This window comes from Delftia sp. Cs1-4, from assembly GCF_000214395.1.
Lineage (GTDB): Bacteria > Pseudomonadota > Gammaproteobacteria > Burkholderiales > Burkholderiaceae_C > Comamonas > Comamonas acidovorans.
Window position 1 is genome coordinate 1,967,798 of sequence record NC_015563.1, and the last position, 55,514, is coordinate 2,023,311.

Annotated in this window: 56 protein-coding genes and 3 pseudogenes (2 of these 59 running past the window's edge); 41 read left to right on the top strand and 18 right to left on the bottom strand. The window is 64.4% G+C overall.

Annotated elements, in window-relative coordinates; all coding sequences use genetic code 11:
- Positions 1 to 395, top strand: the 3' portion of a protein-coding gene (locus DELCS14_RS08760) for an aldehyde dehydrogenase family protein (protein ID WP_043795853.1). 28 nt of this gene lie to the left of the window's left edge; 395 of the gene's 423 nt are visible here — the last part of the coding sequence; its start codon lies off the left edge, out of view; it ends in the stop codon at positions 393 to 395.
- Between the two features lie 15 nt (positions 396 to 410).
- Here DELCS14_RS08760 and DELCS14_RS08765 read toward each other — a convergent pair whose 3' ends face one another.
- The gene (locus tag DELCS14_RS08765) at positions 411 to 1,853 is read right to left on the bottom strand and encodes an IS5 family transposase (protein WP_013801313.1); all 1,443 of its coding nucleotides are present in this window, start codon (positions 1,851 to 1,853) and stop codon (positions 411 to 413) included.
- Here DELCS14_RS08765 and DELCS14_RS08770 point away from each other — a divergent pair.
- Entirely contained in the window at positions 1,797 to 3,023 is a 1,227-nt protein-coding gene (locus DELCS14_RS08770) for an aldehyde dehydrogenase family protein (protein WP_228676863.1), read from the top strand. The genes DELCS14_RS08765 and DELCS14_RS08770 overlap by 57 nt on opposite strands.
- Positions 3,024 to 3,111: 88 nt before the next feature.
- On the opposite strand, the gene DELCS14_RS08775 is transcribed toward DELCS14_RS08770, so the two are convergent.
- On the bottom strand, positions 3,112 to 3,639 hold the full coding sequence (locus DELCS14_RS08775; RefSeq protein WP_157158245.1) for a MarR family transcriptional regulator: 528 nt from the start codon (positions 3,637 to 3,639) through the stop codon (positions 3,112 to 3,114).
- A gap of 284 nt (positions 3,640 to 3,923) precedes the next feature.
- On the opposite strand from DELCS14_RS08775, the gene DELCS14_RS08780 reads away from it, so the two are divergent.
- The 13 genes and pseudogenes from DELCS14_RS08780 to DELCS14_RS08825 all read left to right on the top strand — a co-directional run bounded on the left by DELCS14_RS08780 (position 3,924) and on the right by DELCS14_RS08825 (position 20,524).
- Entirely contained in the window at positions 3,924 to 4,832 is a 909-nt protein-coding gene (locus DELCS14_RS08780) for a VOC family protein (protein WP_013801315.1), read from the top strand.
- 75 nt (positions 4,833 to 4,907) lie between these two features.
- The gene (locus DELCS14_RS08785; RefSeq protein WP_013801316.1) at positions 4,908 to 6,443 is read left to right on the top strand and encodes an aldehyde dehydrogenase family protein; all 1,536 of its coding nucleotides are present in this window, start codon (positions 4,908 to 4,910) and stop codon (positions 6,441 to 6,443) included.
- A 102-nt stretch (positions 6,444 to 6,545) separates the two neighbouring features.
- Positions 6,546 to 8,219, top strand: a complete 1,674-nt coding sequence (locus DELCS14_RS29765) for a DUF1302 family protein (protein WP_013801317.1) — start codon at positions 6,546 to 6,548, stop codon at positions 8,217 to 8,219.
- 10 nt (positions 8,220 to 8,229) lie between these two features.
- Positions 8,230 to 9,591, top strand: coding sequence for a DUF1329 domain-containing protein (locus DELCS14_RS29770; RefSeq protein WP_013801318.1), 1,362 nt, complete (start codon positions 8,230 to 8,232; stop codon positions 9,589 to 9,591).
- 135 nt (positions 9,592 to 9,726) lie between these two features.
- A complete protein-coding gene (locus tag DELCS14_RS29775) occupies positions 9,727 to 10,815 on the top strand; it encodes a YCF48-related protein (RefSeq protein WP_083829070.1) in 1,089 nt (362 codons plus the stop codon).
- Positions 10,816 to 10,820: 5 nt separating this feature from the next.
- Entirely contained in the window at positions 10,821 to 13,214 is a 2,394-nt protein-coding gene (locus DELCS14_RS08795; protein WP_013801320.1) for an MMPL family transporter, read from the top strand.
- 212 nt (positions 13,215 to 13,426) lie between these two features.
- Positions 13,427 to 14,425, top strand: coding sequence for a dihydrodipicolinate synthase family protein (locus DELCS14_RS08800; protein WP_013801321.1), 999 nt, complete (start codon positions 13,427 to 13,429; stop codon positions 14,423 to 14,425).
- A gap of 128 nt (positions 14,426 to 14,553) precedes the next feature.
- Complete coding sequence (locus DELCS14_RS08805) at positions 14,554 to 15,537, top strand: IS5 family transposase (RefSeq protein WP_013801322.1); 984 nt, start codon at positions 14,554 to 14,556, stop codon at positions 15,535 to 15,537.
- Between the two features lie 281 nt (positions 15,538 to 15,818).
- Positions 15,819 to 16,634 (top strand): sulfite exporter TauE/SafE family protein, encoded by an 816-nt coding sequence (locus DELCS14_RS08810; RefSeq protein WP_043795857.1) that lies wholly within the window; start codon positions 15,819 to 15,821, stop codon positions 16,632 to 16,634.
- Between the two features lie 178 nt (positions 16,635 to 16,812).
- Positions 16,813 to 17,025: pseudogene (locus tag DELCS14_RS29780) on the top strand (reverse transcriptase/maturase family protein); the annotation flags it as partial.
- Between the two features lie 40 nt (positions 17,026 to 17,065).
- On the top strand, positions 17,066 to 18,496 hold the full coding sequence (locus DELCS14_RS29785; protein WP_013801324.1) for an IS66 family transposase: 1,431 nt from the start codon (positions 17,066 to 17,068) through the stop codon (positions 18,494 to 18,496).
- A gap of 52 nt (positions 18,497 to 18,548) precedes the next feature.
- The gene (locus DELCS14_RS08820; protein WP_343299539.1) at positions 18,549 to 18,959 is read left to right on the top strand and encodes a reverse transcriptase domain-containing protein; all 411 of its coding nucleotides are present in this window, start codon (positions 18,549 to 18,551) and stop codon (positions 18,957 to 18,959) included.
- 26 nt (positions 18,960 to 18,985) lie between these two features.
- On the top strand, positions 18,986 to 20,524 hold the full coding sequence (locus DELCS14_RS08825) for an IS3 family transposase (RefSeq protein ID WP_013801325.1): 1,539 nt from the start codon (positions 18,986 to 18,988) through the stop codon (positions 20,522 to 20,524).
- Between the two features lie 30 nt (positions 20,525 to 20,554).
- Here the strand turns inward: DELCS14_RS08825 and istB are convergent.
- Positions 20,555 to 21,217, bottom strand: a pseudogene (gene istB / locus DELCS14_RS08830) (IS21-like element helper ATPase IstB); the annotation flags it as partial.
- Positions 21,207 to 21,878 (bottom strand): annotated as a pseudogene (locus DELCS14_RS08835) (IS21 family transposase); the annotation flags it as partial. The pseudogenes istB and DELCS14_RS08835, both read right to left, overlap by 11 nt.
- On the opposite strand from DELCS14_RS08835, the gene DELCS14_RS30415 reads away from it, so the two are divergent.
- The 6 genes from DELCS14_RS30415 to dinG all read left to right on the top strand — a co-directional run bounded on the left by DELCS14_RS30415 (position 21,856) and on the right by dinG (position 28,379).
- Positions 21,856 to 22,026, top strand: a complete 171-nt coding sequence (locus DELCS14_RS30415; protein ID WP_157158246.1) for a hypothetical protein — start codon at positions 21,856 to 21,858, stop codon at positions 22,024 to 22,026. The pseudogene DELCS14_RS08835 and the gene DELCS14_RS30415 overlap by 23 nt on opposite strands.
- 6 nt (positions 22,027 to 22,032) lie before the next feature.
- Positions 22,033 to 22,665 carry an isochorismatase family protein gene (locus DELCS14_RS08840; RefSeq protein ID WP_013801327.1) on the top strand — a complete coding sequence of 211 codons (633 nt, stop codon included), beginning with the start codon at positions 22,033 to 22,035 and terminating at the stop codon, positions 22,663 to 22,665.
- A gap of 6 nt (positions 22,666 to 22,671) precedes the next feature.
- The gene (locus DELCS14_RS08845; protein WP_013801328.1) at positions 22,672 to 24,156 is read left to right on the top strand and encodes an aldehyde dehydrogenase family protein; all 1,485 of its coding nucleotides are present in this window, start codon (positions 22,672 to 22,674) and stop codon (positions 24,154 to 24,156) included.
- Between the two features lie 446 nt (positions 24,157 to 24,602).
- Positions 24,603 to 25,334 (top strand): sulfite exporter TauE/SafE family protein, encoded by a 732-nt coding sequence (locus DELCS14_RS08850; RefSeq protein ID WP_013801329.1) that lies wholly within the window; start codon positions 24,603 to 24,605, stop codon positions 25,332 to 25,334.
- Between the two features lie 354 nt (positions 25,335 to 25,688).
- Complete coding sequence (locus DELCS14_RS08855) at positions 25,689 to 26,042, top strand: hypothetical protein (RefSeq protein WP_157158247.1); 354 nt, start codon at positions 25,689 to 25,691, stop codon at positions 26,040 to 26,042.
- 153 nt (positions 26,043 to 26,195) lie between these two features.
- Complete coding sequence (dinG, locus tag DELCS14_RS08860) at positions 26,196 to 28,379, top strand: ATP-dependent DNA helicase DinG (protein WP_013801330.1); 2,184 nt, start codon at positions 26,196 to 26,198, stop codon at positions 28,377 to 28,379.
- Positions 28,380 to 28,479: 100 nt separating this feature from the next.
- Here dinG and DELCS14_RS08865 read toward each other — a convergent pair whose 3' ends face one another.
- A complete protein-coding gene (locus DELCS14_RS08865) occupies positions 28,480 to 29,403 on the bottom strand; it encodes a LysR family transcriptional regulator (protein WP_013801331.1) in 924 nt (307 codons plus the stop codon).
- 108 nt (positions 29,404 to 29,511) lie between these two features.
- Between DELCS14_RS08865 and DELCS14_RS08870 the strand changes: the two genes are divergently transcribed.
- On the top strand, positions 29,512 to 29,814 hold the full coding sequence (locus DELCS14_RS08870; RefSeq protein WP_013801332.1) for a DUF4148 domain-containing protein: 303 nt from the start codon (positions 29,512 to 29,514) through the stop codon (positions 29,812 to 29,814).
- A gap of 197 nt (positions 29,815 to 30,011) precedes the next feature.
- Here DELCS14_RS08870 and DELCS14_RS08875 read toward each other — a convergent pair whose 3' ends face one another.
- The 5 genes from DELCS14_RS08875 to DELCS14_RS08895 all read right to left on the bottom strand — a co-directional run bounded on the left by DELCS14_RS08875 (position 30,012) and on the right by DELCS14_RS08895 (position 33,768).
- Positions 30,012 to 30,551: a hypothetical protein gene (locus DELCS14_RS08875; protein ID WP_013801333.1), complete on the bottom strand. Its 540-nt coding sequence runs from the start codon at positions 30,549 to 30,551 to the stop codon at positions 30,012 to 30,014.
- Positions 30,541 to 31,299 carry a hypothetical protein gene (locus tag DELCS14_RS08880; protein ID WP_013801334.1) on the bottom strand — a complete coding sequence of 253 codons (759 nt, stop codon included), beginning with the start codon at positions 31,297 to 31,299 and terminating at the stop codon, positions 30,541 to 30,543. The genes DELCS14_RS08875 and DELCS14_RS08880 overlap by 11 nt, the downstream gene beginning before the upstream one ends.
- A 14-nt stretch (positions 31,300 to 31,313) precedes the next feature.
- Positions 31,314 to 31,718, bottom strand: a complete 405-nt coding sequence (locus DELCS14_RS08885; RefSeq protein WP_157158248.1) for a DUF6878 family protein — start codon at positions 31,716 to 31,718, stop codon at positions 31,314 to 31,316.
- A 672-nt stretch (positions 31,719 to 32,390) separates the two neighbouring features.
- Positions 32,391 to 33,062, bottom strand: a complete 672-nt coding sequence (locus DELCS14_RS08890; RefSeq protein ID WP_013801336.1) for a hypothetical protein — start codon at positions 33,060 to 33,062, stop codon at positions 32,391 to 32,393.
- 94 nt (positions 33,063 to 33,156) lie between these two features.
- A complete protein-coding gene (locus tag DELCS14_RS08895; protein ID WP_013801337.1) occupies positions 33,157 to 33,768 on the bottom strand; it encodes a hypothetical protein in 612 nt (203 codons plus the stop codon).
- Between the two features lie 734 nt (positions 33,769 to 34,502).
- Here DELCS14_RS08895 and DELCS14_RS08900 point away from each other — a divergent pair.
- Positions 34,503 to 34,826: a hypothetical protein gene (locus DELCS14_RS08900; RefSeq protein WP_013801338.1), complete on the top strand. Its 324-nt coding sequence runs from the start codon at positions 34,503 to 34,505 to the stop codon at positions 34,824 to 34,826.
- Between the two features lie 221 nt (positions 34,827 to 35,047).
- Here the strand turns inward: DELCS14_RS08900 and DELCS14_RS08905 are convergent, their stop codons facing one another.
- From DELCS14_RS08905 to DELCS14_RS08915, 3 genes are all read right to left on the bottom strand, one after another.
- A complete protein-coding gene (locus tag DELCS14_RS08905; protein WP_013801339.1) occupies positions 35,048 to 35,362 on the bottom strand; it encodes a hypothetical protein in 315 nt (104 codons plus the stop codon).
- Positions 35,363 to 35,501: 139 nt separating this feature from the next.
- The gene (locus DELCS14_RS08910) at positions 35,502 to 35,756 is read right to left on the bottom strand and encodes a hypothetical protein (RefSeq protein ID WP_013801340.1); all 255 of its coding nucleotides are present in this window, start codon (positions 35,754 to 35,756) and stop codon (positions 35,502 to 35,504) included.
- A gap of 234 nt (positions 35,757 to 35,990) precedes the next feature.
- The gene (locus DELCS14_RS08915; RefSeq protein WP_013801341.1) at positions 35,991 to 36,452 is read right to left on the bottom strand and encodes a hypothetical protein; all 462 of its coding nucleotides are present in this window, start codon (positions 36,450 to 36,452) and stop codon (positions 35,991 to 35,993) included.
- 448 nt (positions 36,453 to 36,900) lie between these two features.
- Here DELCS14_RS08915 and DELCS14_RS08925 point away from each other — a divergent pair, with 448 nt between their 5' ends.
- Complete coding sequence (locus DELCS14_RS08925; RefSeq protein ID WP_013801342.1) at positions 36,901 to 37,608, top strand: type IV toxin-antitoxin system AbiEi family antitoxin domain-containing protein; 708 nt, start codon at positions 36,901 to 36,903, stop codon at positions 37,606 to 37,608.
- Positions 37,556 to 38,332, top strand: coding sequence for a Fic family protein (locus tag DELCS14_RS08930; protein WP_013801343.1), 777 nt, complete (start codon positions 37,556 to 37,558; stop codon positions 38,330 to 38,332). The genes DELCS14_RS08925 and DELCS14_RS08930 overlap by 53 nt, the downstream gene beginning before the upstream one ends.
- 389 nt (positions 38,333 to 38,721) lie before the next feature.
- Here the strand turns inward: DELCS14_RS08930 and DELCS14_RS08935 are convergent, their stop codons facing one another.
- Complete coding sequence (locus DELCS14_RS08935) at positions 38,722 to 39,663, bottom strand: helix-turn-helix transcriptional regulator (protein WP_013801344.1); 942 nt, start codon at positions 39,661 to 39,663, stop codon at positions 38,722 to 38,724.
- A 54-nt stretch (positions 39,664 to 39,717) separates the two neighbouring features.
- Between DELCS14_RS08935 and DELCS14_RS08940 the strand changes: the two genes are divergently transcribed.
- A complete protein-coding gene (locus DELCS14_RS08940; RefSeq protein ID WP_013801345.1) occupies positions 39,718 to 41,166 on the top strand; it encodes an MDR family MFS transporter in 1,449 nt (482 codons plus the stop codon).
- 99 nt (positions 41,167 to 41,265) lie between these two features.
- Positions 41,266 to 41,577 (top strand): hypothetical protein, encoded by a 312-nt coding sequence (locus tag DELCS14_RS08945; RefSeq protein ID WP_157158250.1) that lies wholly within the window; start codon positions 41,266 to 41,268, stop codon positions 41,575 to 41,577.
- 216 nt (positions 41,578 to 41,793) lie between these two features.
- Here DELCS14_RS08945 and DELCS14_RS08950 read toward each other — a convergent pair whose 3' ends face one another.
- A complete protein-coding gene (locus DELCS14_RS08950; RefSeq protein WP_013801347.1) occupies positions 41,794 to 42,765 on the bottom strand; it encodes a tripartite tricarboxylate transporter substrate binding protein in 972 nt (323 codons plus the stop codon).
- A 246-nt stretch (positions 42,766 to 43,011) separates the two neighbouring features.
- Positions 43,012 to 43,167: a hypothetical protein gene (locus tag DELCS14_RS29790; protein ID WP_267234576.1), complete on the bottom strand. Its 156-nt coding sequence runs from the start codon at positions 43,165 to 43,167 to the stop codon at positions 43,012 to 43,014.
- Between DELCS14_RS29790 and DELCS14_RS08955 the strand changes: the two genes are divergently transcribed.
- Positions 43,145 to 43,990 (top strand): hypothetical protein, encoded by an 846-nt coding sequence (locus tag DELCS14_RS08955; protein WP_043795871.1) that lies wholly within the window; start codon positions 43,145 to 43,147, stop codon positions 43,988 to 43,990. The two genes, DELCS14_RS29790 and DELCS14_RS08955, sit on opposite strands and share 23 nt — an antisense overlap.
- Before the next feature lie 62 nt (positions 43,991 to 44,052).
- On the opposite strand, the gene DELCS14_RS08960 is transcribed toward DELCS14_RS08955, so the two are convergent.
- Positions 44,053 to 45,276: a hypothetical protein gene (locus DELCS14_RS08960; RefSeq protein WP_013801348.1), complete on the bottom strand. Its 1,224-nt coding sequence runs from the start codon at positions 45,274 to 45,276 to the stop codon at positions 44,053 to 44,055.
- A gap of 270 nt (positions 45,277 to 45,546) precedes the next feature.
- Between DELCS14_RS08960 and DELCS14_RS08965 the strand changes: the two genes are divergently transcribed.
- Entirely contained in the window at positions 45,547 to 46,446 is a 900-nt protein-coding gene (locus tag DELCS14_RS08965) for a hypothetical protein (RefSeq protein WP_013801349.1), read from the top strand.
- Between the two features lie 92 nt (positions 46,447 to 46,538).
- Here DELCS14_RS08965 and DELCS14_RS30420 read toward each other — a convergent pair whose 3' ends face one another.
- Positions 46,539 to 46,697 (bottom strand): hypothetical protein, encoded by a 159-nt coding sequence (locus DELCS14_RS30420; RefSeq protein WP_157158251.1) that lies wholly within the window; start codon positions 46,695 to 46,697, stop codon positions 46,539 to 46,541.
- A 193-nt stretch (positions 46,698 to 46,890) separates the two neighbouring features.
- Here DELCS14_RS30420 and DELCS14_RS31075 point away from each other — a divergent pair, with 193 nt between their 5' ends.
- From DELCS14_RS31075 to DELCS14_RS09020, 12 genes are all read left to right on the top strand, one after another.
- The gene (locus DELCS14_RS31075) at positions 46,891 to 47,400 is read left to right on the top strand and encodes a hypothetical protein (RefSeq protein ID WP_013801351.1); all 510 of its coding nucleotides are present in this window, start codon (positions 46,891 to 46,893) and stop codon (positions 47,398 to 47,400) included.
- 401 nt (positions 47,401 to 47,801) lie between these two features.
- On the top strand, positions 47,802 to 48,125 hold the full coding sequence (locus tag DELCS14_RS08975) for a hypothetical protein (protein WP_013801352.1): 324 nt from the start codon (positions 47,802 to 47,804) through the stop codon (positions 48,123 to 48,125).
- Complete coding sequence (locus DELCS14_RS08980; RefSeq protein ID WP_013801353.1) at positions 48,126 to 48,431, top strand: hypothetical protein; 306 nt, start codon at positions 48,126 to 48,128, stop codon at positions 48,429 to 48,431.
- Positions 48,432 to 48,553: 122 nt separating this feature from the next.
- Entirely contained in the window at positions 48,554 to 49,288 is a 735-nt protein-coding gene (locus DELCS14_RS08985) for a hypothetical protein (protein WP_013801354.1), read from the top strand.
- Positions 49,285 to 50,241, top strand: coding sequence for a hypothetical protein (locus DELCS14_RS08990; RefSeq protein ID WP_013801355.1), 957 nt, complete (start codon positions 49,285 to 49,287; stop codon positions 50,239 to 50,241). Before DELCS14_RS08985 ends, DELCS14_RS08990 begins: the two co-directional genes overlap by 4 nt.
- A complete protein-coding gene (locus DELCS14_RS08995) occupies positions 50,241 to 52,193 on the top strand; it encodes a helix-turn-helix domain-containing protein (RefSeq protein WP_013801356.1) in 1,953 nt (650 codons plus the stop codon). The genes DELCS14_RS08990 and DELCS14_RS08995 overlap by 1 nt, the downstream gene beginning before the upstream one ends.
- A gap of 156 nt (positions 52,194 to 52,349) precedes the next feature.
- The gene (locus DELCS14_RS09000) at positions 52,350 to 53,387 is read left to right on the top strand and encodes an N-6 DNA methylase (protein WP_013801357.1); all 1,038 of its coding nucleotides are present in this window, start codon (positions 52,350 to 52,352) and stop codon (positions 53,385 to 53,387) included.
- The gene (locus DELCS14_RS30425) at positions 53,384 to 53,560 is read left to right on the top strand and encodes a hypothetical protein (protein ID WP_013801358.1); all 177 of its coding nucleotides are present in this window, start codon (positions 53,384 to 53,386) and stop codon (positions 53,558 to 53,560) included. Before DELCS14_RS09000 ends, DELCS14_RS30425 begins: the two co-directional genes overlap by 4 nt.
- Before the next feature lie 41 nt (positions 53,561 to 53,601).
- Positions 53,602 to 54,126: a hypothetical protein gene (locus DELCS14_RS09005; RefSeq protein WP_013801359.1), complete on the top strand. Its 525-nt coding sequence runs from the start codon at positions 53,602 to 53,604 to the stop codon at positions 54,124 to 54,126.
- A 123-nt stretch (positions 54,127 to 54,249) separates the two neighbouring features.
- On the top strand, positions 54,250 to 54,537 hold the full coding sequence (locus tag DELCS14_RS09010) for a hypothetical protein (RefSeq protein ID WP_013801360.1): 288 nt from the start codon (positions 54,250 to 54,252) through the stop codon (positions 54,535 to 54,537).
- Between the two features lie 104 nt (positions 54,538 to 54,641).
- Positions 54,642 to 54,902 carry a hypothetical protein gene (locus DELCS14_RS09015; RefSeq protein ID WP_228676864.1) on the top strand — a complete coding sequence of 87 codons (261 nt, stop codon included), beginning with the start codon at positions 54,642 to 54,644 and terminating at the stop codon, positions 54,900 to 54,902.
- 196 nt (positions 54,903 to 55,098) lie between these two features.
- Positions 55,099 to 55,514 carry the 5' portion of a hypothetical protein gene (locus DELCS14_RS09020; RefSeq protein ID WP_013801362.1) on the top strand. Its footprint extends 85 nt past the window's final position, so 416 of the gene's 501 nt are visible here — the first part of the coding sequence; its start codon is at positions 55,099 to 55,101; its stop codon lies off the right edge, out of view.

Below are 55,514 nucleotides of genomic sequence, written 5' to 3' on the forward strand. Positions count from 1 at the left end.
CGGAGTGCCGCAATCTGTTCTACGGCGGACGCTTTCATGTGCCGCAAGGAGGCTACGGTCGAACTCTGAACCCCGCGACCCAGGAGGATCTGGGGCCCGTCTCCAACGCCAACGCAGCAGATGTGGATGCCGCTGTACAGGCGGCTCATTTGGCATTTCAGTCATGGCGCCATACGAAGCCAGCGGTTCGTGCTGCGGCGCTGCGGGAGTTCGGTAACAGGCTGCGGACCCACGCTGAGGAGCTGGGTTTTCTGGATGCCATCAACTGCGGCAACCCCGTGCGCGAGATGGCAGCGGACGTGCATTTTGCCGCAACGCAGGTCGACTACTTCGCGGGCTTGGTTCATGAAGCCAAAGGCGACACCCTTCCAATGGGGGATGGCGTGCTTAATTAGTCGGCCCTGCGAAATTCAAACCCCATCCCCACCGGCATGGGATGAGAAATGCGGAGCGGGCCCGGTCGGCACGAGCAGCATCGAAGCCAGCCATCGCATGAAAACGACAGCCGCAAAAAAGCCGTTGCGGGCGATAGCCCGCAGCAGCCATCTGATGTTGAAGCCGGCCGCGCAGAGCACCGCGTGGAGCGCATCGCCCTCACTGCCCTTGAGCCAGCAGCGGTCCATCCGGTGATCCTGCTTGACATGGCCGATGGACGGCTCGATCGCCTGACGTCGCTTGAGCCACCGGCGCTGTTGCTTGCTCAACGACTTGTACTTGCCCCGGTGGACAACCTCCACGGGCTTGAGCTCTGCGTCCACGCCCCTGAACCCCAGATCGACCACAGCGGTGGTGGGCTTGGTGCCGATGTCTTCAAGCAGCGTGTTGGTCTGTTCGATCTGCTGGGCCAGCGTGTGCCCGTCGAACGGGTTACCCGGGAAGCTGCGTGCGCCCACCACCAAGCCGCTCTTCTCGGTGATGGCCAGGCTGACCTTCACGCCGAACTCGTAGGGCCTGCGGGCCTTGCCCTTGCCGATGCACTCGACTTCCGGGGCATGCAGGGCATACAGCTTGTTCTTGTCCTTGGGTTTCTGGGTGCGGATGCGTTCAGCACGCTCAAGCCAGACGGTGAGCTTGTCCTGGGCCTCCTGCGTCAGCGCGGTCATCTTGCGGCGCACCTCTCGCAGCAGAATGCCCAGCACGGTGCGCTGGCGTTTGAGCACCCGGCGCAGTCGCTTGTACTGCTTGGCGTGGGCATAGCCGCCCGCCCTGCGGCGCAGCGTGCGGCCTTCGCGCTCGTGGGTCTGCTTGAGCTTGATGCCTGCTCGCTTGGCCAGGCGGGCGATCTTGTCCCGGGCCACCTCCAGCAGTCGGCTGTCGGTGGGATGCGCGATGGCCTTCTCCTGCACCGTCGTATCCACGATCACCGTGGCGAACTCGGCCGGCTTCACGGCGTTCATCGCCACCGCAGCCTCGATCGTGGTCTTGAGCAGTTGCTCTACGCCGGCCTCGCCCAGCACGCGTCGGAAGCGCCCGATCTGCGTGGCGTCGCATGGCAGACGCGGCTCGAAGAACTCATTGCCGCTGAAGAACTGGAAGTACACGTCCTGCGCCCAGCGCTCGACCACGGACTCGTCGCTCTCGTTGTAGGCGTGCTTGAGGTACAGCAGCGCCACCATCAGGCGGATCGGCAGCCGCGGTCGCCCGGCTGGACTGACCACCCCGGCCAGCTCGACCGTCTGGCCAAACAGGTCGCCATCGCTGACGCGTCGGCCACGTCCGGCCTTGTGTTCAAACAGCGGCGCCAGCGCGGCCTCGATCGACGCCCACGGCATGCGCTTGCTCAGCACGGCCAGCGGGTGGCGCAGGTCGATCATCGTCTCCAGGCGCGCTCGAAAGAAGTCGTCGGTGGCCATCGGCAGTCTCGTCAAAACTCCCAGGAACTGGCATCCATTGGATATCGTTCCGGGAGTTCTGAACATCGGCATTCACCCCGCCAGCCCAGTGTTCATGCGGGTCTCAGAGGTTTTGCAGGGCCGACTAATTACTCGGTGCGCGAGCCCTACGGTGTGGTCGCGCGTATCGTGGCTTACAACCATCCGCTCATGTTTCTCGCGGCCAAGTTGGCACCGGCCGTCGCGGCAGGTAACACCGTCATCCTGAAGGCTGCGACGCAAGCCCCCTTGTCCGCTTACCGCCTGGCTACATTGTTGCAGGATGTCTTTCCTCCCGGCGTAGTCAATGTGCTTAGTGGCGACACACCGTGCGGACAAGCGCTCGTCGACCATCCTTTGGTCAAGAAGGTGTCGTTGATTGGCTCCACCGCCACGGGCAAATCAATTTTGCGCTCATCAGCCGAGAAGGTGATGCCCGTAAGCCTGGAGCTGGGTGGAAAAAATCCTCTGATCATCTGTCCAGAGGCGGACATGGACAAAGCCATTGAGGGTGCGGTCAAAGGGATGAACTTCACTTGGGCGGGGCAGAGTTGCGGCTCGACATCTCGCTGCTTCGTTCATCGATCAGTATACGACCGAGTCATTAAAGTGATGGTGCAGAAAATTTCACAACTTTATCGTTGTGGACTGCCAACGGATCCCGCGACCACGATGGGCTGCCTGGTGTCCAAGGCGCAGTACGAAAAGGTCATGTCCTTCATTGATTCCGCTCATAAAGAGGGCGCTCGTCTTGTGTGCGGTGGCGTTCGTCCGAGCGACAAAGCGTTGGACAACGGCTGGTTTGTAACGGCTACCGTGTTTGCTGATGTCACCCCTGCCATGCGTTTGTTCCGCGAAGAGGTGTTCGGCCCGGTCTTGGCTATGATTGTATGGGACGAAGAGGAAGATCTGCTGCGCATGGTCAATGGGCTGGATTTCGGCTTGACCGCTTCAATATGGACAAAGGATCTGGCCCGCGCCCATCGCCTGGCATCTCGCGTTGAGTCCGGCTATGTATGGATCAATCACGTCAGTGCCCACTTTATCGGGGCAGACTTTGGTGGCTACAAGCAATCAGGTCTTGGGCGTGAGGAGGGTGTATCTGAATTGCTTGCATGGACCCAGACCAAGAATGTTCATGTGGTGTTGTGAAGCGACAACTAGCTTGACATTCACCGCGTGTCAGGCTTTGCGCTTTCTGATCGATGAGGCTATTTGTTGCGCTTCTATGCGAGGTCCTCTACCGTCGACGGCAGTCCGTTTGGTTTCCGTGGGCCTGCCTTTCTTCCTCCCGAAGATGGAGCCTGGTCGGAGATTCTTTGACTGCAGATTGCAACTCAAACTGCGCGATTGCATCGGCGGCGGCGCTGCGCACTGTGCCCAACATAGTCTTCAGCAATATCTCCTGCGCTTGCGTGAGTCCGCCCAGCAGGATCGAGTTGGCCTCGCCTGCGGCACGCAACAGAGGCGTTTTCAACTTGAGTGCTTTATCGGTGAGGTAGATGCGCAGCTTGCGTCGGTCAAGCGTATCCCTTTGGAAGTGGACAAGGCCCTCTTTCTCCATAGAACGAAGCATTTCAAGCGTCGAAGGCTGCGTTGTGCCAAGTCGGTTCGCCAGTTCTCTCTGTGTCACGCCGTCCGCCTCAAAGAGTGCACGCAGCACGTACCAGCTACCACCACGAATACCGAGTTGGGCAATGCCAGGGTAGAGCAGCCGCTTGACGTGGCGAGCCGTGTCAGAGATAAGAAAACCGAGGCTGCTGTCCAAGTTCTTTGGAAAAACTCGTTCTGCGGAGGGGGTGGCAACTTTGAGGGGGACGCGTTTATTTGTCACTTGAGGGGCGTGCTGGTGAAATAAGAAGCAGGATCATATGACGATTCTCTACTCTCTAATCTTTAGGGAAAATACCTATAGGAACCTAACTAATTTTGGGTTCTAATAACAAACATCATAAATGGCTATTCCGTCACGCACGTCCGGGCAATTTGCCGTAAATAATGGAGCTGTACGGTGCTGGGGGTATAGCTTGAATCTTTGTAAAGGTGCTTTTAATGGCAAACGTAACTGAACTGGGGTACTTGGGGATTTCTGTGAGCGATGCTGCTGCATGGAAGAACTACGCGACCGAGGTGATGGGTATGCAACTGGTCGACGAAGGTGAGGCTGATCGTTTCTATCTGCGCATGGACCTCTGGCATCACCGCATTGTGGTGCATACCGGTGGTGACGATGACCTTGCCTATGTCGGCTGGCGAGTAGCGGGTGCTCAAGAACTGGAGCAGATGGCTGCCAAATTGACGGCTGCAGGTATTGAGGTTCGTCGCGGCACCGAGGCAGAAGCTGCAGAGCGCCGTGTTCTGGGTCTGCTGAAGTTGCAGGATCCTGCTGGCAATTCGCACGAAATTTTTTACTCGCCACTGGTGGATGGGCACAAGCCATTCCACCCAGGACGTCCGATGTTTGGGGGCTTCAAAACGGGTGATCAGGGTGTTGGTCACATCATCCTGCGATCCGTAGACCCGGAGGCGACGATGCGCTTCTTTGCGGTGCTTGGGGTTACTGGAAGCTCTGACTACCTTTTGAAGTTGACAGATGGCACCCCGGTTCGGATTCCTTTCTTGAAATGCAATAACCGTGAGCATTCCGTGGCCTTGATGTTCGGTCCGATGCCCAAGCGTGCGAATCACCTGATGGTTGAATACCAGGACATGCGGGACTTGGGGCAGACGTTGGACAAGGTGCATAAGCATGGTATCGACATTGCTGTGCAATTGGGCGTGCATAGCAATGACGGAGCGCTGAGTTTCTATGCGGCCAATCCGTCTGGTTGGTTGTGGGAGCCCGGTTGGAGTGGGGTATGCGCACCGGCTCAGCAGGAGCACTTTCGCTGTGACGTTTTTGGGCATGACCTCGATAAAGCGCAATACGTCGGTGGCGTTAATTTTCGCAGCGAAAATTGACACGAATTTACTCACTTCCAGCGGGAGTGAGTTTCAGGGAATAAGGTCATTAAGGATCGAAGTAAGGAGATTGCTATGGGTGAAGAAATGAAGACTGAATCGAAAAAACCGGATTCTGCTCGCAGTGAGCTTGCTATGAAGTACTTCCAGGCGGAGTATGGCCATTTCATCAATGGTGAATGGGTCGGTGGATCCAGCAGCGAAAAAATCGCGATGATTAACCCTGCCAATCTGGAGGTGCTGTCCTATATCCAGTCAGGCAACGCTGAGGATGTAAACCGTGCCGTGGAGGCCGCCACACAGGCTTTCCCGAAATGGTCTCGCAGCACACCCAGTGAGCGTCAGGCTGCGCTCTATGAAATGGCGCGTCGCCTGCGCGCACGGGCCAATGATTACGCCGCGATGTTGTCGCTCGACAATGGCAAGCCTATCATGGAGGCGCTGCATATCGATATCCCAGCCACGATTGGGCAGTTTGAGTTGTTTGCTGGTGCTGCATTTGGTTTGCATGGGCAGACCATAGACGCGACACAAGGTGTGGCGATTATTCACCGCGAGCCGCTTGGTGTCGTGGCACAGATCATTCCCTGGAACGTGCCCCTTGTCATGATGGCGACAAAGATTGCGCCTGCTCTCGCTGCGGGCAATACCATTGTGCTGAAGCCGGCCGAGTCGGTCTGTTTGGCGGTCATGGAGTTCATCCGTGAGATGGCTGACCTGCTGCCGCCAGGCGTGCTGAACGTCATTACCGGCTACGGGCCAAATGTCGGTGAAGCGCTTGTGACCCACCCGAATGTCCGCAAGGTAGCGTTCACCGGCTCACGCCCGACCGCGCAAAAACTGATGCAATATGCCTCCGTCAATGTGATTCCTCAAACGCTGGAGTTGGGTGGAAAATCGGCCAACATTATTTGCGCGGACGCTGACATGGATGCAGCGGCAGAGTCCGCAGCCATGAGCATCGTGGTGAACAAGGGCGAAATTTGCTTTGCCGCGACACGCCACTTCGTCCATGAGTCAGTGATGGATGCATTTGTGGAGAAGGTTCAAAACATTCTTCGCAAGATTCGTGTTGGCGACCCTATGATCCCTTCGACGCAAATGGGGCCTCAGGCCTCCAGGATGCAGTTCGACAAGGTTCTTGGTTACCTCGATATCGGGCGCAATGAGGGTGCGACAACGGCGATGGGGGGTAAGCGCGCAACGGTGAGCGGATTTGAGCAAGGCTACTTTATTGAGCCGACCTTGTTTACTGATGTGCGCAACAAAATGCGCATCGCTCAAGAGGAGATTTTTGGGCCGGTCGGTGTGGTCATTCCATGGAAAGACGAGGCTCAAGTCATACGCGAGGCTAACGACACTGAATTTGGTTTGGCGGCTGGTCTCTGGACCAAAAACATCACGCAAGCCCATCGCATGGCGCGCGAGATCGAAGCGGGGACCGTGTGGGTCAACCGCTACTTCAACATGATCCCCAATGTACCGTTCGGTGGCTACAAGCAAAGTGGTTTCGGTCGCGAATTTTCACTCGACGTTCTGAGCCACTACACCCAACTCAAGAGTGTGATCGTTTCCCTGCAAGAAGGACCCATTGGGCTCTTTGACCATTAAAACCTTGGTCATTTTCATTTAGTAGGAAAAAGAATCGCTGCGTTACCGCTGTTTACAAGCAATGTGGCGATCATTCATAACCAAAGAAAAAGAGACAGCAAGATGAAGTTCCTAAAATCACGGCGAAAGTACTTGATGCCGTCGGCCCACATTCGTGGCATTGCCGCATTGTGTGGTGGACTCTCCATCGGAGCGACACCTGCCTTGGCTGTTGTGCTTGACACAGGAAATCCTGACTTGAATGTCCGCTGGGACAATACCATCAAGTACAGCGCTGCGCGGCGTCTTGACGAGCCATCATCTGTTCTGATCTCGAATCCAAACAACGACGACGGCGACCGAAATTTTGGCAAAGGACTCATTTCCAGTCGCTTTGACTTGCTGTCGGAATTGGACTTCATCTATAAGAAGAACATGGGTTTTCGCATCAGTGCGGCTGCTTGGAACGATTCTGTTTATGGCCGTTCCAACGCCAACCCGGGTTTTCCCGGTGGCGCGTTCCCGAACCAGACCTCGGTTCCCTACAACCAATTCACTGCCGGCACGCGAGATGTTCATGGCAGTGGCAGTGAGGTACTGGATGCTTTCGTCTTTGGTAAATTTGACCTGGTCGAGCGGAGCGCCTCGGTTCGTGCCGGTCGGCACTCGGTGCTTTGGGGCGAAAGCCTGTTTTTTGGTGCCAATGCCATTGCCGGTGCCCAAATGCCGGTGGATGTGGTCAAGCTTGTTTCCGTACCCGGTACGCCTTTTAAGGAAGCGATTCGTCCCGTCCCTATGGTTTCGGGGCAAGTACAGATCACCCCAGATGTCTCGGTTGGGGCCTACATACAGGTAGCTTCATCCAGAAGTCGTCTGCCCGCTGCAGGTAGCTATTTCTCCAACACGGATTACGCTGTCGATGGCGCTGAAAACATCTTTTTTGGGCCTGGTGCACCCAGCCCACGATTTTCCGATATGAAGGCCAAGGATTCTGGACAGGGGGGGGTGCAGCTGAAGGTGAACGGTGGTGATATCGACTATGGTTTCTATCTGATTCAGTTTCACAACAAATTGCCACAAGTCGTGCCGAAGCTTGGAATGACTCCGGTCGGGCCGGCTCCGGTGGGCCATTACATCGCGTATCAAGAAAAAATTAAGGCTTTTGGTGCCAGTGCCAGCAAGACCTTTGGCGATTACAACGTTGCAGCTGAGCTGTCTTTTCGCGATAACCAAGACTTGGCGAGTACGCAGGGTTTCGACACGAGCGCGCTCGCGCCGGTCGCAAACAATAACTCAAGCAATCCAGCCTATGCAGTCGGCCGCACGGCCCACTTGAATATCTCGGTGTTAGGCTCCGTGCCGCGTACTCCTCTCTGGGGAGAAGCTACGATTGCTGGCGAAATTGCTTGGAACCGTGTGCTGAAAATCACCAAAAACGCGACCGCCGCGGATCCAAATGCAACACGCGATGGTGTCGCGATGCGAGTCGTCTTTGAGCCGAAGTACCGGCAAGTCCTGCCAGGATTGGATCTAGGTGTGCCTATCGGCATCGGCTACGCGCCAAAAGGCTCCCGGCCAATGGCAATGACACCCAACGCCTGGATCCCTGAAGGGGGAGGGGATATCAGCATAGGACTAAATGGGACTTACCTGGATTCTTGGAACTTCGGTTTGAACTACACCCACTATTACGGTACAGCCCGCACGTTTAACACGGGAGCTAACCAGGCGTTCGGCTGGGGTCAAACCCTTCGGGATCGAGATTTCATCTCATTCAACGTTCGTTACTCATTCTGATTGGAAAAAAATGAAATTTATGATCAAACCCATTTCCACGATCATTGCTTACGCTTTTTTGGCTGGAGCAGCTTTTGCTGCGGTGTCAGCCGATGAAGCCGCTGAGCTGAAATCCACTTTGACACCCATGGGTGCTGAAAAAGCTGGCAATAAAGACGGTTCGATTCCCGCATGGACCGGTGGCTACACCACACCGACGCCCGGCTACAAAAAAGGTGGTCGCCGTCCAGACCCTTTCGCTTCCGACAAGCCTTTGTACAGTATCACTGCAAAGAATATGGCGCAATATGCAGACAAATTGACGGATGGCACAAAGGCGATGCTGCAGAAATACCCGGACACTTTCAGGGTTGATGTATATCCTTCAAAGCGCACTTATGTCGCGCCGCAATGGTTTTATGACAAGACGTTTGAAAACGCCACAAAGGTAAAGCTGTCGGGTTTCGATAATCCCTATGCTGTGGGGGCCTTGGGTGGCATTCCGTTCCCCATTCCGAAGAATGGTGCTGAGGTGATGGTGAACCATCAGCTTTCCTATAAGCTCGAACAAGTTTACGAAACGGCGAAGAACTTCACTGTGAACAGCAGCGGTCAAGCCGTCATGCTTTCACATTATGAAAATTATTTTACTTTCCCTTACAACACCAAGGGTGTAGGTGTTGAGGATGGTCAGTGGTGGTACAAAGTCCGTTCGACCAATATCGGTCCGGCCATCCGAGCCGGTGAAGCGGTCATGCAGCACTTCAATGTCAATGAAGATAAAACACTGGGGTGGATTTACCTCACAGGGCAACGTCGCGTGCGCAAGCTGCCGAACGTCTGCTGTGATACGCCGCTCTCGTTTTCAGCTGGTATCCTCACTTTTGATGAGCTAACCGTGTTTGAAGGCGACATGAGCCGCTTTGACTGGAAACTGGTCGGCAAGAAAGAAATACTGGTGCCTTACAACAGCAACCGCACAATGGTGCCAAGCAAGACTGCGGATGTGATCACGGGAGCCCACCTCAACCCTGATCATGTGCGTTGGGAATTGCATAGGGTTTGGGTTGTAGACGCCACATTGAAGCCAGGTAAGCGTCATGTGTCACCTAAAAGTCGTTACTACATTGATGAAGACAGTTGGTATGCCTTGCTTGGAGATCGCTGGGATGCGCAAGGAAAATTGGCGCGCACAACGTATCTCTTGCCCATTGTGGCGCCGGATGTACCCGCTTTCATACGCAGCAGTTTCGGTCTCTATGATCTGATAGGTGGCAACTCTTACTTGGGTAGCCTGTACAACGATGAGTCGGTGCAGATTCGCGTTGAGACGAAACCATTCCCCGCATCAACCTACTCGCCAGATTCGATGGCTGGTGAAGGTATTCGGTAAAGCTAAAAAGCTTAAGGGCGACGTGTTACATCTGGTGGATCGACCTTCGGTTAGTCGCTCCACTGTTGGCAACGGTGAGCCCGTGAGTCTGATGGAATCCGGATTTGTTTGAGCTGTTTATGTGGGGGAATTCTGTTGAAAAAATATAAGAAAGAGCGCTTTGACATCGGGCGACGCCGCGCCCTGTGCTTTGTAGCTACTGTGCCGCTGGTCAGCATGGAGGCGGTCTGGGCTAACCCCGTGCTTAATGCCTTGCGTCGTCCTGCGTTTGTAGCGCCGCAGGTGAGGGGGGGCGTCTTGCTTGATGTTGCCAAGTCTGGAAAACGCATTGTCGCGGTCGGGGAGCGCGGTGTCGTTTTGTTCTCGGATGATGTTGGTGCCACATGGCAGCAGGCGAGTGTGCCAGTCAGTGTCACGCTGACCGCCGTCAACTTTGTAGACGATAAGTTTGGTTGGGTCACAGGTCACGCAGGTGTTGTGCTCGCAACCTCAGACGGCGGCGGAACCTGGCGGCTTCAGTTGGAAGGAAAAAGAGCCGCGGATCTATGGCGTGCAGAAGTGTCGGCCGGATCAAAGAACGACGATGACAGCGACAAGCGTTTGCAGGAGGCTCACCGCTTGGTGTCGGACGGCCCTGATAAGCCTTTCCTGGACATGCACTTTTTCGATCGAAAGCGAGGCTTTGTGATTGGGGCCTATGGGCTTATTTTTGCAACCGCAGACGGTGGTGAAACCTGGTCGCCCTGGATGGATCGCTTGGACAATCCGAAGGCCCTGCACCTTAACGCGCTTGCGGTGCAGGGACAGCGCATTCTGATAGTCGGCGAGCAAGGGTTGCTGTTGCAATCCGTCGATGGAGGAAAAACCTTCGTCCGACTGAGCTCCCCTTATCCGGGCAGCTGGTTCGCCGTGGCTGCGTTGCCCGACGGCAAGTGGTTGCTGGCTGGTCTGAAGGGCAATATCTATACGTATAGCCCTGCCGGTTTCAGCCAGTGCGAGGTGCCCACTCCTGTCACGATTGGCTGTCTCTCGCTGATGCATGACGGTAGTGTGCTCGCCCTTGACCAGGCCGGGCAGGCATTGATCAGTCGTGATTCAGGGGGAAAATGGACGTCTGTTTCATGGCCACCAGGCCCACCGTTGACTGCCGTTGTCGAACTTGATGGCAGTCGTCTGCTTGCCAGCAGCTTGCGTGGTGTTCGTGAACTTCCTTTTCCTAAGTGACCCTCATGTCAGTCGTTAACCAAGCAGTCTCAAAGGATGAGCGAACACCTTTGACCGACTTCGATCCACGGTCAGGTTCAGTTATTGAACGGGCTCTTTTCAATCACCGCCAGCTGATCCTCCTTTTCTGCGCGGTGCTGACGGTCGTGCTCGGCTGGAGTGCCAGTAATCTGCGTCTCAACGCGAGCTTTGAGAAGATCATCCCTAGGAGCCATCCCTACATCCAAAACTTCCTCGCTCATCGTCAAGAGCTGGGAGGTCTTGGCAACGCTGTGCGCATCGCCGTTGCCACAACAGGTGAGTCCATCTATGACCCAAACTATTTAAAGGTACTTCAGCAGTTAAGCGACGAGGCCTTTTTGCTGCCTGGCGTTGACAGGCGCAATATGAAGTCGCTGTGGACTCCGAATACGCGATGGGTCGGCGTCACCGAGGAGGGCATGGATGGTGGTCCAGTCATCCAGGATGGCTACGACGGGTCGCCTACAAGCCTTGCCACGGTGCGTTTGAACATCGAGCGCAGCAACGAGATCGGTCAACTGGTCGCGTTGGATCAACGTTCTTCAATCGTCTATCTGCCCTTGTTGTCAAAAGACGCGAACGGTGTTCCACTGGATTACGCTGATGTTTCTGATGCGCTGGAGAAGCTCAGGGTCAAATATCAGAGTGATGGGATCAGTATTCACATCATTGGATTCGCGAAGGTCATGGGTGACCTGATCGAGGGTATTTGGCAGATGCTAGGATTCTTCGTCGCAGCCGTGCTCATCACGACGGCCATGCTCTATGCCTACACGCGTTGCGTCCGCAGTGCAGTGCTGGTTGTCAGTTGTTCGCTGGTTGCCGTGCTGTGGCAACTGGGGTTGATGCCCTTGTTGGGCTACGAGTTGGACCCCTACTCCGTGCTGGTTCCGTTCCTTGTCTTTGCGATCGGCATGAGTCATGGTGCTCAGAAAATGAATGGCATCATGCAGGATATTGGGCGTGGTGCGAATAACTTGGTTGCTGCGCGCTACACTTTCAGGCGCCTTTTTCTTGCGGGACTGACTGCGCTGCTGTGCGATGCCGTTGGCTTCGGTGTCTTGATGGTGATCGATATTGAGGCGATCCGAGATCTGGCTTTCATTGCCAGCCTTGGCGTTGCAGTATTGATCTTCACCAACCTGATACTGTTGCCGATACTGCTGAGTTATGTGGGCGTAAGTCCAGTAGCTGCTCAACTCAGCCTGACGGAAGAGTTGGCGAACCAGCGGAGCGGGGCACGACATCCGTTATGGAGACTGTTGGACTTGTTCACCCAGCGACGCTGGGCGGCAGGCGCCGTTGCGGTCTCACTGCTCCTTGGTACAGGGGGACTCGTGGTTGCGCAGCGCTTGAAGATCGGTGATTTGGAGTCTGGTGCACCTGAGTTGCGTGCCGACAGTCGCTATAACCGTGACAACACTTACATGACCGCACACTATGGAGCCAGCAGCGATGCCTTTGCAGTGATGGTCAAGACGCCAGACGGCGAGTGCAGCCAATATGACACCTTGATGAAGGTTGATGCGCTGGAGTGGAAAATGCGTGCTTTGCCGGGGGTGGAGGACACGAACTCTTTGGCATTACTGAGTCGGCGTGTGTTAGCAGGGTTGAATGAAGGCAGTACCAAGTGGTATGAGTTGATCAACAGCCAGTCGATGCTCAACACGATCACTTCCGGGGCACCCCGCGGCCTTTACAACGATACCTGCAGCTTGTTGACGCTGACGGCCTACCTGAAGGACCATAAAGCCGACACACTAACTTCCCTCGTCAACGAGGTGGAGGGCTTTGCCAAGGAAAACAACACTGAGCAAGTCCAGTTTCTTCTCGCCGCCGGCAATTCCGGCATTGATGCGGCGACGAACATTGTCGTCAGGGATGCGAACCGCGAGATGCTGTTTTGGGTCTACGGCGCGGTGATCGTTCTGTGTGCTATCACCTTCCGCTCTTGGCGTGCGGTGCTGTGTGCTGTGTTGCCGCTGATTCTGACCTCGGTGCTGTGCGAGGCTTTGATGGTAGCGCTGAACATTGGTGTGAAAGTGGCTACATTGCCCGTGATCGCATTGGGGGTGGGCATCGGGGTGGACTATGCGCTCTACGTCATGAGCATTCTTCTGGCGAGATTGAAGGTTGGCGATAGCCTCTCCGAGGCTTACTACCAATCGTTGCTCTTCACGGGAAAGATTGTACTCCTGACTGGTGTCACGCTTGCCTTGTGCGTTGTCATCTGGGTGGTTAGTCCCATCAAGTTTCAGGCTGATATGGGACTCTTGCTCGCCTTTATGTTTGTGGGCAACATGATCGGAGCACTGGTGTTGCTGCCTGCGCTCGCACATTTTTTATTAAAACCAATGGTTTTGAAGCCCATCAATTGACGTAAGGCGTTGAAGTTTAACGACGCGGGCTTGGAAGTGTCCGCCTCACGTCAAGCCAAATCCCGGATGGTTCATTGAGTTGGGGTAAAACGACCGTCAGTCGGTCGGGCAAGATGAGTATGTGATGATTGATGTCTTTGGGCTTTCGCAAGATGCCTGAGAATATTATTTGTGGCGGTTTTTAGAATTTTCTTAAATACAAAGGATAAGTTATGGGTAAGTCAGGACTGTTGAATGCATCGGATATTCATGGAGTATGGTCAATTCTTCCGACACCATCCAAACCGGATGCGAGTGACTGGCGTGCGACTAACACCGTTGATCTGGATGAGACTGCCCGCGCCGTTGAAGGCCTTATCGCGGCTGGCGCGAACGGGATTCTGAGCATGGGTACTTTGGGTGAGTGTGAATCGCTAACCTGGGAGGAAAAGAAAGTCTTCATGCAAACCATCGTGGAGACCGCGAGAGGAAGGGTTCCAGTGTTCGTTGGCACCACAACGCTTAATACCCGCGACACGATCGAGCAGACAAGGTACGCCCACTCCATTGGGGCCGACGGAACAATGTTGGGAATACCAATGTGGTGCAATCCCTGCGTTGATATGGCTGTTCAGTACTACAAAGATGTCGCCGAAGCTGTTCCAGAGATGAATATCGCTATCTACGCGAATACCGAGGCTTTCAAATTTGATTTTCCCCGCGCGTTCTGGGCTCGGGTTTCAGAGATTCGGCAAGTCGTTGCAGCGAAATATATCGGTATCGAGTTCCTGCTGCAGGATCTACATCTGACCAAGCATCGCATGAAGCTGCTGCCGCTCGACTACCAATACTATGCTGCGGCACGTATGGATGACTTCGTTGATGCCTTCTGGTCCAGCGGTACCGTGTGCGGGCCATTGGTTTCGACGACGCTTCGCGACAAGGTCATCGCAGCTCGGCGAACCAAAGACTGGACCGATGCCCACGCATTTCAGGGTCGACTTGTGAAAACAGCTGCGCCATTTCCCGAAGATAGCTTCAAGACCTTTTCTATTTACAACGTTGCGCTGGAAAAAGGCCGAATCGATGCGGCAGGCTGGATGAACGCCGGCCCCGTTCGCCCACCTTATAACGACATCTGCCCAGCCAGCTATCTTGACTCCTGGAAAGCCTCAGGGCAACGGTGGGCCGAATTGCACAAGCAACTTGAAACGGAATCTTCGGGGAAATAGTCGAATGCTTGAGAGAAAGGGCAAAGACGATCGACTTTCACTTCGATTTCATGAGTCCTTTCAGCCACCAGGCTAAGGAAGGTCTGCACAACCTCGTCGCCCATGGCCCGATGTGAGACAGTGATGGCATGAAACAGATGAGCCTGGGCGAGAGCGGATTCGAGCGCAAGACCAAGAGGACTCGCAAGCGCGAGTTCCTCGATGAGATGAACCTCGTGGTGCCCTGGGCCGAGCTGGTATCGCTGATCGCGCTGCATGCGCCCGCACCAGGTGCCAAGGGCGGACGCCCACCGTTCGCCGTCGAGACCATGCTGCGCATCCACTTCATTCAACAATGGTTCAACCTCTCGGACCCGGCGATGGAGGAGGCGCTGTACGACATGGCACTGTTCCGTGAGTTTGTGGGTCTGGATGCCGGCGAGGACAACCTGCCCGACGAGAGCACCATCCTGCGCTTTCGCCACCTGCTCGAAACCCACAACCTGAGCTTGCAGATCCTGGCCACCGTCAACGCCACGCTGGCGGCCAAGGGTCTGCTCCTCAAGAGCGGGACAGTGGTCGATGCCACGCTGATCGCTGCCCCGAGTTCGACCAAGAACAGCAGCGGCGAACGTGACCCCGAGATGCACCAGACCAAGAAGGGCAATCAATGGCACTTCGGGATGAAGGCCCACATCGGGGTCGATGCGGACTCGGGCCTGGTACACACGGTGGTGGGCACAGCGGCCAATGTCAACGACGTGACGCAGGCGCACGCGCTGGTGCATGGAGAAGAAACAGACGTCTTTGCCGACGCGGGCTACCAGGGTGTGGGCAAGCGCGATGAAACGCAGGACATCGAAGTCAACTGGCATGTGGCCATGCGGCCGGGCAAGCGCAAGGTGCTGGACCAGAGCACTCCGATAGGCGCGATCCTGGACAAACTGGAGCAGACCAAAGCGCGTATCCGGGCCAAGGTCGAACACCCGTTCAGGGTGATCAAGCGCCAGTTCGGGCATGTGAAGGTGCGCTACCGGGGCTTGACCAAGAACACGGCGCAACTGCACACCTTGTTCGCACTGTCCAACCTGTGGATGGTGCGGCGCACGTTGCTGCAGGAGATGCGGGGATGAGTGCGTCTGCAGGCGCCCAGTGGGCCGCGGAACGAGGCGAAATCGGCTTTGAAATGGACAACGCAAGCCCCAAATCGTCGCCATCCGGAATCGAGTGCATCAACTCACGCTGCGGCGGGTGTTGTGCAGACCTTCCCTAACTGTAACGGCGGTTTATGTCTATGTCGGCCATGAATCCTTCAGGTTCGAGTGTCTTCGGTCTTTCCGGCTTCGAACAGCACCCGGGTCACCCCTTTTTAATGGGCTGCAGCGGCGAGTCCTACCAAACACGTCAACCACAAATGAATCTCGAATCTCTGCTAATCCTTGAACTTGCCGCACTGGGCATCGGTACCGGTTTTCTTGCGGGCTTGCTGGGCATTGGTGGCGGTATGACGCTGGTGCCGTTCATCACCATCATCTTGTCAAGCCGCGGTGTGTCGCCCGATTTGGCGGTGAAAATGGCCATCGCAACCTCCATGGCCATCATCATTTTTACATCCCTTTCGAGCGTTCGGGCCCACAATAAACGGGGTGCCGTGCGCTGGGACATCGTCAAACGGCTGGCTCCCGGCATTGTCGTAGGTAGCCTCATTGGCAGCTTGGGGGTGTTCGCGCTGCTCAAAGGCGCTTACCTGGCCATTTTCTTCGGCCTGTTCGTGATTTTTTCGGCAACACAGATGTTGCTTGACAAAAAAACCAAACCCAGACGCCAAATGCCTGGTACGGCGGGTCAGTTGGCGGCGGGCGGAGCTATTGGTTTTATTTCGGGCTTGGTTGGTGTAGGCGGCGGCACTATCAGCGTGCCCTTCATGACTCGGTGCAACGTGGCGATTCACAGCGCCGTGGCCACTTCTGCAGCGCTTGGATTTCCGATTGCCGTTACAAACGCGCTGGGCTACGTGATCGGCGGGCGAAACGTGCAGGACTTGCCGGTGGGCTCGTTCGGCTACATCTGGTTGCCGGCGTTGGGCATAATTGCCGTGTGCAGCTTCCTCGCCGCGCCGCTGGGCGCCCGGGTGGCACACAGCATTCCCGTAGACAACCTCAAATTGGTGTTTGCCGGCAGTTTTTACTTACTTGCGGCTTATATGCTCTACAAGGGTCTCAGCACCTGAGTGAGGCTGAGCCTCCTAGTACATTGACACGAAAATAACGGAGTTGTACCCCGCTAATCGCCAGCTGGCGATTAGCGGGGTACGCCGCCGTAAAAACGCAGTGCCTGTGCGGTGGCACCCAACCAGTCGGCCATGGTTTCGCGTGGTGTGGCATAGGCGAAGGTGTATCCCGACGCTCCCGCTTGGAATCGCCTCCCTGGAGGATAAAGTTGTGCAACAGGCGGTAGTTACCGTACTGAACACGATATATGAGGAGGACTTTCTCGGATTCTCGTATGGGTTCCGGCAAGGGCGCAGCCAGCACGATGCACTGGATGCGCTAACGGTCGGAATCAAGAGTCAAAACGTGAACTGGATATTGGATGCAGACATATCGTCATTCTTCGTAACTACTCAGCATCCCTTGACGCGATAAGGGACAATTCACGGCAATGCAAACCCCATCAAGCCTGAACCAGTTAAGCCATGCCGAGAAGGATGCACTGATTTTGATGTTGCAGGAGCAGATCAAGGCATTGCAAGAAGCGGTCATGCAATTGCAGACGCAAGGCAAACTCAATAGCCGCAACTCCAGCAAGCCCCCATCAAGCGATGGCCTGAACAAACCCGCGCCGAAGTCACTACGCGTTGCGGGCGACAAACCCACAGGCGGACAAAAAGGTCACACCGGCAGTACCTTGCGCCAAGCCACCCAGCCCGACAAAATCGTTGTTCACGGCGTACCAGAGCATTGCCAAGCCTGCCATCAGGAATTGCCCTTTGCCTATGTGAGCGAAACCCGTCAGGTCTTTGATTTGCCCGTGCTGCAATTTGAGGTGACCGAGCATCATGCCATGCAAGCCATCTGTCGCTGCGGGCATGTACACACAGCAGAGTTCCCCGCCGGTGTAAACGCGGCTGTGCAATATGGACCACGCGCGCAGGCGGCCATGGTGCACCTCAATCAAAACCATGCCGTCTCGGTACAGCGCACGGCGGCGCTCATGAAAGACTTCTTTGGTCTGCCCGTGAGTCAAGCCACCGTACTCAAGGCCGCCATGACAAGTGCGGGCATCTTGCAACCTACGGTAGATGCCATCGGCCAAGGCGCTGTCAACGCAGACGTGCTGCATGCTGATGAAACCGGGCTACGGGTGGCAAAGACGCTGCACTGGCTGCATGTGCTGGCCACCGACACGCTGACCTGGATGGGCTGTCACCCCAAGCGAGGAGGCGAGGCGTTCGATGCACTGGCGCTGCTGCAGCAATTCAAGGGTGTCTTGGTGCATGATGGCTGGCTACCCTACAAAGCATTGCAGTGCCAACACGCCCTGTGCAACGCCCACCACTTGCGCGAACTGACCTATCTGCTGGAAGAACAAGGTCAAGCTTGGGCCGGCGACATGATCGAACTGCTCACCCACGCCAGCCACCTCGATAACCTGCAGTGTGCAGACGGACAATCACCGAACTACAACACCAAGCAGTATCAGTGCGAGGTACGCGATCTGCGCGACCTGTACGAGGCCATACTGGCTCAAGCCCAGACAGAAAACCCCGTGGTGCCCTCTACTGGCAAACGCGGCAGACCCAAGCAAAGTAAGGCCACCAATTTGATTGGCCGACTGCGCGATTACAGAGATGATGTTTGGCGCTTCATGACCCAGCCCGGCGTGCCTTTTACCAATAACCTGGCCGAGCAGACCGTGCGCATGCCCAAGGTGAAACAAAAAGTCTCCGGCTGCTTTCGCACATTGTCAGGCGCACAGGCCTACTGCGTGATTCGCTCGTATTGCGCCACCATGCACAAGCAAGGGGGCAATGTCTTTGATTCACTTGTCGCCGCTTTCAAGGGCGTGCCGACTCAGCACAGCTTTCGCTGAAGCGTGATCGCAAGCCTAAATTTGGGCTGAGTAGTTACCATTCTTCGATGAAATCGAGCATGACTGGATGCTGAAGTTTCTGGAACACCGCATTGCGGATCGGCGAATGCTGGGACTGATTCGTAAATGGCTCAAAGCGGGGGTGATGGAGGACGGGTGCAGGGTAGCGGCGACCAAGGGCACGCCCAAAGGCGCGGTGATTTCGCCATTGCTGGCGAACATCTATCTGCATTACGTCCTCGATCAATGGACGCAGCAATGGCGTCGCAGATATGCACGGGGAAATGTGATTGTCGTGCGCTATGCCGACGACAGTGTGTTCGGATTCAAGAATGGAGAAACAGCCAGACGATTCCTCAGAGCAATGCAGGAGCGACTGGCCAAGTTTGGGCTGACCCTGAACGCGACGAAGACGCGGTTTGTTGATTTCCATGCAAACCTGACCCACCGGGGATGCGGCTAAAAACTTGGACTACCTGGAGGTAGTTCATGTATTCCTACGAAGACCGAATCCGAGCCGTCAAGCTCTACATCAAGCTTGGCAAGCGCCTCAGGGCCACCATCCGCCAGTTGGGCTATCCGACCAAGAACTCCCTCATTGGCTGGTACCGGGAGTACGAGCGGAGCCAGAACCTGCGAGTCGGGTATTCGCGATCAGGACAGAAGTATTCCGATCAGCAGAAGCATGCGGCGGTGAAGCACTACCTTGATCACGATCGGTGCATTGCCTCGACCGTGCGGGCATTGGGATATCCCGGTCGGGAGTTACTGACCGAGTGGATTGACGAGCTGCACCCCGAAGTTCGCCACCGAATGGTGGGCCGGGCACCGAACATCCAGCACCCCGACGCGCTTAAAAGTGCAGCTGTGATCGAGCTTTGCACCCGAAAGACCAGCGCACAAGAAATCGCCCAGAAGCTGGCTGTGTGTCGGCCTACGCTGTACAACTGGAAAAACCAGTTGCTCGGCCGCGAGGTACCCGCATCCATGAAACGTCAAAACAATTCACCGCCAGCGCCTGATGCTGCCGAACTGCAGCGCCAAGTCGAGTCGCTTCAACAGAGCGTTCACCGTCTTCAGCTCGAACATGACATCTTGAAGAAGGCCAATGAACTGCTAAAAAAAGGCCTGGGCGTCAACCCTCAGCTCCTGAGCAATCGGGAGAAGACTCTGCTGGTTGACGCCCTCAAGCCCATCTACTCGCTCGCAGAACTGCTCGGCGAACTTGGCCTGGCTCGCAGTTCCTACTTCTACCACTGCGCCCGCCAGCGAAGGCCTGACAAATACGCCGACGCCCGGGTTGCCGCTGCCGATGTGTTTCAGAGCAACCACCGCAGCTATGGTTACCGGCGCATGCGTGCGGCGCTGGGCAGACGCCAGTTGCACCTGTCTGAAAAAGTCGTGCAGCGCCTGATGAAGCAGGAGGGCTTGAGTGTTCCCGCGCGCAAAAAGCGTCGATACGGGTCCTACCTCGGAGAGATCAGCCCTGCGCCAGACAACCTCCTCAATCGTGACTTCCAGGCGGCGACACCGAATGAGAAGTGGCTCACCGACATTACGGAGTTCCAGATCCCGGCGGGAAAGGTTTACCTCTCGCCTGTGATCGACTGCTTCGACGGCATGGTGGTGAGCTGGACGCTTGGTACCCGACCGGACTCCGAGTTGGTGAACACGATGCTCGATGCGGCCATTGACACGGTGCAATCGTGCGACAGCAAGCCGATCATTCACTCCGACCGTGGTGCCCATTACCGCTGGCCGGGCTGGCTCGCTCGGATGCACAGCGCGAAGCTGACGCGGTCGATGTCGCGCAAAGGGTGCTCGCCGGATAACGCGGCCTGCGAAGGTTTCTTTGGGCGCCTGAAGAATGAGATGTTCTACCCGCGGGATTGGAAGTCGACCACCATCGAGGCGTTCATCAGAGCGGTGCACGAGTACATCCTCTGGTACAACGAAAAACGGATCAAGATGTCGTTGGGTTCCCTCAGCCCCATCGAGTACCGGGAAAGTCTGGGCTTAATCAACTGAAACCAGTCCAAGAATTACGCAGCACCCCCCTGTGGTCATCTTTGCATCTCCGAACACATTGGCCCACTCGCTAAAGCTCAGATTGGTGGTGATCACAACGCTGGTGCGCTCATACAGTTTGGATAGCAGGTGGAACAGCAGCGCCCCTCCTGAAGTGCTGAACGGCAGGTAGCCCAGTTCATCCAGGATCACCAGGTCAGCGTAGGCCAGTCGGTGTGCGATCTGCCCTGGCTTGCCCTGGGCCTTCTCCTCTTCCAGGGCATTCACCAGTTCCACCGTCGAGAAGAACCTGACCCTTCGGTGGTGGTGTTCAATGGCCTGCACCCCCAGGGCGGTGGCGATGTGGGTCTTGCCCGTACCCGGTCCACCCACCAGCACCACGTTGTTGGCGTTCTCCAAGAATTCACAGCGGTGCAGCTGGCGTACCAGTGCCTCGTTCACCTCGCTGTGACTGAAGTCGAATCCCGTCAGATCTCGGTATGCGGGGAACCTGGCCACCTTGAGCTGGTAGGCCACCGAGCGCACCTCCCGCTCGGCGGTCTCGGCCTTGAGCAACTGAGACAGGATGGGCTGTGCGGCCTCAAAGGCCGGCGCGCCTTGCTCGGCCAGCTCCGTGACAGCCTGGGCCATGCCGTGCATCTTGAGCTCGCGCAGCATGATCACGATGGAAGCGATGGCGGGGTCATGACGCATAGCGCACCTCCCTCAGCTGGTCATAGCGAAGCACGTTGGCCTGGGGTTCCACCGCCAGCTTGAGCGCCTGGGGCGATGTGACCGGTGCTGGGGCCGGCTTGCCGTCCAGCAGGCGGTGCAGCACGTTCAGGATGTGGGTCTTGCTGGGTGCACCGGCCTCCAGGGCCAGCTCCACGGCCGCGAGCACTGCCTGCTCGTCGTGGTGTAGCACCAAGGCCAGGATCTCCACCATCTCCCGGTCACTGCCTGGCTGCTTCACGAGGGCGGCCTGCAGCCGCTTGAAGGCCGTTGGAAGCTCCAGGAACGGCGCGCCATTGCGCAAGGCCCCGGGCTTGCGCTGCAGCACCGCCAGGTAGTGGCGCCAGTCGTACACGGTCTGGCCCGCACCATGGTGGTTGCGTTCGATCAGGCGCTGGTGCTCGCACACGATCTGGCCTTCGGCCGCGACCACCAGGCGATCCGCGTAGACCCGCAAGCTCACCGGCCGATTGGCATAGGGTGCAGGCACGCTGTAGCGGTTGCGCTCGAAGTGGATCAGGCAGGTAGGCGAGACCCGCTTGGTGTGCTCCACAAAGCCATCGAAGGGCCGGGGCACCGGCATCAAGGCCGCCTGCTCCTGGGCCCACACGTCTGCGACAGTGCCCGGCAGCTTCGAGTTCTTTCAGGCGCTGCAGATCGGTCGTCGTGACGCCGGCCCGGGTACGGTGTTCGCGTCGGCGATGCCGTTCGTGGTGATCAGCCTGCTCATGCTGGTGGCAGTGTTCTTCTTCAGGCCGATCGCCACATGGCTGCCGGCACTGCTGGGCTGAGCAAGCATGACCGCTTCCGCCGAGCGCGAGTTCTTCCACCAGCGGGGCTTCGGCCTGCGCATTGGCTTCGGACGGCACCCGGCCGTTCTGGTAATCGACATGATCCGCGCCTTCACCGACCCGGCCCTGATGCTGGGCGCCGAGCTGTCGCCGCAGATCGGTGCGTCGCAGCAATTGTTGGCTGCGGCGCGCGCCCGCGGGGTCCCCATCTTCTTTTCTACGGTGGCCTACGACGACGCCAGCTTCAAGGATGCTGGCGTTTGGGCGCTCAAGCAGAAAGGCTTGACGACGCTGCGTGTGGGGACGCCGGAAGTCGAGCTCGATCCCCGACTTCATAGGCTGCCCGGTGAAGGCTGGCTGGTGAAGAAGTACGCCTCGTGCTTCTTCGGCACTGACCTGATTTCGCGGCTGGTTTCTCGCGGCGTCGATACGGTGCTGGTCGCGGGCTGTACCACCAGCGGTTGCGTGCGGGCTTCCGCGGTGGATGCGCTGCAGTCGGGCTTTCGCCCCATGGTGGTCCGCGAGTGCGTGGGAGACCGTTCCCAGGCCGCGCACGAGCAAAGCCTCTTCGACCTCCAGGCCAAGTACGCCGACGTCGTGAGCCTGGAGGAAACCTGCCGCTATCTTGAACAAGGGTGATCCTCTATGTCCAGTCAAGCCGATCTTTCGTCGCGGGTGTCCGCCGTCCTGCCCACGCACCTGGGCCAGTTCTGGGGGGGCCGGTGGCATGCCCGCGTGCAGGCCGAAAGCCTGCAAAGCATCAATCCCTCGACGGGAGATGTGCTCGCCAGCGTGCAGGTGGCGGGCCCCGCCGACGTTGACGCCGCCGTGCAGAGCGCCCGCCAGGCGTTTCCTGGGTGGGCCGCGACGCCACCGCTGGAGCGCGCGCGGCGCCTGCGCGAAGCCGCCTCCCGCATCCGCGCGAATGCCGCAGACCTGGCGCTGTTGGACGCCGCGGACTGCGGCAATCCAGTCAAGGCCATGGTGTTCGACGCCGAGATCGCGGCCACGCAGATGGAGTTCTTCGCCGGCCTTGTGCTGGAGATCAAGGGCGAGACGCTTCCCACGGGCAATGGCTCACTCAACTACACCCGTCGCGAGCCGCTGGGCGTGGTGGCCCGCATCTTTCCGTTCAACCACCCCTTCATGTTCGCCGCCGGCAAGATCGCCGCGCCGCTGGCGGCGGGCAACACCGTGGTGATCAAGCCGCCGGAGCAGGCCCCGCTGTCCACACTGCGGCTGATGGAACTGCTGCAGGATCTGTTTCCGCCCGGCGTGCTCAATTGCGTGGTGGGCGGCCGCGACGTCGGCGCGGCCCTGGTGGGCCATCCGGACGTGGCGGCGGTGGGCCTGATCGGCAGCGTGCCGGCCGGCAAGGCGGTGCTGCACAGCGCCGCCGACACCCTGAAGCGCTGCCTGCTGGAGCTCGGCGGCAAGAACGCGATGGTCATCTACCCGGACGCCGACATCGACCGCGCGGTCGACGGAGCCGTGCGCGGCATGAACTTCACCTGGTGTGGGCAGTCTTGCGGATCGACCAGCCGGCTGTTCCTGCACGAGAACCTGCACGACCGCTTCGTCGAGCAGATGGTCGCCCGACTGCAGGAGCGCCATCGCCCGGGCCTGGCCACGCACATGGACACCACCATGGGCGCGCTGATCAACCGCACGCAGTACGAGCGCAGCCTGGCCTATATCGACTCGGCGCGCAGCGACGGCGCCAAGCTGGCGGCCGGCGGTGCCCATCCAAACGACCCACAGTTGGCCAACGGCTTTTTCATCGAACCCACCGTTTTCACGGGCGTTACGCCCGCCATGAGGGTGGCACGCGAGGAGGTGTTCGGCCCCGTGCTCTCGGTGCTGAGGTGGAGCCGCGAGGGCGAGATGTTCGATGCCGTCAATGGCACTGACCTCGGCCTTACCGCTTCCATCTGGACACGCGACCTGCTCACGGCGCACCGCGCCGCAGCGCGCGTGGAGTCCGGCTACGTATGGGTGAACGACTGCTCGTCGCACTTCATCGGCGCACCCTTCGGCGGCTACAAGCGGTCGGGGCTGGGCCGCGAGGAGTCGAAGGACGAACTCTATGAGTTCACGCAGATCAAGAACGTCAACGTCTCCATGCAATAGGGCGAGGCCGGCCTGGACCACCACAGACACGCGGAGGCGGCGATCTGCAGCGAGCCGCAGCGGCGGTGCGCCACGGGCCAGCGTGTCGACGATATGCTGCCGAGTGCGAAGCATTTGGATGGTGCCACCTTCGATGGTGGACGATACTTGACCACGGACATCGAGAAGAGGCGAATGGGCGGCTCGAGCACGCAGCTTCGCGGGTGCTGGCTTGCCGTGCGCGGCCTCCTGACCAGGACGCCACGCATGGCCAGCGGACAGTCGCCATTGGCTTTGCGGGTTGGCGCGGCGCTCGTGAACGATCGAGGCGAACGCGCGGCCGGCCTGCGTGGCTCCCACATCCAGAAGCCGGACCGCTCCAGCGCGTTGGGCGGCGGTCGCCATCACAGGTCCAGCCTGCCGTCAGGGTCGCCTGCGGACGGAAACGTCGATCGCGAGGCAGAGTGATGCCCGAGATTCCTTGGCTGCTGTTCGTGGCAGCGTTGCTGGCAGGTGGGGTTGTCAAAGGGGCACTGGGCGTGGGGCTGCCACTGCTCGCGGTGCCCTTGCTGTCCTTGGGCATGGCGCCTCATCTGGCGATCGCGCTACTGTCGGTGCCGGTGCTGGCTTCCAACCTGTGGCAGGCGCTGGAAAACGGGCGGCTGGTGTCCGGCCTGCAGCGCTTTGGGGGCCTCATGGCAGCCCAGTTCCTGGCGACCGTGCTGACGGTGCGCATGACGCTGTCGCTGAGCGCCGCACAACTCAGCACGCTGCTGGCCGCAGCGGTGCTGCTGACCGTTGCCCTCATGGTCTGGAAGCCGGCGCTGCGCATCTCGGCTGCGCGCGAGCGCATGGTTGGCGTCTGCGTGGGGCTTCTGTCGGGGTTGTTGGGCGGCGTGTCCTCGCTCACGGGACCGATCGTCATCACCTACCTGGTGGCGCTCCAACTGCGCCGCGATGAATTCGTGGGCAGCATCAGCCTCATCTACCTAGCGGGAGCGCTGCCCTTGTACGGCGCGATGCTGCTGTTCGGTCGCCTCGGTACTGTCGAGATCCTCGGGTCATTGGTGGCCCTGGTGCCCGTGTCAGCGGGCCTTTTGGCCGGGAAGGCGTTGCGGCAACGCGTGGACGACGCTCATTTCCGCCGCATGTTGCAGGCTTTCCTGGTTGTGCTGGCGCTCCTGCTGCTGTTCAAATGACCGCGACATCAGGCGGCCTGGCATGGGGATCGCTTGCGGGCTCGCAGCATCGTTTTCTAGGCCGGTCGTCGCAATCACCATCGCAGACGCGCGCTGCAGGTCCCTTGGCTGCCGAGCTTCCTCTGGCGCACCTCGACGCCATGCGCGGGGGGACGCGTGCGGCCAACCGCCTGCACGGCATGGACCCGCCGTTCGTGCTGGAGCACGCGTGCCATCCTCGGCCACGCCGGGCCGGGCACCATGCCGGCGCCCTGGCCGACATTCGGAGCAGGGCGACCCGCGGCGCCACGTGCCGGAGAAGGGGCTCGGGCCTCCCCCGCGCGCGGTAGCATCGCCGGTGAGTTGGAGGACAAGGTGAAGAATCCGAGCCACCGCAAGGCATACGCGCCCCGCGATGCCGATATCTGCATGCGCGTGCTGCCGTTTGGGGTGCGGCAGTTCGTGCCGCGCGTGGGCCCGCAGGTGCGCTTGCTGGGCGTGGTCCAGCGCGGCCTGGAGACGGGCGCGCTGGCACTGCTGCCCGATGGGGTCTACGCCCAGGTGAACGGCGACATCGTGCAACCGCTCAACCGGGCCCAGGTGGAAGCCGCGCTGCGATGCGCCGGCATGGCGTTCGAAGCACCTCGGCCTGCGTCCGCCGGGCAGCCGACCGTGATCGTCAAGCGTCGCCGCACGCTGCAGCGGCACGCCGTGGAACTGTCGGACTGAGGATGCCGCGGGTCGACGGGACGCCCGTCGGCTTGGGGGGCCTGAAGGCGTGCGCACAGCGCGGTGCGGGATTTTCGGAGGCAAGGCCCGGGCTGCAGTTTGCAGGTGCCGCGCGCGGGTTGACGGGGGGCGACGGGAGCCGATCCTGGCTCCATGCTTACCCCGGACGAGAAGCAACTCATGCAGCGCTGCCTCGACGCGGTCCGTACCGGAACGCCGGGTTTCCGCACGCGCCGCCCTCAACTGCAGATGATCGCCGCCGTGGCCCACGCGCTCGCGCGCGTGGGCTCGGCCGATGAAGACCGGGGGCAGGGCGAGCACCTGGGGGTGATCGAGGCCGGCACCGGCACCGGCAAGACGGTCGGCTACCTGCTGCCCGCGCTGGTGCTCGCCCACATGCGGGGCCGCAAGCTGATCGTGTCCTCCTCCACGGTGACGCTGCAGGAGCAACTGCTGCACAAGGACGTGCCGGCCCTTCTGCGCCATCTGCCGTTTCCCGTGTCGTACGCGGTGGCCAAGGGCCGCAGGCGCTTCCTCTGCCCGGCCAGGCTGGCCAGCCAGGTCGCGGGCCTGGAGTGCAAGGGGGCGGAACTGGAGCCGGATCCCGCCCTCGGCACGCACGTGCAGGGCGCGCAGCCGGCATCCACCTCGGAGGCGCATCCGCCGCTGCGCTGGTTCCGGTCGCTGTCCGAGGCGTTCGATGCGCAGCGTTGGCGCGGGGACCGGGATGCCTGGCCCGATGTCATCCCAGAGGCGGTGTGGAGCAGCGTGACCACGGACAGCCAGGGATGCCTGGGCGCCCGCTGTCCGAGCTACGAGCGCTGCCCGTTTTACCGCGCGCGGCAGCAGGGCCAGGATGCCGACCTGGTCATCGCCAACCATGACCTCGTGCTGGCCGCCGCCGGCATGGAAGCCGGCAGCACCTTGCCCGACCTGCGCGAGGCGCTGGTGGTGTTCGACGAGGCACACAGCCTGCCGGGGAAGGTGGTCGAGCATTGCGCCTCGCGCCACTCGGTGTGCGGCGCCAGCCGCTGGGTCGCCCATGCCGCCCGGGATGCGCAAGGCGCCATCGACGCGCTGCGCCTGGACCGCGTGGGCGCAGGCCTGCCGCAGCCCGGCGTGTCGGCGCAGCGCTTGTGCGCGCTACTGGAGGACCTGCAGGATGCCGTGGGCCGCCACTGCGAGTTCGCCGGCCAGCAGCGCATCAGCCGCTTCGTCGGCGGTGTGCTGCCCGAGGAAGTGGCGCGCGCCGGCGCGGCGGTTCTGGAGGCCGCACGGGCGATGGAGGGGGACCTGTCCGGCGTACGTGCCGCCCTGGTGGAACGCGCGGGCGAGCAGGCCCAGGCGGTGCAGCCGTTCATGGCCGCCCTGGGCAATCACTTCGCGAAGCTGCAGCAGATGCTCGCGACGTGGACCTGGATGCTCCACGACGATGCGCAGCAGGCCCAGCCCGTCGCGCGCTGGGTCGAGCGGCATGCGAGTGCCTCGGGCGGCGATGACTTCCTGGTGTGCGCCGCCCCCATCAGCGGCGGGCCGCGCCTGCGCGAACTGCTGTGGGACCAGGTGGGCGCCGCGGTCCTTACCTCCGCGACGCTGCGCGCCTGCGGCCGCTTCGATCTGTTCTTCGAGGAATGCGGCCTCGCGGGCTTCGATGCCCTGCAGCCGCTCGCGCTCGCCTCGCCCTTCGACTTCGCCGGCAGGGCGGTGCTGCACATTCCGGGGGTGCGCGCGCACCCGCGCGATGCGGCGGCGCATGGCCAGGAGATCGTCCGCCGGCTGCCGGCCTTGCTGGAGCGGCAGCGCGGCTCGCTGGTGCTGTTCGCCTCCGCGCGGCAGATGCGCGAGGTCCACGCGGCGCTGCCGGCGGCGCTCCGCGAGGCCGTACTGATGCAGGGGCAGTGCTCGCGGCGCGAACTCATCGAACGCCACCGGGCGCGCATCGACGGCGGCCAGCGCTCGGTCCTGTTCGGGCTGGCCAGCCTGGCCGAGGGCGTCGACCTGCCCGGCGAGTACTGCACCCATGTGATCTGCGCGAAGCTGCCGTTCTCCGTTCCGGACAGCCCGCTGGAGCAGGCGCGCCGCGAATGGATCGAGGCGCAGGGGCGCTCGGCGTTCCTGGAGCGCAGCGTCCCCGAGGTCGGCATCCGCCTGGCCCAGGCCACGGGGCGCCTGCTGCGGACCGACGAGGACCGGGGGACGGTGACCGTGCTCGACCCTCGCCTGGGCGGCACGCGCTGGGGGCGGATGCTGCTCGAGGGCCTGCCGCCGTTCCGTGTCGTGATCGGCGACCGGGACGCGCATCCTGCCGCCGTTGCGGACGCGGCTGCGGCTGCGTGAAGCCTGCGCATCGCAGCGGGTGCGCAGGCGCAACGCACGCGCAGGAGGCGTCCGTGGGCCCGCCCCCCGACCGCTCGACCGCGAGTAGCGGCCAGGCGGCCTATCGATGGAAGAAGGCCCGAAGCGCGTCGATGAAGACGCGGGTCTTGGCCGGCATGAGTTTCCGGCTCGGGAAAATCGCCCACGCAGGCATCGGCGGGAGATGCCATTGCGGCAGCACCCGCCGGAGCCGTCCGGATTCCAGGTAGGGGCGCGCCAGCGCGTCCGTCAGGCCCGCGATGCCGTGCCCCGCGAGCGCCAGCCCCACGAGGAATTCGCCTGCGGTGACCAGGCAACGCGGCGGGGGCAGGCCGGTCCAATGTTCATGGGCGCCTCCTTCTCCCGGCCTTGACAGTTCCCACAGGACGGGCCGGCCCTGACGCGAAACAATCAGCCCCTGCCTGTCCAGCAGTGCCTGCGGGCTGCCGGGTGTTCCCGCACGCTCCAGGTATTGGGGGGCCGCATACAGACCGACCGGAAGATCGGCGAGACGACTGACGGTCAACGATGCATCTTCTTCCAGCGGACCGATGCGGATCACGAGATCGTAGTCCTCCGTGAGCAGGTCGATGCGTCGGGTCGTCAGATCCAGGTCCAAGGTGATGGCTGGATAGTCCGCGAGGAACCGGTCGATCATCCCCGCGGCGAAGGTCTGGGCAAAGTGGCTGGGCAGAGCGACGTGCAGTCGGCCGCTTGGCGCGGCCTGGCGGTGCGCCGCGAACGCGGACGCGGCCTCCACCCCGTCGGCGATCTGACTGGCATGAACCAGCATGGCCTGGCCGAACTCCGTCAGACGAAGCTTGCGGGTGGATCGCACCACCAGACGTTCGCCAAGGATCCGTTCCAGATCCGCCAGCCGCCGCGACACGGTGGACCGGGGCTGGAGCAGTTGTTCGGCGGCGCGCGTGAAACTGCCGGTCTCGGCGATGCGGGCAAAAAGCAGGAGGTCGTTCGCCTCGATGGGTGTCGGCGGCACAGGGTTCATAGGTCGATTGTTCCACCTATGGACAAATGTGGTCCGCCCCTGCATCTTCTGTGTTTTTGATGGAAGGCGTAAAGTGCCAATATCACTAATCAACCTGAGGTGTCCATCATGAGAATCCCGTATATTGCAGCCATCGCCATCGCGGTGTCGTCCACGACGATGGTGGGCTCGGCCTTCGCGCAGGAAGCGGTCAAGACGCGAGCCGAGGTGAAGGCCGAGACGTTGGCGGCGTTCTGCACGGGCGACATCGTCTATGGCTTCGACTTCGAAGGTAAGAAGCTCAACGAACTCCACCCCGGGGTCTACCCGCGCAAGGACGCCAAGTGTGCGCAGGTCCTCGCTGCGCGCGATGAAGCCAAGGCGCGTGCCAGCGATGTGGCGCGCCAGGGCAGCCCGACGTCCGTGCGCTGATCAGGTGAGTCCGGCGCCCAAGCCGGGTCGGGGCCCGTGCACCATCCTGACACGGGCCGGCATGGCCGGTGCCCTCCGATCCGGACGCGCCACCGGCGCTTGGCGCCGGTGGCTCTCGAGCAGGGGGCGCGCGGCTTCACCGCTGCGGCGGAGCTCCGGGCGCTGCCGCGCAATGGCGGCGAGCGCCCATCGCCACGTTATGCCGGCGTGGGCGGGGCCAGTCCCCAGGCCACGTGGGCCAGGCTGCCGTCGAAGGGGCATTGGTGGAGAAGCGGTGCGATGGCACGGCGTTCCAGCGGCAGCGTGAGATCCTCGTAGCCCTCGGGATACTCGGCGAGACCCGTGTAGAGGTCGAATGCGCAGTCCTCCAGTTCGTCCTCGAGAAGCGCCGTGGCGGCGTCGATGTCCAACGCCCCCTGCGACGACAGTTCTTCGGGCAATGCCGCCAGCGGCGCGGTGCGCGGCGCGGAGGCCGTGCAACGGATGCAGCGGTAGTAGCCGCCGCCGTCGTCGTATTCAGCCGTGGCCTCGAACGACAGCGTGACAGCTTCCAGCCAGTCGTGCCGCAGGAACAGCCGTGCCAGGATGGCGCCGGCCCAGCTGCGGTCGAGCTGTTCGCGTTCTGCGCGCGCCGCGCGGTAGCGGGCGTCGGCCTCGCTGCCGGCGGCGTTCAGGACCACCCCGCCGTCGGCACCCAGCAGGTAGGCGGGGGTCTCTCGCGTGGATTCAATGGACATGGTCGTTCCTTCCTCTGCGGTGGTTGCCCTCGGAGAACACCACGGCGCTTGCGTGGATGTGCGGCAGCAGCGCGTGCCACCAGGGCGGCGCGGCGCAGACCTGGTGGCGGTCTCCGCGGCCGTCGTTGTCGCTGACATGGACCTCGATGCAGCGCTCGCAAGCCAGCATCTCGGCCACCAGCGCCGTCTCGCAGCGGCCCGTGCGGGTCGCCAGGATGTTCAGGTGCGAAAGGTCAAGCGCGTAGGGCACGCCCGAATCGAACACGGCCCGGTACTCGAGCCACGTGGAGACCAGCCAGACGTCGCCAGTCGAGGGGTAGTGGCCTTCGATGCCGACGGGGCAGCCGAAGAGGTCGGCGCAGCGACGTGCGTTCTCCAGCATCCCGGCCATACCGGCCTCCGACCGGCGGCCGGCGTGCGCCGTGTAGGCGGGCGCCCGCAGCCGGCCGCTGATGCGGGCCGCCTGGGCGAACCAGTCGCCATGCCGCTCGAAGCCGCTGAGATCGGCGATCCGGCGGGCCGGCAGAAGATGCACATTGGCATGCAGGCGGAACTGCGTGTCCGGATGGGCGGCGCGCAAGGCGTCGGCCCGGTCCTCGGTCAGGCAGCCCATGCACTGCGGCACGAGCTGGGCGTGATCGGCCGACAGCCGCCCGAACAGCGGTTCGTCGATCGGTTCGCGCAGCATCCGCGCTGCGGCTTCGTGGCGCACGCCGGGCCAGCAGGCGAGCGAGACATGGACCTTCACAACCGCACCTCGCTTTACTCGGAGTCGATGAAATAGGCCCTGTGCTCGATGACCACACTGCCGTCCGTCGCGTCGAACACGACTTCGCCCGAGCCGCCATCGCCGTCCTCCCAGCTGCCGTAGTGCCGGTCGAGCAGTTCCATCGCGAGGTCCGTGATGGCGTCGTCCAGCGGCTGGTCCTCCAGCAACATCGCGCTCTGCCACGCGCCGTCCAGCCACTGGCTGGACTCCTTGTACTGAGGCGCCATCGGGACTTCGTCCAGCAAGGCGCCGCCAGGCATCTCGAAGCGGACGTCCTCGGGTCCGCCGGAGTCCCCCGTGCCGGTGTAGCTGACCACGGCGCGCAGAACGCCATCGGCGAGCAGCGCTGTGAAGATCGCCGCCCGGTTGGCGGCGATCCTGTCGTCTTCGGAGGCCACGCGGCCATCCGGTTGCATTGGAGCTTGCATGTTGTTTCCTCAAATGAAATGAGGCGCACGCGTCACCTGGGGGCGCGGGCGCCCCAGGGGGGTCAAGAGAGAGCCCGCCGTGGAAGGCGGGTTTGGGGTGGCGGCATCCCTGGCTGGGATGCCGTCATGCGTTTGCGCCGGATACTCCGGCGGCGCGGCACCGCTAGGACTGCCGCGGCCGCGGTGCTCCCGGCAGCTCGGCGAGCAGGCTGTCTTCTTCCTGCTCGGCGTTGGCGCCGGCGGCCAGCTTGGCGACGGTGTATCCGCGCGCTGGCAACGGATGGATGTGTCGACCGCAAGGGGCGACAACACCTTGCCGGCGCCCTCCGGCAGCGCAGCCAGGACGCGTCAGGCGTCCTCGCCGGCCTTCGTGTTGGGCAGGAACAGCGTGAACAATCCTTCGTCGCGCCGGTCGAGGCCGGTGGCACGCGTCGTGCGCCTGGAACGCCTGCTCACCGCCGGTCCTCCGCGGGTAGCGAGGCGCTTGCGAAGGCGACGATCCGCATCGAGCGCGCGCTTGGCGCGCTGCTTGAGCGTCTCGAGGGATATTGGACATGGCTGTCTCCTGGCCGCCGCTTCCCGAAGGGGCGGAGGCAACTGGAATGAGGGACCCGGGAGGCCCTGCGAGACCGGCGGTCCCGGTCACTGGAAGATGCGCGGCTCCACGGTCTCGCCGCACATGAAGGCGAGGTAGGCGCCGGCCTGGCCGAGTTCGGGAAAGGAGGCCGCGATGCGGCCGTCGTGCAGCACCTTCCAGGGCCGCTCATCCCGTTCCGGACCCCGGCGGATCGCCAGGTCCGGGCAGCGGAATGCCGGGTGCCGGTAGAGGTCGCGGCCGGTGCTCCACTCGACGATGCGCAGCAGGCAGCTCGTCAGGATGGCCACACCGCCGTCGGCGCCCGGCGCGATCAGCAGCGGCACCTTGAGGGAGCCGGTGGAGCGGCCGATGCGGCCCACGACGTCGTATTCCTCCAGCCAGCACTGGCCGGTGCCGGTGTCGCCGGGCATGAGCCGCACCGTGCGGCCGTCCCGGCGGCAGGCTTCCAGGACCCGTGCCGCCTTCGGGTCGGTCCCAGGATCGAAGTAGGTCTGCTGCGTCAGCGGCGACCGGCCCCACGCAGCGGTCGCGGCGCAGTACTTGCCGTAGCCGGCGAGCGATCCGTGATCGCCGTCGACGAAGGCCAGGTCCTTCCGGCGCAGCCGCTCGGCGATCTGGTTGGCATGGTCGCGGGCGTTGTCGAAGCCCAGGCAGCTGCAGCCCCCTGCGCCGGGGATGACGTACAGCTGCTGCTCGTTGTTCAAAGTGACATGCATGGCGGATTCCTCCGGTGAGGGCGGAGCCCGCCCTGCGGGCTGGGCCCCGCAGGGTGATGCAACGGCGGACGCTTCGGCGTCCGTGCGCGGGCGTTCAGGCGGCCAGCAGCGCGTGACGAAGCGCCGGGGCGCCGACGAACAGCTGCCGCAGGGCCGAGAGATCGCCCGAGGCCAGCGCCGCGCACGCGGCTGCGACCTCCGGCTCGAGATCCGGCGTTCCCGGTTCGCACGGCACGATGCTGGCGAGCACCATGTCGTCGCCGGCCAAGAATGCCACCTCGCCGTCGCCGGCGTCATGCGAGACCTGCAGAACGGGACGTGGCCCGACGGCCACCTGCAGGCGCACCAGTTGCACCGCCGCGGCCAGTGTCTTGGTCAGCACGACCCGCTCCAGGTCCCCGACGTCATGGCTGTAGAAGTGGACCAGGTAGTGGCTCGGCTGCACCGCGGTCAACGTGTCCAGCGGCAGGACGGGGAGGGGCGGCGCGCCGTGTGGAACCGTCGCGGCCGGCGTTTCTGTATCCACTTGCTGGCAGCGTTCCAGGTGGTCCAGCTTGAGCAGCAGTGCGTCGGCATGCGCGCGGTGCTCGAGCGACAACTGGGTGCGCATCGCGAGGATCTCCTGCGTCATCAGGCGCAGTTCCTGCACGATGGCACGTTCCGCGCGGCGCTCGATGGCGCACAGGATTTCAGTGATGTTGGGCATGTGAGGGCCTTTCAAAAAAATGCGAAGGGGCCGCGACCTGCGAACGGGTACGGCGGAAGAAGGTGCGGACGAGGCCGCAGAGCGTGGGGGGCCGAGCCGAGGAGGGCGCGGCAACTGGAGCCGGCAGTGCCGGCGGGAGAACGGCGCCGAGGCGGCGCTGGGAGATGGCAGCGGTGCGCTGCGCCAGGCGGGTAACGACCGCAACGCCCGAGAAGCTCGGGAACGCACGCAGCGTGCGCGGGCACAGGCCCGACAAGCAGCCCCAGCATGCCATCGGCCCCGCCTGCCGGCCAGGGGGCCACGCAGCGCGCCGGTGGAAATGACGCGCGGGCGCCGTTGATTCAGCGTGGCGGACCACGGGTCCGGGACGGCGACTGCATGCCCGTCCCCGGCGCCGTGACGCGGCACAGGCTGCGAAGCGCGGCCACCGCCTTGAACGCGCGGTCCGTCGGGGCGCGGCGCCTTCGCGCTGACTGGCTTGGCGCGCCCGGGGCAGGCAACCTCCAGCCTCGGTCCTCGGGCCCAACACCCGCCACGCGGCTCACGCGGTGGCGGAGACGCCGCTTCCTCGCCGCCGCATTGAACTTGCCGCGGCGACTTGATCAGCCGGCCTGCTGCACGGCTTCAGCGGCGGCGCTGTCCGCGCAGCGTTGCGGGCCGCGCACAGGGATCGGTCGAAGCATCCAAGGATCGGTTGCCCTATCATTTCGGGACGAACAGCTCGGAGCCTGGACATGACAATCTCTGACATCCCTGGCGACTTGCCGCGCGAGCTGTTGCTGCGGCTGCAGCAGCGCTTGCTGCAGGAAGTGCGCGACGCGGCGGAAAGCCGCATCTCGGACGTGCGGCGCGGCGCGGAGTCCCCCGCCGTGGCCTCGGAGCTGTTCGACAAGTTCGGATGGGGCATGACCACCGCCGCCCGCGTCATCGGGCTCGAAACGGGCGCGCTGCAACAGGAGATCGACGTCCTGGCGCGCCGCATCGACCCGGATTTCGAGAGCCATCGCAACGCGCGCTGGAACGCCCGCCCGGCCGCGTTTTCCTTCGAGGGCCGTTAGCGTCCCGATGGCGCGCCGCCGCGGCTGCCGATCCCGGGCCCACGCTTGCCGTCAGTCCCCGGCGATCTGGTCAGGCCTCGATGGCGGATTCATCGGGCATGCCACGGCCGTCGCCGCCGATGCGCTGAGCACGGCACGACCGCTGCGTGGAGACGGTGTCGGCAGTGAACGCCACGCGCTCCGATGCAAGGAACGCGACCGGCGCGCGTCGCGCGGACCCTTCAGTTCAGATGCTGGTGCACGAGGCGTCGGAATTCCGGCCGGAGCGTGCCGTCGGGATCGATTGACAGCGCGTCCCGTCGCCCGTTGATCCAACGAAGCTCCGCGCGCGGGCCGTCGAGCGCCAGCACGGCGCCGTCGAATACGCGCAACGAAGGCGTGCTCTCGTTGAGGGGGTGGAGCACCGTCACCCAGTTCGGCTCGATCCAGAGCCAGCGGCGCTCCTCGCGAGGCATGTCCGGATGCACCAGACCGATCTCGGCGAGACTGCCGTGAACGGCATCGAGCAGCAGAAACACGGTGAACTGGACGGGCATGGACGCGGCTGGCATGGGAGCAGGGCTGCGTCATTGTCTCCGACGGGCAGCCTGCACCGGCGCTGCGGCCCGCGGCGCGAGAAGGGGCGCTTGTCGAAACGTTCGCCGTGCATGCGCGGCCTATCGGCGCCCCGGCCCGCTATCGGTCTTCGAGCATCTGCCGGAATTCCTCCTTGGTGGTCATCAGCCGCAGGAACAGAAAGCTGCCCGCATAAGCGGCCGCCGCCGAACCAAGCAGCGCCCAATGGGACACGCCCGGCAGCCAGCGGTCGAACACGGACGGTATCTCGAGCAGCCGGAGCAGCCACGGAGGAACCAGTGCCACGCTGGCCGCCCGCAAGGCAAGGTGCCCCAGCATGCACAGCGCCGTCCAGATCGTTGAGAGCGCCTTCATGTGTCCAGTCCCCCCTTGCTCACCACACGCCGCGCGGGCGCGGCATGCGCATCGTAGTGTTCCCGGCTGGTGCTCACAAGCTCGTCAGCGCCGTGATCTTCAACGGGCTGGCGGACGCAGCCGGCCCGAACCGCGTGCTGGATCGGGACATGGAGGGCGTCGGCCCGGACGCGGGCACGCGTGTTGCACTCGCATGCCCGCGGCGCGGGAGCCCGACGCGCGGCCATGAGGGAATCACGCGCCTGCGGCGCCATCGGGCGTCCCCGCTTCGGCGACGCGCGCGTCCGCACCGAAGTCCAGGCCGCCGATCAGGTAGTGCCGTCCTGTGGCCAGCGCCCGCACCTCGATCGAGTGGGGCGTGTGGACGCGGGCCACCTCGCATTCGCCCAGCCGCTGCGTTGCGACGAGGTCGCCGGTGCTCAAGGCACCCTCCCGGGCCAGCCGGATCAGCCGCAGGGTGCCTGGCGGCACGGATTCGCTTTGCGGCGGCTCGCTGTACGAGCCCCGAAAGCGTCTGCGGCAGATGTGCCGGGCCGATTCCCGTGTCTGGCCATCGACAGTCTCGCCGTAGGACTTCGCATAGCCCTCGAGCAGCTCGTCGAGCATGGACTCGGTGCGCAGTTCGGCGCATGCGTCGAGCCGTTCGATGGCCACCTTGGCCCACAATGGCAGGTACTGGTAGGGGGTGGGGCCCATTTCAGCACTCCTGGCGGGGCGAAGGCTCCACGGTGGAAGCGCTGCCAGGACGGGCCGGCGGCCGGCAGGCGTGCGGGATCGCAAAGCCTGCGGGTTCGGACGGGCTGCCGCAGGGGGGCTGGCCCCCGTCGTGGATGGCGCGCGGAGGATGCGCCTTCATCTCATGCAGGTAGCGCGGCCCCTTTCCGGCGGGCTGCGCGCGCATGGCCCGCCGCCATGCAACCGCAGGACTATGGCGTTCGATTCGTGCAGGACCCGGGCGCGCAGCCCCGTCTTGCCGTGTGGAGGATGGTCCGCCGCCTCGACGAGGAGGCAGGCAGGTTCGCTCCAGTCGTGATCTGCACAACCTGCCGGAAAGGCGGCAACTGAAAAGCCGGTAACCTGTTGTCCCGCAATGGAAAAAGTACAATTTCGTCACGATCAATGTAGATCATCAAGAGGTGCGCGAGTGAAGCTGGGAAGCAAATTGCTGGTGTCCTTGGGAAAACGCTCCGGCAACGTGGTTCAGCGTCGCGAACTCGCGGAAATCGCGAGCGCGTCGCACCTGAGCGAAGCCATCGGCCGCCTGGTGGAGGCCGGTCGGTTGGTACGGCTGGGCGCAGGCTTCTATGCCAAGGCGCGGCCGGACAACGAAGGCAAGGGCCGACCGTTGGCCGGTCCGGTCGATCTCGTGCGTGAAGTGTTCGAGAAACTCGGCGTTCCCCTGCGCACGGTGAGTCTGGTGACCGAGGACGGCCATCTCGTGCTGCTGGTCGATCCGGGAGGGCAGCGCATCGCGCGCAAGCTCGACATCGCGGGGACACCGGTACGGTACGTGAAGGGCACGGCGCGGCGCAGGGCGGCGGATGATGTCATGCCTCTGGATCCGGACGCGTTGCCGACCAAGGGCGTGAGCCGCTTCGTCGAGCGCTTCGCGCGCGCCCACGGCATCGCGCACCTGCGCACGGGCCTCGACGACTATGCGGAGGCGGTGACCCGGACCGCAGGCGATGATGTGGTGCTCGATGCCACCGGCAAGTTGCTGGCCGCCTTGAAAAAGAAGGACCTCATCAACGGCCGGCAACTCGCCCGCTTGATGACCAACCACATGCGGGAGGTGAAACATGTTCGATCCGTTCGGCGACTTCGAAAGCGCGGGTTATCTGCGCAACATTGAGCGACTCAAGGATCCCGAGGAGGTCAAGGTCCAAGAGCATCTGTTCTTCGAGGCGAACATCGAGCAAGCGCTGAACTACCTCGCGGGGATCCGGGGACGCATCGGCTACGCCAACTTCCTGCAGGTACATCGCATCCTCTTCGCGGAGTTTTATCCTTGGGCAGGCCATGACCGGCACGCGCTCGGCGTAGGCCGCCTGGTCGGCAAGGGCGAGCGGCTGCAGTTCGAAGCGTCCGAGCTCTGTCAGCGGGCAGTGGAGTGGGGCCTGGGCATGGGCAACGATCGCACGACGATGCGCGTGCGCCCGGGCGCGGTGATGGGCGCGTTCGCCTGGGCCCATCCCTTCCTCGATTGCAATGGTCGGACGATGCTCCTGGTCCATTCCGAGCTGTGCCACCGGGCCGGCATTTCCATCGACTGGCCGGTCACCCGCAAGGCTGACTATCTGCAGGTGCTGACCCAGGAACTGCTCAGGCCCCAGGATCAGCCCCTGGACGCGTACCTGCGCCCGTTCGTGGCGGCGGCCACCGACGGCGGCACGCTGCTGGAGCAGCTGGTGGCCTTGCCAGGCCTGGACGGCCGCGGCGGGGGCGCCGGCCCCGCGATGGACGTGGCGTATGCGGCGGACGACCCGCAAGCCAACGCGGGATACCTGGACATGAAGCGTTCGCGCGGAGAGCCCGAGCGACCGCGGCAGGGTGAGCCGACGGCGGGAAGTCCTTGAGGAAGGACAGGTGCTCGCGCGATATATCGCGAGGATCTCCTGCGTCATCGGGCGCAGTTCCAGCACGGCGGCGCGATCGGCGCGGCGCTCGAGGGCGCACAGGACTTCGGCAATGTTGTGCAGGGGAAGGCTCTTCTCCTTTGAGAGGAAGCGGGCGGCGACTCCGGCGCAAGTCCGTTGCCCGGCGGCTCGGAGATCCGACCCGCGGTGATGTCGAGCCGCAGGGCACGCCGTCAGGAGCGCGGCGGGAGCCTCCCGGCGCAAGAAGGGTGATCCGGTCCGCAGGGTTGCGAGGCTTGGTGCCCTGGGAACGGGGCAGGGACCGCCGCGGGCCGGTGCGTGTCTGGTGACTACGTGGACCGGTGAATGCCGGCGAACTGGCGCGTCGGTCAGTGGTTCGCCGGCGAAGCGGTCCAGCGCAGGAGCGGAGCAATGTCGGTGCCCGGCTGCTTGTTGACGAGAGCGATGTCGTGCCCGTTGGCCTCGGGCGGAAGCTCATTGTGAGCTGTGGCAGGGGCCGCCGCCGCGGCTGATGCGCCTGTTCGCGACGTCGGTGACGCCGCCGTGCGGGTGCCAGGGTCGTGGCGATAGCGGGCGGGGGTTTCTCCGAGGGCGGCAGTGAAGGCTTCGATGAAGCTGGTCGGGTTGGCCCATCCGCAGGCCGCCGCCGTGTCGGTGACCTTGTGTCCGGCGGCGAGAAGGGTCAGTGCGTGGTGGAGGCGCAGCTGGGTGCGCCATTGCCGGAAGCTCATGCCGAGTTCGTCGCGAAAGAGACGGGTCAGGGTTCGCTGGCTGGCGCCGACGCGGGTGCCGAGCTCGGTCAGCCTGGCGTTGTTGCCGGGGTCGCCATGCAGGATGCGATTGAGCGCGCGAAGCCGCGTGTCGCGTGGGTCGGCCAGGTGCAGCGGCTCCTCGGAGGCGGGCACGAGCTCGTCGACGATGACGGCTTGCAACCGGGTGCGCGCCGCCTGCGACCGGGGCGTGTCGGTGCCATTGGTCAGGGCAAGCATGGCCTCTCGGACCAAGGCTGAGGCAGCGAACACCGCCGGGCGGTCCGGGAGGTGAGCGGCGAGGCTGGCCGGCAGGAACGCAACACGCATGTCGGTGCAGCCATAGGCGCGGTGGTGGTGTTCGAAGCCGCCGGGCGTCCATGCCAGCCGGGTCGCGGGAGCGATCCATGTGCCTTCCCGGGTCACGATCGACAGCACGCCGCTGGCGGGGTAGACGAGATGGCCCTGCCGATGCCGGTGGAGCGGGACCTGGTCGCCGTGCAGGAGCGGCAGGCTTCCCATCTCCAGCATCCCATCGATGCTTTGGCTAGTTTCCGGCATGAATTGGCATTCTACCGGTGGCAGGTCGCGACGGGATGGATGACATTCGTTCGCATGACCATTGCCGCCACCGAAGCCAACCTTCCCGCACCGTTCTCGCCTGCGCTACGCCGATCGATCGGCGTGGTGATGATCGGCGCAACGCTGTCGTTCCTCGACACGACGATCGTCAACGTCGCCCTGCGCACGCTCTCGGTCGACCTGCACGCCGGATTGGGGACGGTGCAGTGGGTGGTGACCGCGTACCTCCTCGCGCTCGCGGCGGTCATCCCCGTGACCGGCTGGGCGGCCCGTCGGTTCGGCGCCGCGCGGATGTATGTCGCTGCGCTCGCGGTGTTCACCGTGGGCTCCGTGCTGTGCGCGTGCTCGCAGAGCGTGGAGATGCTGATCTTCTCGCGGGCAGTGCAAGGCATCGGTGGCGGGGCGATCATGCCGGTCGGCACCATCATCTGGACCGCGCAAGCCTCCAAGGCGCAGATGGGGCGGGTGATGGGCCTGATCGCGGTGCCGATCATCCTCGCCCCGACGCTCGGACCCACGATCGGCGGTTTGCTCATTCAGTACATCGATTGGCAGGCGATCTTCTGGCTCAACGTCCCCTTCGGGGTCGCCGGTGTCGTGCTCGCTCTGCGGCTTCTGGCCAGGGAAAAGGGGGGCGACGCGGGACCGCTGGATGTGACCGGCCTGATCCTGGCCTCCGCCGGGGTCGTGGGTATCACCTACGGCCTGGCCGAGGTCGGCGCTGCGGCCGGGCTGGACACGGCTACCGTCGTTTCGCTACTGGTCGGGCTGGTCGCCCTGGCCGGCTTCGTCGGGCATGCCCTGCGGGCGAAGCGGCCGCTGCTCGATCTCGGGCTGTACGCCAGCCCGGCGTTCACCGCCGCGTCGATCGCCACATTCGCACTCGGCGCCGCGAACTACGGCGGGATGATCCTCATGCCGCTGTACTTCCAGACCGTGCGCGGCGAGGACGTGATCCTCGCCGGGCTCCTGGTCGCACCGACCGGGCTGGGCGCACTGCTCGCGGCGCCGTTCATCGACCGCTGCGGCGCCGGAATCACTGCCTTCACGGGGGCCGTCATCCTGGCGGTCTCGACCATCCCGTTCGTGTTCCTGACCGCCACCACACCCTACACCCTGCTGTGCCTCCTCATGGTCATCAGAGGCGTCGGATTCGGCCTGTCGATCATCCCGGCAATGACCGCAGCCTACCAGGCCCTGCCGCCGGACAAGATCCCCGACGCCACGCCGCAGCTCAATGTCCTGCAGCGCGTGGGCGGCGCGATCGGCACCACCGTTCTCACCGTCATCCTCGTTGACCAGCTTCGCCAGCACCCCACGCCCGCCGGGCAGGCCAGCGGATTCGGAACCACGTTCCTCTGGGTGCTCGCGATCACGATCGCCGCCACGGTGCCCTCCATCCTGCTGGCCCGCACTGAATACCAGGCCCGGCGCCGCGTCGACGCGTCCAGGCGCCAGGAGGCCGCCCGAACAGGAGACTGATCGCTGGATCGGCCTCGTGGGCGCAGTTAGGGTCCTGTCTTCGAGGGGCCGTCCCCTTGACGCCTCGGTCGGAGCGGGCAGAAAATGCTGCATTGCAGCATGACCAACCTGGCAGATCTTCAGCGAACCAGCCTCCAAGACCTGGCGGCCGAGATCACCCATGCCAGGAGACAGGAGGCCCTCGGGCGGTTGGCACTCCTTTGCTACTGCCAGGTGCGCCCCTGGGCCCGTCGCGCGCAGGAGGATGAACTCGCTGCCAGGGCCTGGATGCTGTCCACGCGGGCCGCTCCGACCAGCCGCACCGCGTTCCTGCGCACGATCGATGCGTTGATCGCCGAACTCGAAGGGGCGTGCGAACGTGCCGGGTTGCGCGGCGAAGCATTGGCGCTGAGGCAGGCCCGCGGCGCCTGACCCGATCCCGCCCTGCCACGGTGCGTTCTTCGTGGCATCGACCGCGGGCCATGCGAACGCTCGGCGCCGCACGCGCTCGTGCCGTTGGGGAAGGAAGCGCGCGGCCTCAGGAAGTTGGCGGCGCCGAACGATCCGGGCGCGAACGCCGAGAGCGCGGCGAACAGCAGCCCGTACGTCGCGGCCCGATCGCCTTCGGGCCCGGGCGGGCGCTGCCCATCACTGGTCGATCTTGATGTTCCGGGCCTTGATGATCCGGCCCCAGTAGGCACTGTCGTCCCGCACCATCTTGCGCATCTGGTCCGGCTCCCCGGCGATCAGGTGCATGTCGGGAATCGCGGCCAGCCGCGCCTTGAATTCGGGCCCGGCCTTGACCTCTGCGATCGCCTTGGCGAGCCGCTCCACGACGGGCTTGGGCGTGTCCGCTGGCGCCACGATCCCGTTCCAGTAGGTCACGCCGATGTCGTAGCCCAGCTCCTTGAACGTCGGCACGTTGGGCATGTCGGCAATGCGCTGGTCCGAGGAGATCGCCAGCACTTTCAACCTGCCGACCTTGTAGTGGTCCAGGACGCTGGCCACGATCCCGGAGAAGCCGGGGAGATTGCCCGCCAGCAGATCCTGCACCGCGGGCGCTTCACCGCGATAAACGATGGGCTCCACGGTGAACGAGGCCTTCATGCCCAGGTCCTCGGCCATCAGATGGGTCGTGCCGCCCACGCTCGAAACGCCCACGGGCGCAGCCCTGCCGCTGCGCTTGATCTCGTCGACCCATTCGGCCAGTGTGTTGGCCTTGGCATTGGCCGGCACCGCGATCACATGGTGGCCCTTCGAGATGACCGCCAGCGGCTGGAAATTCTCGGGCCGATAGGGCAACTGCTTGTAGAGGATGGGGTTCAGCGCCATCGCTGCGGACAGCGCCCAGCCGATCGTGTAGCCGTCGGCAGGGGCCGTGGCCACCGCCACGTTGCCGATCACGAAGTTGCCGCCGGGCTTGTTCTCCACCACGATGGGGACCTTCAGCACCTTTTGCAGGCTGTCCGCCATGGCGCGCGCCTGCACGTCGGTGGCCCCGCCCGCGGCGATCGGCACGATGATCCTGATCGGCCTGTTCGGGTAGCCCTCCTGGGCCGTGGCGGGCAAGGCAGCCGCAGCGATGGCGGACAGAAGAATGGACCGGCGATTCAGCTTCATGATGTCTCCAATGGATGGGCAGGCGTGCCCTTTTCTATGCACATGGGATGGCTCCCGACGATTCGTTTCCAAGGGGTGGCTTCCGCCGATCCGGCATCGCAACCAGCGGGGGTTGCGTTCCAGGCGTGGGTGCGCGCACCCTCCTGCGCGTCAGCGGACGCCCCAGGGCGATGATCCCGGCCGGCCCGCTGGCCACGGCCGTGCCGAACTCGGCGCTCGCGTTCGCCATGGGGGCCATGCCGGATGTCATCGCAAGTCCCTGCGCAGGATCTTTCCGCTCGCCGTCTTCGGAAGTTCGGCGAGGACTTCGACGATGCGGGGGTACTTGTAGGCTGCAAGTCGTTCCTTGCAGTAGCGGATCAATTCTTCCTGCTCGAGCGTGAAGCCCGGCTTCAGGCTCACGACCGCCTTCACGGTTTCGCCGCGGTATGGGTCCTGCGCCCCGACCACCGCCGCCGTCGACGGCCTGCTGGCCTATGCACTCAGGTTTGCAGGCGACGGCGGCAGGACCGCCAGCAGCGGTTGCTGGGACCTGATCGCCCAGGCGCGACATTGCCTGCGCGAGATGGAGCATCCAGGCGGGCGGGGCGATGGCCCGCCGGGCACCTTCGCCGATGGCGTAGGGACGCGTGCGCATGCGCTGCAGGCGCTGCTCGGCGATGGCCTGACCCTCGGCGAATGCATCCGCGCGTTCGCGGTGTCCGACGACGACCCGTACGTCGCGGCTGCCCGCACGGCGGTGCAGGCGGACGACGACGTGGAGATTGACGACTGGACGGCCACGTCGGTCGGCGAGGGGGGCGCCTGGGTGCTGGCCTGGCTCTGGGTCAGCGATGCCCAGGCCGGGGTGCTCTCGCACAGCGAGATGCTGGAGGACGTGTGGCGGCGCGCGGGCGACCTGCTCACCGGCGCGCACGGGCTCGATGACGGCACGGCATGGTTGAGGAACAACCAGGTGCTCTGGCTCGAGGAGGTGCTGGGGAACTTCGCCGACGAGATCGACGGCATCGAGTCCGCACGGCCGGCGTCCGAGCCCGGCGCCATCGTGTGGCGTGATGAACGAGGGCACGACCTGCGGTTCGCGCCGTCGGAGGCCGTGTCGCAGCTGCTGGTCCTGGCGCGGCGGGCGGGCCTGAGGCCTCCGCTCGCCGAGCACTGTCAGCGGTTCTGCGCGCAGTATGGCGGCATCCTGGATGCGATGCTGGCCGCGCTGCGGACGGGGTGACCCGTCTCGGGAATGCGGAACAGGGCGCGGCGCCACAGCCGCGCCCCTGCGGGCCGTCCGCGTCAGCCAGCCAGGATGCTTCCGGCCGCAGCGGTGGCCTCCTCGTGTCCGGCGCGGCCGAGCTCGGGGAGTGAAAGGCCTTCGTCGCCGTCCACATACAGCGGCCCGCCGAAGTCGCTGTCGTAGAACTGGCCGTCATGCGTGCCACCATCGTGGCGCGCGGTCAGCGTGGACGCGGTCAGGTCCTCCCCGCGCGCGAGGGCCACATACTGCCAGGTCCAGGCGCGCACCGCGTCGCCCTGGTCGAGCGAGCGCCGCGCTGCGGCGCGCAGCCAGCCGGAGCCGGCCCAGGCGGCCATTCGATCCTCGGCCCAGGCATCGCCTTGCGCCGCGAGCGCTTCGACTGCCTGGCGCGAGCCCGCTTCGGCCGCCCGGCGGAGCCAGAGATTGCGCGCTTGCGGCGATCCGACCGAGCGCGCCATCTGCAGCGCGTCGACCTCGCCCGCCAGGCGCTCGGCCAGCTCGATGAACTCCGGGCGCTCGAATGCCGCGCCGTACTCCAGCGCCGCGGCGCGCACGCCGCCTTCGGCGGCCGTCCTCAGGTGCTTCTCATAGCGGCGGTAGCGGGGCGCGAGCCGAAGGTAGTCCTCGACCCAGCCTCTTTCAGCCGCCGTGAGCACCCGGCCCTTGAGCGATTCCTCGTACAGATAGGGGTTGGGCTTGGCGCAGCGATGAATGGCTGCCAGCGCATGGTGCGCGCGGGCATCCTGGGCGGCGGCACGCTCCAGGCTGTCGAGCAGGAGCGGCGAGGACAGGACGCGCTCCTGCGAGAGGACATGGGCGGGCTCGGAGCCCGCATCCGCGTTGCGTCGGCCACCGTCCTCCTCTTCGTCTTCTTCGTCTTCGTCTTCGTCCTCCAAGAATCCACGCCCGATCCGCTCGTCGCCCCCCGACGGAGGGGAACGCATCAGGTGGGCAAGTGCGTCCCAGCGGACAGCGCCCATCTGTCGCCGGGTGGCCAGATCGATGAGCGCACCGGTCAGGGCGTCGGCGGCCGATTGGGCATGCCCCAACTGGCGGGCGCGGCCGCACACGCGCGCCAGGGCCCCGTCGGGCATCACGCCGACGCCGGCGTCGGCCAGGAGCGAGTCGGCGAGGAAGGCGGCCCAGCTCCGGCTGCCGAGGGCGGCGGCGAGCAGCTCGTAGACATGGCTGCGCGGGAGGGTGCGGCCCGTTCGGGCCTGGAGGGTGAGGTGCGCATCGTGCGCGAGTGCTTTCAAGGTCATGCTTCTTCCTTCGGTCCACCTCGCCGGATCGGGTCGGATGCACGCGTTTGAGTCCCCGACGGCGAGGCCTGTGGAAGGGAGAGGATGACGCTTGGAAAAATGCCTGTTTCTACTCGCGTGCAGGTACGGCGGGCGCCTTGCAGCCGATTGTATCGGCGGGGCGGCCCGGACCGTGCCGCGCCCCGCGCCGGGCCCCGACGGTGGTGCGCTGCGCTTGATGCGCGCGCGGCGCGCGGGAGACTGGCCAGGCAAAAAAGGAGCCCGCCGACCATGTCATCCATCCTGAGCTTCCCGGAGCGCGGCCCGTGGGGCGATGCGAGCTACCGGGGCAACTGCTCCGGCCATGTCTACCGCGTCCTGTTCGAGATGCTGCGGCCCCGCAGCTTCTGCGACCCGATGGTGGGCAGCGGCACCTCGGTTGAGGTCGCGCGCGAACTGGGCATCGTCGCCCACGGCCTGGACCTGCACCAGGGCTTCAATGCGCTACGGCACTCGATCCTCGCCGCCATCGGCGGCGAGCCGGTGGACGTCTGCATCTCGCACGTTCCCTACGGCCCCATGATCGTGTACTCCGGTGAGGTCTGGGGGACGCAGGCGCATCCGGACGACCTCAGCCGCTGCGAAAGCGACGAGGAGTTCCACGAGATGCTGCAGGTGGTGCTGCTCAACCAGCGTGCGGCGACCCGCCCCGGGGGCCACTACGGCACCATCGTCGGAGATCGTCGGCAAGGCGGCCGCTATGTCTCCTACCAGGCCGAGGCCCTTGCGCGCATGCCCGCGGACGAACTGGCTGCCGTACTGGTGAAGGCACAGCACAACGTGCGCAGCGACGCCCGGGTCTACCGCCATATGGCATTGCCGCGCATCACACACGAATACGTGCTGCTCTGGCGCCGCCGCGAGACGAGGGTGTTCGAGGTGCTTCGAGGCCTCGCGACCGGCGCGCACCAGCGGCTGCGCTCGACCTGGCGCGCGATCATCCACCTGTGCCTCATGGAACTGGGCGGCCAGGCCGACCTGGCCACGATCTACGAGGCCGTGCGCGGTGCCGCGGCGAACCGCTGCGAGTCGAACCCGCATTGGCAGGCGAAGGTGCGCCAGGTGCTCAATCGTTCGGAGCAATGGTTCGAATCGCCAGGCCGGGGTGTCTGGCGGCTCAAGGCCGCTTGAGGCATGGTCTTCGCAGGCCTCGATGTGCGGCCCTCCGTACGTGGGTGGATCGAAAGGACGCCCTCCGGTCGCGGGGCGTGCGGCCCGGGGAACTATCCCCAGAGTTCAGTGTCGTTGGGCACTTCTTCCGTCATGAGCGGCAACATGTCTCTTGGCGGCGGCTGTCCGACGGCGGCATCGGCATCGTGACGATCCTGCACGAACGGATCCACCAGATCGACCGCTTTCGCGAAGATTTGGGCCTGGATCATCCCGGCTCGGACTTGTCTCGCTGGTCGTCTGCTGGCATTGCCGCCCGGCCATCCATCGTTCTTGCCGGCGTGGCCTGGGAAGCACAGTGCTCGTCGACCGTGCACAAACCATGTCCATCCGCGACTTGATCCGGGCAGCACGCGCGGAAAACTGGATGGGCGGCATATCCGTGCCGCGCCATCGGACCGGAACATGGGCTACCTCAATCCCCTCTTCAAACTTCCTGCAGCGCAGGGCCTGCTGGCACTCGGTGCGCCGGAGAAGGCCGCGCTGGGCCGCCTGATGTCGGACCTGCGCCGCCAAGCCAACGACGAGGCCGAGCGGGCCTGGGGGCGGCGCAAAGGGCCCATGGCCTGCTACTGGCGCGCGGTCTCAACCTATGCCCGCCACATCGCCCATGTGCTGCGCAGGCCCCGGCATCGGCGCTGCAGCCCCCATGCGTATGCCGCAATGGCATTCCACACGGCCCAGGGCACCGCCATGACCGCGCAGGATTTCATCGACATCTTCGAGGACCTGTCGGCCACCGGCCTCACCGGGTCGCTGGACGAAGCCCTCACGGTGCTTGCGGAATGGCTGGCCCAGCGGCGCGCGAACCTGTCGGACGAGGATTTCACTGCGCTCACCGCCGCGGGAGGCGCCATGTACGAAGGCGCGCTGCGACAACGGGTGGCGGCCGCGACGGTCTTGCCGGTCCGCTGAGCGGTACGTCGCGCTCGGAGCAGCGAGCCAAACCCCGGCTTTGCTTGGGGGTTCGGCCTTCGCGATGGCCCGGTGCCGGGCTCGGGTGAGCGGCAGGAACTTATCCGCGTCCTGCTCGACCAAGACATCGTCCCTCGGTCTGGCGGGTGCGCAGTTTCGTCGAAGCCCCGTTGCCCGACCATCCTTCTGCGCTTCTCGCGTCACCGCCGTGAGGGTGCGGGCTTTGAAGTTCGGCTTCAGCATCGCTGGGTGGGTGTGGCAGGCATCGAACCATCCTCATCATTCGGAAGTCGGTGCTGGGCCTATTTTTGAAGGCATTTTCAAACGGCTCTGCCGCGCGCGGGATCCGTCGCGGGAGATGGCGAGACTATGATCTTTTCACCGAAAGAAAGGGCGCGAAGATGGCGAACACGGCTGGTCCGGATGGCTTGACGCAGGAGCAGAAGCACCTGTGGCTGGATGAGCTTCGGCGCGAGGTGCGCAGCGCGGCGGACGGACGTGTCTCCGACGTTCGGCGAGGCGGCGAATCACCGGCGGTTTCCGCCGCGCTGTTCGACAAGTTCGGTCGCGGCATCTGCACGGCCGCCCATGTCCTGGGCCTGGACACCGGCGCCTTGCAGCGCGAGGTTGATGCGCTGTCGCGCGAGATTGATCCGGACTTCGATGCCAACCGGCAGGCGCGCTGGGCAGCGCGGCCGGCGGCGTTCTCCTTCGAACGCGCCTAGATGAATGAGCGGCTCAGGGCGGATGCCGTGAACGCCGCTGCATTCGAGGCGTTCCTGCGGAAAGAGGGCTATCGCCAGTTGCGGCGGATCGGCGGCGTGTTCTGCGGCGTTCGCCGCTTCAACTTCACCTTCGGCATCGTGGTCGGCCTCGCTTGGGAGGGCTACGAGCGCCGCTATTGCTACGAGTACGAGCAGGACGCCCTTGCGGAGCTCGGCGTGTGGGATGGCGAGGCACATCCCTGCGGCCCTTGGATCAAGTGCAAGGGCGCCGGCATCGATCTGCTCAATCCCGAGCTGCGGGTCTGAGGGGCGAGCGCCACCGCAGTAGCGGCTGCATCGAGCGAGCGGCCGGCACGTGGCGCCCGGCTGCTTGGGCCCTTGATGGCGCAGGGCGAGGCGATAGCCTGAAAGCAAACAGGAGCCTCGCCATGCCACCCGACCTTCTCGATCTCTCCCCGCGCGACACGCCAGCCAGGCGCGCGCCCTGGCCGGACTTTGCGCCGCGCAGTCAGATGCCTTCGCCCGCCACGCCCGCGCCCCATGCGCTCCCCTGCGATCCCTCGGCCCGGGCGGCGCATGCGCTCCGGGGCGCGGATGTGTACGACCTGCCGGCCCCCGCGCAGGCGTCCATGCGCTGTCGCCTGTGCACGTGCATCCTCGGCGGGGAGGACGACGACGACGCGTCGCTGGCATTGTGCGGTTCCTGCAAGCGCCGGCCCGAGGCCCGTCGCCTGGGGCTGGGCCGGCTCGCCGCCTCGCCACCCGCTGCGCCAGCGGTCCACTCCACACGCCCGCCATCGGCGTCCGCGCGGGAGTTCACCGAGGCCGAGCGCGCCCTGATCCGCAAGGTGCACGGCTTCATGCCGGCCCAGCAACTGCTGGCGCTGCTCAACGAACGGCTCGCGTGCGACCTCGGCCCCGATGCCGCGCCCTACGACATGGAGCAGCTGCATGCGCAGATCGGCACGTTCACGGCGCCGCCGCCGTCGGGCGGCCACGGCTGGGCGGCCCAGCGCAAGCTGATCGTCCAGGCGCGCAGGTCGGGATTGCTGGCCGCCGTCACGCAACAGGTCATCGACGACTTCGCCGTGGTCTTCTCCCTCAATCCCAAGCAGGTACTTTGCCTGCGCGACACGCTGCTGCAGCCGGAGGACGAGCAATGAACCGGCCCGCCACCCCGCACGCCGTCATCCGGCGCGATGACATGCTGACCGCGCACCTGGACCTGGGCGGCGCGCCCATCGACCTGGCCGAATACGCCACCACGGGCCTGCTGGCCGTGGCGGTCGGCCCGCGCGGCATGGGCAAGACCAACGCCGGCCTGCTCATGGCCGAGCAGTTGGCGGCCCAGGGCTGGGTCAGCGTGCTGATCGACCCGGAAAGCGAAATGGAGTCGCTCTACGGTTCGGCGGTGCGCGACGCGGAGCATCTGACTGCGCTGCTGCAAAGCCGCGAGCAGCCCATCGTCGTCGTTTGCGCGCGCGATGCCACCGAGTTCTTGCCCTATGGCCGGGCGATCCTCGACGCAGCCGATCGCATCCGCAAGCCGCTGTTCGTGGTGGTGGATGAAGGCCAGCTCTTCAGCACTTCCAAGAAGTGCGCCGAGGACGCGGGCGAAGCCGTCCACATCATCAACGAGTTCGCCGGCCGGGGCCGCAAGCGTGCGCTCGACCTGTTCATCACCGCCTTGCGGTACACCGGCACCCTGCACCGCACGCTCTTCGCGAACAAGAACCTGACCTTGATCGGGTGCCAGGAGGATGCGACGGCCTGGGCGGCGCTGGCGCCGCAGTTCCGCGCGTCGCGCATCGAGTTCACGGACCTCAACGCGCTGGCGCCCGGCGAATTCTTCTGCTGCTCGCGGCGTGGCGTCGAGAAAGTGCGCATGCCGATGGCGCAGGCGCTGGCCAGGGTGGCACCCAGGGCCCAGCCGGTGCGCCGGACCTTGCCGTCCACGTTCAGCCAGTGGGACCGCGCCATGCGGGGCGTCCCGACGGCACGGCTGCGCGCCCTGACCGACCCGGTGGTGGGTCTGCTGGGCGCGATCGCCGGGCTGTCCACCCAGCAGATGCTTGCGGGCGCCGCCGCGCTGCAGGACGAGCTGGAGACGCGGTGATGGAACCGCTCGACATCGCCGCGCGTGCCCACAGCGGTACGCGCGAGGACCCGGGCTGGGCGGACTTCGTGCTCGCGCACGGCTGGCGCGCGGCCGCGCACAACCTGGCCGCCGTGCTGGAGGTCGCGCCCGAAGCCATCGAGTTCGCGCGTCGCACGGGTGCCTGCGCACGGCTGGAACGGCCGCTCGGCTTCGCCGAGTTGTTCGCGCTGCGGCACGGCCGCCCGCCGGTGGAGCAGGAGTGGCCCTCGCCGCGCAGGGCGGGGCAGGGGGCCTACGAGTGGCAGGCGCCGGAGGTGGCGCTGCTGGCCGGGCTCGTGGGCCAGCTCGGAACCGAGGAGATTGCACAGGTGCTCACGGCGCGCCTGCGCGAGCGCACGGGCGATGCCACCGCCGAGCGCACGGCCGTGGCCGTGCAGGTACGCGTCAACCTGATCGGCCTGCAGTCGGGCGACGTGCTGGGCGGCATCACGACGACCGAGGCCGGGCGCGAAGCCGGATCGACGGCGCTGATCCACCAGGCCATCCGCAGCGGCGCGCTCGCGGCCCACAAGGTCGGGCGCCGACTCGTGATCCCGCATGCGGCCTGGTCCGCCTGGAAGGCGCAGCGCGCCGCGCCACCCGAGGGCTTCGTGCGTCTGGCCTCCCTGCGCGAGCCCCTGGGCATCCGCAGCGACAAGCTTTCCGAGTTCGCGCGCATGGGCCATGTGCCCACGGCCCTGCGCTGCAACCCCTTCGGCGTGCCGGGGCCGTCCACGCAGTTCGGTACCTGGTACATCGCGGCCGACACGGCGCGCCAGCTCGTCGCGGACCGCCGCGCGGGCCGGCCCATGCCCTGGCACGGCAAGCCCCTGGCCGACAACCTGCGCGCGACCTGGCGACGCTGGCAGCAGCGGCGCCACCCCGAGGACTGCGCGACCTGCCGGGACATCTGGGGCGCGCAAGGGGCGCCGAAGGACTTCGATGATTTCGCGGCGCGCTACCCGGGCCTGGCCCAGGGCGCCAAACGCCACCTGACGCGGCCCTGGACGCCCGGGAGCACGGTGGCGGAGGTGGCCATGGCGGCCTGTTGTCCGCAGAGCAACGTGCGCCGCGCCATCGCAAACGGCGTGCTGGCCGCCGCGACCTGGAACGGCATGCTCTACGTGACCCGCACCGACGCCACGCGGTGGATCGCACGCCACTGCCCCAGCGGCGATGGCGAGCGATCCTGGATCGCGCTGGAGACGGCCTGCCGCCAGTATCTGTTCACGCGGCGCGAGTTGCGCCAGCACATCGAGGCAGGCGCCTTGACCTGCAAGCGCGGCACGCAGGGCGCGATGCGCGGCAGGGACTACGTGCTGCGCCAGCAGTGCGCGCAGTTGCGTGACCGGCTGGGGTTCGGCGAGGAAGAGGCCGCCCGGCGCGTGGGCGTGTCCATCGAGCGCCTGCGCGTGCTGCTCGACGGGCTCACGTGGCGCACGGCCGAGGGCATCCCGCTGGCGACGGTGCAGGCGGCCATCAAGCGGCGGGAATCCCAGGAAGGCCACACGCTGGAGGAAGCGGCGGCACTGCTGGACGTGCCGCTGGCCTGGGTGAAAGCGCGCAAGCGCGACGGCACCGTCCGCGTCGCGCAGGCGCGCTGGGACCGGCGCCGCCAGTACCTCACCGGGCCGATGATCGAGCGCCTGCGCGAAGCGCTGCGGCATCCCGCGCCGGCGCGCGAGCCGCCGCCGCCGGCCGATTGGCTGAGCCTGGGCGCCGCCGCGCGCGAGGCCGGGGTCAGCACGACCACGATCCAGCATTGGGCCAATGCGGGGGAACTGGCGTACCGCGGCGCGCGGGGCCAGCGGCGCTACCACCGCGAGGCCGTGCGTGCGCGGGCCCGCCGCCACTGGGCCGGTTGCCGGTTCCATCGCGCCCAGCGGCCGGCATGGCTCGACGGCGCGCAGGACGCGTCGCCAATGCCCTGACTTGCGGCAGTCCCTGACACCCCGTCGGGGCGGTCCGGTGCGCAAGCGCGCAGGCCACGGCCCTACCGGACCGCGCCGCATGCGGGGTTGATGCGCCGGTTTTGCCTTCGATCCTGTCTCCGACGCCTCGCGATTGCGAGCGCGAAGGAGAACGAGATGACGCAACATCCCTCCGGCCGGGCAGGCCGGGCAGGCCGGGCAGTCGAGGATCCACGGCGGGAGCTTGTCGCGCTGTTGCAGGGCATGCGGCCGCGCTGGAGCGTTCGCGACGTGTTCGCCGACTTCATCGAGCTGTCGAGCCTGTCGATCAGCAATGCGGTGGACAAGGCCCAGTTCGACACGCGGGAAGCCCGGTACCTCGACATCGCGAAGAAGTACCCGCGCGAAGAGTTCGAACGCTTCCCGCGCATGCTGGCCTGCCTGACCCTCGCGATGGAACAGTGCTGCGCGCAGGGCGAGTTCGAGGACGTGCTCGGCGGCCTGTACATGACGCTGGAGCTGGGCAACGACCGGGCGGGCCAGGTCTTCACACCGTTCCATGTCTCGCAGCTCATGGCGCGGGTCATCGTGGGCGACGCAGCGGCGGCCAAGGCCGAGGTCGAAGCCAAGGGCTTCGTCGACGTCATGGAGCCCGCCTGCGGCGCGGGGGGAATGGTGATCGCGATGGCCGATGCGCTGCACGCGGTGCAGCTGAACTACCAGCAGGTCATGCATGCGACGTGCGTCGACATCGACCTGCGGTGCGTGCACATGGCCTTCCTGCAACTGGCCCTGCTCCATGTCCCGGCCGTCGTGGTGCACGGCAACTCGCTGAGCGGCGAGGTCTGGAGCCGCTGGCACACCCCGGCCCACGTGCTCGGTGGCTGGCGGCACCGCCTGCAGCGGCACTATGCCAACAGGGAGGCAACGGGGCGCATGGCGCATCCAGCCACCGGGGCAAGCACCGAAGCGCCTTCACAGCATGCCGCGGACGGCCTCGACGAGGCTTCGCCGGCGACGTCGCCTGCGGACGCCGCCGGCACCGCGTCGCAACTGTCGCGCGAGAACGCCCAGAGGCTGCTGTTCGGGTCGGATGACACCTCGGGCGCGGCGTGGCCACCGCAGGGCGGGGTTGCAGACGCGGGCAGGCGCGGGAAGCTTGGTCAAGGCGGTGAGAGCCGCCGCCACACCGACGAAACACCCCCGTCATCATGAACACGAGTCTGCCCAATCATCTGTGGCTCTTCGCCGATCCGACGGGGCGGCTGCCGGTTGCGTTTCGCATGCGCGAGGTGATGGCTGCGCCCGCTGCGGCGGCCCAGGGGGCCGGGCAGCGGCCCCTGGACACCCCAACCCGTCCCGCGCCCGCGGGCGCGCATGAGCACTGAGCGGCCGCGCGGCCGCAGGACCCAGCAAAGGAGTATTTGCCATGGAAATCAGAATCACGGATGCTGACGGCTTCGGCCGGCTGTCGCCCAAGGCGGACCTCGCCATCGTCGTCATCACCCGCGCCGACATCGAAGCCTTCCGGGTCGGCAGCACGGTCGAGCGGCTCCTGCTGTTCAGCGACGATGCCACGCAAGTGATGCGCTTCGCCGGCCGCATGGTGATCCAGGTCGAGGGTTACGACGACGATCCCCGGCCGTTGGTGCTGATCCCGGAATGCGTGCGCTTCTTCCGCGCCGTCGATGCCCAGTGGGGCTATTGGCTGCACTTCCTGCTGCCGCTGCCCGACCAGCTCAAGCTGGTCGTGCTCATGCTGCTGGATGCAGAGCCGCTGTCGCGGGAGGGCGCCGCGGCCAGCTACCAGGTGCGCCGGCCCGAACAATTGGGCCGCGTGCTCCATCGACTGTTCCATGCGATGAACACCCTGCACGAGACCTTCGACGTGCCGGGCGCGCTCAATGAGGCGATGACGGAGGCGGTGATCTCAGCACTGGACCTACCGGCATGAGGGGCGCGTTGCCACGCGCCGACCGGCACGGGCTTTCGCAAGGACGGCGCGCCGGACCGGCGTCACCGATTTGACGCATGGCGCAGACTAAGACATATTTTTGATATCCAGAAGAAGTCTCGCATGCCCTGCCGCGCCACCTCGAACCAGATTGCCTTCCGCTACCGCTCCGTTGACAGTTCGACGGGCGTGACGCGCGAGACCGCCAAGCGCCTTGCGGAGTTCCTGGGCGTCGATGAAACGCAGGCCATCCATCATGCGCTGCATGAACTGGCCGTGCGGGTGCTTCCGCATTACGAAGCCGACGATGGCCCCTTGACTGCTTCGCAACTTCGCCAGATCAGGAAGCGTGCGCCCCGGGCAGAGAAGCGGTCCGTCAGGTCGAGTCTGTTCGAGACGCAGACGGTCTGATCCAGCAGTGGTGGGATGAACCCGCTGCCGGAGATATCGCCTGGTGCCACTTACCGGACGCTATCCATCCTCGGCCGAAGCCGAGGCCCGCGCGGGTCCTGGCCGTGTCCGATGACGATGCACCGCCGTTCACTGTTCAGGGGGCATATGGCACCAGCCAACGTACCACGACCCTCCATCGGGGCGAGTTCGCGATCCTGCGCACACGCAACCCGGCCGCGTATGCGGCGGCGGGGTTGCGCTACGACACGAAGTTCAACCTCAAGCAGGCCGTCGATCTGCCGTACTGCACCGAGTGGTTCTCGGTGCCGCTTGCTGCACCGCACGGGCAGACACCGCGGCTTGGCGTGCCGCCGCCGCGCTGAGTGACCTGCTGGCGGCGCAGGAGCCTGGAGTCCCGGCGCGCAGTGCTTCGGCCGCTTCGACGTGTGGCCGCTGCCGCGCGGCCCGCCGTGTGGGCTACCTGACGCCCCCGGAGCACTGTTCCGCCACCCGTGCCAACCCGAGTTCGGCGTGCGATGCGGCCCTTGATCACGCGCCGGCTGCAGGGATGCTGTAAGCATGACAACCGCGCCACCCTCCAGCCGGCCGCTGCGCTTCGACATTGCCCGCGATCCCATGATCGACGCGTCGCTGGCGGCTCACGCGCCGGTCTATGTCGGCGTCAGCGGCGGCAAGGACAGCCAGGCGCTCGCCTACCGCGTGCGCAGCCACCTCGAAGCGATCGGGCACACGGGTCCGCGCGCCCTGATTCACAGCGATCTCGGCCGGATCGAGTGGAAGGATTCGGCGCCGGTGTGCGAGCGCCTGGCGCAGCGGCTCGGCTGGGAACTGCTGACGGTGCGCAGGCCTGCGGGCGACATGGTGGACCGCTGGCTGGCGCGCTGGGCCGCCAACGTCGAGCGCTACCGCACGCTGTCGTGCGTCAAGCTCATCATGCCCTGGAGTTCGGCGGCGCAGCGCTTCTGCACGGCTTA

Excerpts from the sequence above, each read along its gene's own strand:
- DELCS14_RS08765 (WP_013801313.1), bottom strand. The coding sequence starts at position 1,853 with ATGGCCACCGACGACTTCTTTCGAGCGCGCCTGGAGACGATGATCGAC.
- DELCS14_RS08780 (WP_013801315.1), top strand. The coding sequence starts at position 3,924 with ATGGCAAACGTAACTGAACTGGGGTACTTGGGGATTTCTGTGAGCGAT.
- DELCS14_RS08785 (WP_013801316.1), top strand. The coding sequence starts at position 4,908 with ATGGGTGAAGAAATGAAGACTGAATCGAAAAAACCGGATTCTGCTCGC.
- DELCS14_RS29765 (WP_013801317.1), top strand. The coding sequence starts at position 6,546 with ATGAAGTTCCTAAAATCACGGCGAAAGTACTTGATGCCGTCGGCCCAC.
- DELCS14_RS29770 (WP_013801318.1), top strand. The coding sequence starts at position 8,230 with ATGAAATTTATGATCAAACCCATTTCCACGATCATTGCTTACGCTTTT.
- DELCS14_RS08795 (WP_013801320.1), top strand. The coding sequence starts at position 10,821 with ATGTCAGTCGTTAACCAAGCAGTCTCAAAGGATGAGCGAACACCTTTG.
- DELCS14_RS08800 (WP_013801321.1), top strand. The coding sequence starts at position 13,427 with ATGGGTAAGTCAGGACTGTTGAATGCATCGGATATTCATGGAGTATGG.
- DELCS14_RS08805 (WP_013801322.1), top strand. The coding sequence starts at position 14,554 with ATGAAACAGATGAGCCTGGGCGAGAGCGGATTCGAGCGCAAGACCAAG.
- DELCS14_RS08810 (WP_043795857.1), top strand. The coding sequence starts at position 15,819 with ATGAATCTCGAATCTCTGCTAATCCTTGAACTTGCCGCACTGGGCATC.
- DELCS14_RS29785 (WP_013801324.1), top strand. The coding sequence starts at position 17,066 with ATGCAAACCCCATCAAGCCTGAACCAGTTAAGCCATGCCGAGAAGGAT.
- DELCS14_RS08825 (WP_013801325.1), top strand. The coding sequence starts at position 18,986 with ATGTATTCCTACGAAGACCGAATCCGAGCCGTCAAGCTCTACATCAAG.
- DELCS14_RS08840 (WP_013801327.1), top strand. The coding sequence starts at position 22,033 with ATGACCGCTTCCGCCGAGCGCGAGTTCTTCCACCAGCGGGGCTTCGGC.
- DELCS14_RS08845 (WP_013801328.1), top strand. The coding sequence starts at position 22,672 with ATGTCCAGTCAAGCCGATCTTTCGTCGCGGGTGTCCGCCGTCCTGCCC.
- DELCS14_RS08850 (WP_013801329.1), top strand. The coding sequence starts at position 24,603 with ATGCCCGAGATTCCTTGGCTGCTGTTCGTGGCAGCGTTGCTGGCAGGT.
- dinG (WP_013801330.1), top strand. The coding sequence starts at position 26,196 with ATGCTTACCCCGGACGAGAAGCAACTCATGCAGCGCTGCCTCGACGCG.
- DELCS14_RS08865 (WP_013801331.1), bottom strand. The coding sequence starts at position 29,403 with ATGAACCCTGTGCCGCCGACACCCATCGAGGCGAACGACCTCCTGCTT.
- DELCS14_RS08870 (WP_013801332.1), top strand. The coding sequence starts at position 29,512 with ATGAGAATCCCGTATATTGCAGCCATCGCCATCGCGGTGTCGTCCACG.
- DELCS14_RS08875 (WP_013801333.1), bottom strand. The coding sequence starts at position 30,551 with ATGTCCATTGAATCCACGCGAGAGACCCCCGCCTACCTGCTGGGTGCC.
- DELCS14_RS08890 (WP_013801336.1), bottom strand. The coding sequence starts at position 33,062 with ATGCATGTCACTTTGAACAACGAGCAGCAGCTGTACGTCATCCCCGGC.
- DELCS14_RS08895 (WP_013801337.1), bottom strand. The coding sequence starts at position 33,768 with ATGCCCAACATCACTGAAATCCTGTGCGCCATCGAGCGCCGCGCGGAA.
- DELCS14_RS08900 (WP_013801338.1), top strand. The coding sequence starts at position 34,503 with ATGACAATCTCTGACATCCCTGGCGACTTGCCGCGCGAGCTGTTGCTG.
- DELCS14_RS08905 (WP_013801339.1), bottom strand. The coding sequence starts at position 35,362 with ATGCCCGTCCAGTTCACCGTGTTTCTGCTGCTCGATGCCGTTCACGGC.
- DELCS14_RS08910 (WP_013801340.1), bottom strand. The coding sequence starts at position 35,756 with ATGAAGGCGCTCTCAACGATCTGGACGGCGCTGTGCATGCTGGGGCAC.
- DELCS14_RS08915 (WP_013801341.1), bottom strand. The coding sequence starts at position 36,452 with ATGGGCCCCACCCCCTACCAGTACCTGCCATTGTGGGCCAAGGTGGCC.
- DELCS14_RS08930 (WP_013801343.1), top strand. The coding sequence starts at position 37,556 with ATGTTCGATCCGTTCGGCGACTTCGAAAGCGCGGGTTATCTGCGCAAC.
- DELCS14_RS08935 (WP_013801344.1), bottom strand. The coding sequence starts at position 39,663 with ATGCCGGAAACTAGCCAAAGCATCGATGGGATGCTGGAGATGGGAAGC.
- DELCS14_RS08940 (WP_013801345.1), top strand. The coding sequence starts at position 39,718 with ATGACCATTGCCGCCACCGAAGCCAACCTTCCCGCACCGTTCTCGCCT.
- DELCS14_RS08945 (WP_157158250.1), top strand. The coding sequence starts at position 41,266 with ATGACCAACCTGGCAGATCTTCAGCGAACCAGCCTCCAAGACCTGGCG.
- DELCS14_RS08950 (WP_013801347.1), bottom strand. The coding sequence starts at position 42,765 with ATGAAGCTGAATCGCCGGTCCATTCTTCTGTCCGCCATCGCTGCGGCT.
- DELCS14_RS08960 (WP_013801348.1), bottom strand. The coding sequence starts at position 45,276 with ATGACCTTGAAAGCACTCGCGCACGATGCGCACCTCACCCTCCAGGCC.
- DELCS14_RS08965 (WP_013801349.1), top strand. The coding sequence starts at position 45,547 with ATGTCATCCATCCTGAGCTTCCCGGAGCGCGGCCCGTGGGGCGATGCG.
- DELCS14_RS30420 (WP_157158251.1), bottom strand. The coding sequence starts at position 46,697 with ATGATCCAGGCCCAAATCTTCGCGAAAGCGGTCGATCTGGTGGATCCG.
- DELCS14_RS31075 (WP_013801351.1), top strand. The coding sequence starts at position 46,891 with ATGGGCTACCTCAATCCCCTCTTCAAACTTCCTGCAGCGCAGGGCCTG.
- DELCS14_RS08975 (WP_013801352.1), top strand. The coding sequence starts at position 47,802 with ATGGCGAACACGGCTGGTCCGGATGGCTTGACGCAGGAGCAGAAGCAC.
- DELCS14_RS08980 (WP_013801353.1), top strand. The coding sequence starts at position 48,126 with ATGAATGAGCGGCTCAGGGCGGATGCCGTGAACGCCGCTGCATTCGAG.
- DELCS14_RS08985 (WP_013801354.1), top strand. The coding sequence starts at position 48,554 with ATGCCACCCGACCTTCTCGATCTCTCCCCGCGCGACACGCCAGCCAGG.
- DELCS14_RS08990 (WP_013801355.1), top strand. The coding sequence starts at position 49,285 with ATGAACCGGCCCGCCACCCCGCACGCCGTCATCCGGCGCGATGACATG.
- DELCS14_RS08995 (WP_013801356.1), top strand. The coding sequence starts at position 50,241 with ATGGAACCGCTCGACATCGCCGCGCGTGCCCACAGCGGTACGCGCGAG.
- DELCS14_RS09000 (WP_013801357.1), top strand. The coding sequence starts at position 52,350 with ATGACGCAACATCCCTCCGGCCGGGCAGGCCGGGCAGGCCGGGCAGTC.
- DELCS14_RS30425 (WP_013801358.1), top strand. The coding sequence starts at position 53,384 with ATGAACACGAGTCTGCCCAATCATCTGTGGCTCTTCGCCGATCCGACG.
- DELCS14_RS09005 (WP_013801359.1), top strand. The coding sequence starts at position 53,602 with ATGGAAATCAGAATCACGGATGCTGACGGCTTCGGCCGGCTGTCGCCC.
- DELCS14_RS09010 (WP_013801360.1), top strand. The coding sequence starts at position 54,250 with ATGCCCTGCCGCGCCACCTCGAACCAGATTGCCTTCCGCTACCGCTCC.